Raw genomic sequence first — 57,671 nt, 5'->3', positions numbered from 1 at the left:
AGATAAGAAATACAATCCCACGCTGAATCTGATTTATTTGCCGCATTTGGACTATTGTCTGCAAAAATTTGGTCCAGATATTCCCAAGATTGCGAAGGAATTACAAGAGATCGATCAGGTGGTCAAAGAGCTAGTGACGCATTTTGAAAGCACAGGAGCAGAAGTGATTCTGCTTTCGGAATATGGCATCAACGAAGTGAATCAGCCGATTTACATCAACCGTATTTTGCGTGAAAAGGGATTGATTAGCATACGCGTTGAGCAAGGCTTAGAACTTTTGGATGCAGGTGCCAGTGCGGCATTTGCTACGGCAGATCACCAGATAGCGCATGTATACATTCAAGATGCCAACAAAATAGCGGCCATCAAAGCTGATTTAGAAAAAGTATCCGGCATAGCTAAAGTATTAAATAAGGAGGAACAAAAAGCCTACCACATAGACCATGCCCGCAGTGGGGAATTGGTATTAATCGCTGAACCACAGGCTTGGTTTGTTTATTATTTCTGGATGGATGATGCCAAAGCACCCGACTATGCCCGATTAGTGGATATTCATCGGAAGCCAGGTTATGACCCTGTTGAGATGTTTATGGACCCTAAAAACCCCTTCATTAAACTCAGAGCGGCTTATAAATTGGCCAGAAAACTGAGTGGTTTTCGCTATTTGATGGATGTGATTCCATTGGATGCCACGCTCATCAAGGGTTCTCATGGAAGTATTTTTTGTGAGCCAGCCTATTATCCTATTTATGTGTCGGATCAAAAGAGCCTTCCTAGCCAAGTAGAAGCACCAGAAGTATATGATTTAATTTGGAAAACTATTTTTCAATAAAAATTTAATTAGAAAAATTAGCACTATATTTAGCCATTAAATCAATAAAATACTTTACCATGAAAAAACTAATTGCCTTATGCGCGATGATGGCGATGTTCCTTGGCCTGAGTACAAAAGCTACTGCGCAAGACTTTGATCCAAAAGCGATGGTTCAACGTCAGCTTGACCGTTATTCTACGGAATTAAAACTGACTGCTGATCAGGTTAAAAAACTGGAGCCCATTATTTCCTCTCGTATGCAAAAAATGATGGAATTCCGTCAGGCTGGTATGGAGCGTGAGCAAATGATGGCTGAAATGAAGAAAATCAATGATGGCCAAATGGAATCGTTGAAAGGCATATTCACTCCAGAACAATTGGAAAAATACCTTGCATTGCAGAGTCAAATGCGTCAGGGTGGACCTAGAAACTAATTCAAGGCCTTAATTACGCCATGAAAACAAAAATTCTTTTACTTATAGGGCTGGTCTTCATCAGCCCTATACTTTTGATAGCTAATCCCATTCGGGTGGGGATAGCCGGAATGACACATGACCACGTAGGTCAGGCATTGCATGCCGCACAAAAAAATGCAGATGTGCAGATTGTAGGATTTGCCGAGAAAAATAAGGACTTGGCCATGCGCCTGCTCAAAGAATATCATTTACCTGAATCCCTTTGGTTTCCTGATCTAGAAACATTGATTTCCCAAACGAAACCAGAGGCTGTATGTGCGTTTAATAGCATTTACGAGCATTTGGAAGTGGTTCAAACCTGTGCGCCCAAAGGCATACATGTGATGGTGGAAAAACCTTTGGCCGTCAACATGGATCATCTAGCTCAGATGAAAGCCTTGGTCAAAAAATATCCAATAGCCTTATTAACCAATTTTGAAACAACTTGGTATCCCTCCCATGCCAAAATGTGGGACATGCTGAAAGTGGAAAAATCCTTGGGAGATCTGCGCAAAGTGGTCATCATGGATGGTCATAATGGTCCCGTAGAAATTGGTTGTTCGAAAGAATTCCTAGCTTGGTTAACCGACCCAAAAATGAACGGCGGAGGAGCATTGATTGATTTTGGATGCTATGGCGCCAACATCATGACTTGGCTTATGGAAGGTCAAAAGCCCATATCGGTCACTGCTGTCAGCCAGCATTTAAAGCCCCATATCTATCCCAAAGTGGATGATGAAACCACCATTATTTTAAACTATCCTAGCTGTCAAGCCATCATCCAAGCGTCTTGGAATTGGCCATTTGACCGCAAGGATACCGAACTATATGCCAGCAAAGGTATTTTAGTGGCCGATAAGACCAAACAAATGAAGTATATTTCTGAAGGGCGATTTGGCAAAGAAAGCCTCCTTCAACTTTCCCCATTAGCTCCTGAAAGAGCTAATGTATTTGCCTATTTAGCGGCCGTCGTGCAAGGCAAAATAGATCCACAAAAGGATTTATCCTCTTTAGCCATCAATGAAATTGTGGTAGAAATATTATCTGCTGCAACAGAATCTGCAAAAACTCACAAAACCATATTTTTAAAATAACATGAAAGCTACTTTACTCCTACTTTTATTACCGATGTTGGCCTTGGCCCAGAAACCTATGAAAATCAACGGCAAAGACATTGGTATGGTTTCCTTTACCTACCGCAATAGTTTCTCCAAAGACATGGCCAAAACCTTGGACACCCTACAAAGTCAGGGAATTACCGACATGGAATTTTCTAGTTTATTTGGCAAAACGGCCCAAGAAGTACGCAGCCTATTGGATGAAAGAGGCATGAAATGTTCTTCTTTTGGAGTCAGTATGGCAGATGCATTAAACAAGACAGATCAGGTGGGGGAAAATGCTAAGACTTTAGGTGCTTCCTTTGTCCGCGTGGCATGGATTCCTCATACAGGTCCGTTTACCTTAGAAATGGCCCAAAAGACAGCTCAGGAATTCAATCAGATTGGTAAAGCCTTAAAAGAGAAATTTGATTTGACCTTTTGCTACCACAACCACGGCTTTGAATTTGAGCCTTATGGCGAGGGAACTTTGTTTGATTACTTGGTTCAAAACACGGATCCTAAATTTGTCAGCTATGAAATGGATATCCTTTGGACTTTTTTCCCAGGTCAAAATCCAGCTACACTGTTGGAAAAATACGGCAATCGATTTAAATTGATGCACTTGAAGGATTTGAAAAAAGGCGTGCAAGGAAATATGTCGGGTGGTACTTCTGTTGAAAATGATGTAGCTTTAGGAACGGGCCAACTGAACATACCTGAAATCATGAAAGCGGCTAAAAAAGCCAAAATTCAGCATTATTATTTAGAAGATGAAAGCTCTCGATATCCTGTTCAAACCCGACAAAGCAGAACCTATTTATCGAATTTAAAATAATATGACAAAGCGTTTTCTTTACCTATTGATTTTACAAATAGCCATCCTTAGCCCGCTTATGGGGCAACAAGCTATTGAAAAGAAAATCCAAACGGATTTGATTTTAGCAGACGATGGAAGTACCATACAATTAGAGGAAGGTACTTTTCAGATTTCGCAAAGTTTGTCCATGGATGGTAAAAAAAATATGGTCATTCGAGGTAAAGGAATCGATAAAACGATACTTTCCTTTAAAAATCAAGCAGGGGGTGCCGAAGGCATAAAAATCACCAATTGTGAGAACATCATTTTGGAAGATATGACCGTGCAGGATTCCAAAGGGGATTTAATCAAAACCATGCATGTGAAGGGCATCACCTTTCGCCGCATCAAAGCTGAATGGACAGGCAAGCCCTCTCCTAGCAACGGGAGCTATGCGCTTTACCCCGTACTTTGTGAAAATGTTTTGATTGATAGTTGCATTGCCATTGGTGCCTCCGATGCGGGTATTTATGTAGGCCAGTCGAAGTACATTGAAGTGAAAAACAGCACCGCATTCCAAAATGTGGCTGGCATTGAAATAGAAAATTCTCAATTTGCGGAGGTGCATCATAATAAGGCCTATGGCAATACAGGAGGTATTTTGGTATTTGATTTACCTGATTTGGTCCAGAAAAAAGGTGGTCATGTGAAAGTCTACCAAAATGAGGTGATAGAAAATAATTTAGCCAATTTTGCCCCTAAAGGAAACATTGTGGCTCGGGTTCCTAAAGGAACGGGCATGCTGGTATTAGCGACGAGTCAGGTGGAAATTTTTAACAATAAGATTCATCAAAATAAAACCATGGGCGTAGGAATTATTTCTTACCACATGACAGAAAATAAAATCACGGATTTGGAATATGACCCCTATCCGACGGCCATTGAAATCCGCGACAATGATTTTGAAAGAAAAGCAGGTAGAGTTCCTGCCAAAGGTCGATTTGGTCAGATGTATCGCTTCAAACTGAAATTTGGCAGACAGGCGCCCAACATTATTTATGATGGTATTTTGGACCCAAAACGATTGGATTCCAGCGGTGAATATTTCCCTTCATATCGGATTTGTATTCGAAATAATACGAATCAAAGCTTCGCCAATATCGATGCGGAACACGATTTTAAAAACATCCAACGCGACGTTAGTTTGTACGATTGCCATCTTCAAGCATTTAAGACACTTCGTTAATCATGAACAGGTCTTTTCGTTTAGGCTTGATGATTTTGGTATGGATGAGCTTTATCCAGGCTAGTTCCATCCAAAAAAACACGGCTGGCTATGTCATGAAATTATCCGACTATGGATTTTTCAATGGTGATTTAAAAGATCAACATCCACAAGACGGCGTGATTCCTTACCAGTTGAATTCCCCCTTATTTTCGGATTATGCTTCCAAGCTTCGCTTTATCAAATTACCGGAAGGAACTAAGGTAGCCTATAATGCTGATTCGGTATTCCAGTTTCCCGTAGGTACCGCCATCATTAAAACCTTTTATTATCCCAAAGAGGAAGCCAATCCTTCGGCAGGCAGAAGGATTATGGAAACTCGGGTGTTGATTCGTCAAGAGAAGTCGTGGGTGGCCTTGCCTTATATTTGGGATGAAGCCCAAACTGAAGCTACTTTAGAAGTAGCAGGAGGTTCTTCTTTGGTTCGTTGGAAGGACAAACAAGGCATACTAAAACAAGTAAATTATCAGGTTCCCAACATGAACCAATGTAAAGGTTGCCATGAACGCAGTGGTCAGATGAGCCCGATTGGTCCTTCGGCCCGACAATTAAACGGTGACTTTCATTATACTTCAGGGAAGCAAAATCAATTGGATTACTGGACAAAAGCAGGCATTTTGAGTGATTTACCTCATTTCAATGAAATTCCAGCATTAGTCAATTATATGGATGAAAGTAAATCACTCGATGAACGAGCGAAAGCCTATTTAGACATCAACTGCGCGCATTGCCATAACTCTACAGGACCAGCGCGTTCTTCTGGATTATATTTAGCTTGGGATACAAAAGATAAAACAGCCTATGGCTTCATGAAGACACCAGTTGCAGCGGGAAGAGGCTCAGGCAATTTGAAATACGACATTGTTTCGGGAAAAGCCAAGGAAAGTATTTTGGCCTACCGCATGGATTCGGTAGATCCAGGGGTCATGATGCCTGAATTAGGTCGTAAAATGAAGCATCAAGAAGGAATTAAATTAATTCAAGATTGGATAAACTCCTTAGCACATTAACATGAAAACAAGCATTCTTTTCCCACTTTTGCTGGCTTTGTCCTTGGTATATCCAAGTTTGGCTCAAAAGAAAAATACGCAAAAACCGAATATCATATACATCTTAGCGGATGATTTGGGCTATGGTGATATTTCCATCTACAATCCCAAAGGGGATAAAATTGCCACGCCCCACATTGATCAATTGGCCAAAGAGGGCATGCGCTTTTTAGATGCCCATTCTGCTTCTGGAGTTTGTACACCCTCCCGCTATGCCATCATGACGGGTCAATATCCTTTCCGAAGTAAATTACCCACGGGTGTTCTAAGAGGCTACAGTCGCAGCTTGATTGAAAAAGAACGTGTAACGGTGGCCTCTTTTCTAAAGAGTCAAGGTTACCAAACTGGCGTGGTTGGAAAATGGCATTTGGGTTTAGATTGGGCCGTCAAACCGGGTTTTGAGGGAAATTTAACCCAAGTGAATTATGGCATTCAAGAAGAAATGAAGCCCGATCACATTGATTATGACCAAGACCCTACGGGTGGTCCTGCAGCGGTGGGTTTCGACTATTCTTATATTTTGCCTGCATCCTTGGACATGCCGCCTTATTGCTATTTGGAAAATCAACATTTGGTGGAAAAGCCTACTGCCTATACGGATGGAAATAAATTAACCTCAGGTTATACCGGACCTTTTTGGCGAGAAGGCAAAATGGCTCCCAATTTTGATTTTTATGGCGTCATGCCCCGATTCATCGATAAATCCAAAGCGTTTTTGACACGTCAAAAAACCAATCAACCCTTTTTCTTATACATCCCCTTTTCGGGTCCTCATACTCCTTGGGTACCCCAAAATAAATTCAAAGGAAGCTCTAAAGCTGGCGAGTATGGCGATTTTGTTCAACAGGTAGATGCTTCGGTGGGGCAGCTCATGAAAACCTTAGATAGTTTAGGCTTAAAAGAAAATACCATAGTTATTTTTACCAGTGACAATGGCCCTTATTGGAGAGAGAATTTCGTGAAAGAATTCCAACATCAGGCCGCCGGAGAATGGCGAGGAATGAAAGGAGATGCTTTTGAAGCTGGGCACCGAGTGCCATTCATTGTTCGTTGGCCCAAGAAGGTCAAAGCCAAAAGCGTATCTCAAGCCTTAGTTTCTCAAACCAGTTTATTAGCTACTTGCCAACAGATTCTTGGACAGCCAACCAGCAAAAATGATAGTTATGGAATTTACCCTTTACTGACTCAGAAAAGCAAGCAAATTCCAGAACAAGAGGCATTGGTATTCACCACCTCCATTGGCTATTTGGTTGTCCGACAAGGGGAATGGAAATGGGTAGAAGGCTTGGGATCCGGTGGATTTACCGACCCTAGAAATGTTAAAGCCACCAATCACATCACAGGTCAATTATTTAACCTAAAGCTTGACCCCAAAGAATCTGAAAACTTGTTTGAAAAATATCCGGAAAAAGTCAGGGAGATGCGGGACCTACTTCAAAGGATTAAGCATGTAGAGTGAAGAATTGATAGTTATTAGTTTTTAGGGATTAGTGTTTAGAATTTTGCACGTCCCTGATTTAGGTTGACATTTTTTAGGAAGACTCAGCTTGTAGTTATCAAACATAAATATTTTGGATTTTCCGATATGTATTTATTGTAGCAATACTTGATATTTTATATCTCACTCTACTTTAATGCCATTACTTAGGGATTTCTTTTTTTAAAAAAAAGAAACAAAAAAAATGAAGTAACGGTTAATCATAAGACGAATTCCGCTTCGCGGAACCGATGTTCACTCCGCATACGGCTTTAATCTTTGACTCTAACGCACATGGCCTATGCGCCGGGTCAAATATCCGCCTTCCGCTTCGCTCATGCTACGTTCCCATCTTTCGTTGGGATTAACCTCTTCAGTTGTCTTTATTAGAGTTTAGTTTCAGAATGAAATTTGTGATTTTTTGATAGAAAATACCGTCGGTCAGCACGAGCGAAAGATGATGAACGCAGCGGTAGACGAGGTTTTGACCTTAGTAAAGGCGATGCGTGTCGGCGTCAAAAATATAGGCGATAGCGTAGTGAATCACGGTTTCGCGAAGCGAAATTCGCCTTTGATGACCGACAAAAAAGAAGTTTTTTTGTTTCTTTTTTTATCAAAAAAAAGAAATACCATTAGGTTTTAGTGCAGTTTTTAAATATTTAAAATGAGTTTTTAATAAGCTCAAAGTAAACCTATTTCAGGACAAGATGTACGTCCCTGATTTAGGTTGACATTTTTTAGGAAGACTCAGCTTGTAGTTATCAAACATAAATATTTTGGATTTTCCAATATGTATTTATTGTAGCAATACTTGATATTTTATATCTCACTCTACTTTAATGCCATTGCTTAGGGATTTCTTTTTTTAAAAAAAAGAAACAAAAAAAATGAAGTAACGGTTAATCCTAAGACGAATTCCGCTTCGCGGAACCGATGTTCACTCCGCACACGGCTTTAATCTTTGACTCTAACGCACATGGCCTATGCGCCGGGTCAAATATCCGCCTTCCGCTTCGCTCATGCTACGTTCCCATCTTTCGTTGAGATTAACCTCTTCAGTTGTCTTTATTAGAGTTTAGTTTCAGAATGAAATTTGTGATTTTTTGATAGAAAATACCGTCGGTCAGCACGAGCGAAAGATGATGAACGCAGCGGTAGACGAGGTTTTGACCTTAGCAAAGGCGATGCGTGTCGGCGTCAAAAATATAGGCGATAGCGTAGTGAATCACGGTTTCGCGAAGCGAAATTCGCCTTTGATGACCGACAAAAAAGAAGTTTTTTTGTTTCTTTTTTTATCAAAAAAAAGAAATACCAAGTAGGTTTTAGTGCAGTTTTTAAATATTTAAAATGAGTTTTTAATAAGCTCAAAGTAAACCTATTTCAGGACAAGACACTTACAATGAATCAAGACCACATTTAGCTTTAAAAATGAAAAAGCCAGTTGATTTATATGCAGCTTAAACTATATTTACAATGAATAATTAATGAACCCAACTGTCAACCTATATCAGGACAAGACACTAATCCCTAATAACTAATTCCTACTTTGCCAAAACGATATTCACAATCCGCTTCGGAACCACAATGATCTTACTAGGTATTTGACCATCCAAGACTTTTTGAACTTGAGCATGAGCTAAAACGCCTGCTTCAACTTCGGCTGGACTAGCCGTCGCAGAAAAAGACAAAGTTAATTTCACTTTTCCATTGAATGAAATCGGGTAATTAAATTCATCTTCTACTAAATAGGCTGCATTGAACTCAGGGAATTTTGCTTTGGAAATACTTCCTGCCTCCTCACCCAAGGCCACCCATAACTCTTCTGCCATATGAGGGGCATAAGGAGATAATAAAAGCACTAAATCCTTCAAAATAGCTTTCTTATGGCATTTCAATTGGGTCAAATCATTGACACAAATCATCAAGGTAGAAACCACCGTGTTGAACGAATAACGCTCCAAATCTTCGTGGACTTTTCGGATAGCCGCATGCAAAACTTTCAATTCTTCAGGCTTGGCTGGAGAATCTTCCAATTTCACTTTTTGCGTCGTTTCATCAAAGAACAAACGCCACACCTTTCTTAAGAAATTATGAGAGCCTGAAATACTGTTGGTATTCCAAGGTTTAAATTGCTCCAATGGTCCCAAAAACATCTCATAAACACGCAAGGTATCAGCACCATATTTAGTTATCAAATCATCGGGATTTACTACATTGTACTTGGATTTGGACATTTTTTCCACTTCCCAGCCACATAGATATTTACCATATTCCAACACGAAAACGGCATCCGCAGGAACATCGTTTCGAGAAGATTTGAAGGCCTCCACGTTCAATATATCATTCTCCACAATATTCACATCCACATGCAAAGCTGCCACATCATATTGATCCTTTAGCCCATGAGAAACAAAAGTAGCTGGACTCACGTTTTTCACTCGATAGACGAAATTAGATCTACCTTGAATCATTCCTTGATTGATCAATTTTTTAGCAAACTCTTCTTCCTGCACATAACCCAAATCTTTCAAGAATTTGTTCCAAAAACGAGAATACAATAAGTGCCCCGTTGCATGCTCAGAACCTCCAATGTATAAATCCACCGCTTTCCAATAATTCACGGCCTCTTGGGAAGCAAATTCTTGGTCATTTTGAGCATCCATGTAACGGTACCAGTACCAAGAAGAACCTGCCCAACCCGGCATGGTCGACCATTCATAATCGTACTGACCTTGGTATTTCCAAGCATCTGCTGCACGACCTAAAGGTGGTTCGCCCGTTTCTGTTGGTAGATATTTATCAATCTTAGGCAATTCTAAGGGCAATTCGCTTTCCTGAATCAAATAAGGCAATAAATCACCTTGGGAATTCGGTTTAAAATAGACGGGAACAGGTTCTCCCCAATAACGCTGACGAGAAAATACTGCATTACGCATGCGGTACTGAATCTTAGCTTTACCAATGCCCTTTTCTTCTAACCAAGCGGTTAAAATGGGAGTAGCCTCTTGATAGGTCTTTCCATTGATCAATTCAGAATTAATGTATTTCCCTTCTTTGGTCGCATCAGCTTGTTTTTCAATATCCTTCTGAGCATCCAATATTGGGATGATCGGTAGGTTAAAATGCGTCGCAAAGTTCCAGTCGCGCTGATCTCCCGAAGGTACACCCATCACGGCTCCAGTACCATATCCAGCCAAGACATAATCAGCCAAATAAATAGGCACACGCTCTCCGTTAAACGGATTGACGACAAATGAACCAGTAAATACACCACTCACTTGCTTTACTTCTGATACACGATCTAGCTCAGAACGAGATTTCGCCCAAGTCACATAAGCCTCCACAGCCTCCTTTTGCTCCGGCGTAGTCAATTCATCCACCCACTCATGTTCTGGTGCTAAAACCATAAAGGAAACTCCATAAATGGTATCCACACGGGTCGTAAATACTTTGATTTTTTTATGAGAAAGAGCTGGATTATCGATATCAAAATCTACCTCCGCACCAATGGATTTTCCAATCCAGTTGCGCTGCTGTTCTTTCAATGAATCTGACCAATCTACCTCTTCCAACCCACGCAATAGTCGGTCGGCATAAGCCGTGATACGCATGGACCACTGGCGCATTTTCTTTTGTTCTATGGGATGGCCTCCACGTTCAGAAACACCATCTTTGACTTCATCATTGGCTAAAACAGTCCCTAAAGCAGGGCACCAGTTCACCACCGAATCATCCAAGAAAGCTAAACGGAAAGACAATAAATAAGCATATTTTTCTTCTTCAGAATACGCATTCCACTCCTCGGCGCTGATACGTTTTACCTCTTCATCACAAACGGCTTGTACTCCAATAGAGCCCGATTTTTCAAAAATTTGAATCAAGGTATCGATCGACTCCGCCTTATCGGAAGCCTGATTATACCAAGAATTGAACAATTGCATGAAAATCCATTGAGTCCATTTATAATAGGAAGGATCGGAGGTTCTCACTTCTCTCGTCCAGTCAAAGGAAAAACCCATGTTTTTCAATTGCTCAATGTATCTAGCGATATTTTCCTCGGTAGTTAAGGCAGGATGTTGCCCTGTTTGTATGGCATATTGTTCCGCAGGTAGACCAAAGGAATCAAATCCCATGGGGTGTAAAACCTCAAATCCCTGCAAACGCTTGTAGCGTGAGATGATATCAGATGCAATGTAGCCTAGCGGATGCCCGACGTGCAATCCTGCCCCAGATGGGTAAGGAAACATATCCAACACATAATATTTAGGTTTATTCGGATTTACCTGTGCTTGAAAGGTATTATTTGTCTCCCAAAAAGACTGCCATTGCTTTTCGATTTCACGAAACTGATACTCTGTACGCATAAATTTTTATCATTTTAAAAAAGGAATGCAAATTACGGCTTTTTTATGAAAAAATATTTACTCTACTTTATTGGTAGATTAGATAAAGTCTACTATTTTTGTAGGCGATTTTACCTTACGAGTAAGCAATATGTCCCAAAATATTCCTCCTAGTTCAGATACAAAGAGAAAATTTCCGAGCATTTTCAACGCGGTGCAAACCATTTGGAAACGGGAAAGAAGTATTACCGAAGTGATTATTCACATCAGTAATGCGCTGGCTTTGATGATCGTGGGACATTTATTATTTACCTATGTGACCTTTGCCAAAATGGAAGTGGTCTTCTCTTCCATCAATTCTGAAATTCTATATTACATCTTAGGAGGTTTTTTAGCCCAAATGATTGATGGGGCCTTAGGCATGGCCTATGGTGTTACAGCTACCACCTTTTTACTATCCGTGGGTATTTCTCCTGCCGCAGCTTCTGCCAGTGTTCATGCTTCCGAAGTATTCACTTCGGGCGTTTCAGGTTACATGCACTTGAAATTCGGCAATGTTAATTCCAAGCTTTTTAAAACCTTAGTGATTCCGGGTATCATTGGAGCCATCTTAGGGGCTTATGTGATTTCTAGCCTAGAAGAATATGCGGGTTATATCAAACCCATCGTTTCTATCTATACCTTATTTCTGGGTGCCATCATCATCCGGAAGGCATTGATCAAAAGACAAGAAAAACGACAATTGAAAAAAGTAGGGCTTTTAGCGCTATTTGGTGGCTATTTAGATTCCATTGGTGGAGGTGGCTGGGGGCCCATCGTTTCTTCTACGTTGATTGCCTCGGGGCGTCATCCCAAATACACCATTGGCAGTGTGAACCTTACTGAGTTTTTTGTTTCCCTTGCTTCTTCTTTGACCTTTTTTACGGTCATTGGTTTAGGGTATTGGCAAGTTATCATTGGCTTAATCTTGGGTGGTGTGGTCGCAGCTCCTATTGCAGCCAGGTTGGCCAACAAACTTCCGATCAAATCCATGATGATATTAGTGGGTATGGTGATTATCATTGTTAGCCTTCGTCAAATTATCCTCGGAGCAGATAAATTCTTTTAGTCGATCAGCAAACGCTTCACGATGGTCTGACCGGCCAGATTTTGCCAGCGGACAAATACCGTCCCTTGAAATCCCTTAGGTAATTGAATGGTTTTGGTTTCTTTGGCTTGAATGGCTATGGAATTCATCATGACTCTTCCTTGTAAGTCCAGGAAGGTCAATACTCCTGCTGCCTCACTCATCACAAAAATGGGCCCTTTGCTCGGATTTGGCCATACTTGTAAGCGATCTTGGTTTACTTGTTCGACAACGGGATTTGTACTTATATTCTCCAATAACTGAACACCTCCTGCACCTAAGCCAAGGCTAAGATCCATTTTACCATCCCCATTCCAATCGCCTGCACTCGGCCATACGCGCTCACCAAAATCGGCTGTCCATGTAAATGCTGGTGATCGTGTAGCACTTTTCCCATCCAAACTGAAGTTGATTAATTGTGCTTTGCCGATTCGATCAAATACCAAACATTCCATTTTACCATCCCCATTGACATCCAAGAAGCTGAGGCTTTTCGGGATGAAATTCAAATCTTGAAGCAGATTGGCCCAATTGGCATTGTCCAATTGCAAGGATTTATCTGTTTGAAATTGATAGGATCGTATTCTTCCCGATTTCTCTAACACCAATAAATCCAATTTTCCATCTTGGTTCCAATCAACAAACAAGGGTGTCTCTCCTACTTGCAGAACGGATACTGGGATTTCTTGCCATTTATTATCTATGGTATAAAGTGCCAGCTTTGCCCCTACAAAAGTTTGATATGAAATCAATAGCTCTTTCTTTCCATTTCCATCCCAATCTACCGCTTGGGGAATGATTTCCGTAGCTTGTATCCCTGCGCTAAAATTGCCAAAGTCGGTACTCTTCAAAAGCAAAGAAGCTTGCTGGGCTGTCCCTATATTTTCATAATAAGTCAAACTTGCCCTTACACCCCTAGCTCCCCGAATACCGTTATTTCCGATTACTAGGTCTAGATCTCCATCCCCATCAGCATCCCACCAAAGAGGCGCCGCATTTTCTCCTACATCCAACATCTGATCTTGCAGGAAGGCAGAGTTCTTTTCTACCCAATTACCTCCTTCCAACTGGTAATATGCTAAGGATTGTTGGAAATTTTGGCTATACAAAGCATTATCATAGGTATTACTTGATACCAACAAGTCTAATTTCCCATCTCCATTCACATCTTGAGGAAATGCTGAAGCAAAAGCACCCACTTGAACGGGGTTTCCAGTAGGAAAATGGTAATTCAATTGGCTGAATTGAGGCTTAGAAGCTGTACCTGTATTGATTAAATGAATGAGATTCTGACAGGAAACATGGCCAAATAAGAGGTCAGGTAACCCATTTTTATTGGGCAAGATTGCCAAACTATTCCCTGAATGCATCACCTGATTAGGACTTTTTACTTGAAAAGGAATATAGCTTGTACTACAAGATTTCCCTAATATCACATCTTCACAATCATTGTGAATAAAGTCGCCCCAACAATCCACCGTTTTCTTGAACTGAATCAGTCCTGAACCATTAGCAGCGACATTTTCATGAAACTCCACATAATGTCCTGCCGGTTCAAAGGCCAGCACATCCACATCCCCATCACCATCCACATCACCAATGGCCGGAATATCGGAAGCGGCTACATACAAATTGATTTTTCCTGAGAAGCCTTCGGAATACACAGGATCGGCCAAGATTTGAAATGAGATATTCGCCCCCGATGTATTTTGGTATATCTTCATCCCTGCTGGAGCCGAACAGAATAAATCTTTTTTGCCATCTTGATTATAATCCACCAAGTGAAACCAATTTTCTATTTTGGGAAAATGGGATTCATATAAAGGACTGTAGACCTGTGAAATTTGACCCGATGCATTTTTAACGCGCAAAAAAGTACTCAATTTTTGGGTGCTCCGATCGAAAATCACCCAATCTTCTAGTCCATCCGCATTTAAATCCATACTTTCCACTTGGACAGAATTAAAGCCTCCTGCCCATGGATTGGCTAAAAATGATTGATTGACTTTCACCGGGATTTGCGAACTTTGCTTCCAAGATGGTGCCTGGGCAAGTATTTCCGAGCTTAGGAATCCAAAAAATAAGAATACTAAAAATTTCATTCGATATTTGTAAGCCAAAAGCCCTGGTAATCTAATTTATGATGAAGACCTCTAATGTAACACTTTTAGACAAATTTTTACAAGCTAGTGGTGTATCTACCGATACTCGTAAGATAGCACCAGGTAATCTATTCTTTGCTCTAAAAGGTCCCAATTTTAATGCCAACCAATTGGCAGAAGAAGCATTATCCAAAGGTGCCGCTTATGCCGTGATTGATGATGAAGCTTTTGCTCACATCCCTAACACGCTGTTGGTAGAGGATGGATTACAAGCTTTGCAAGATGTAGCCCGACTATACCGACAGACCTTGCAGATTCCTATCATTGGATTAACGGGATCAAATGGTAAAACGACGACCAAAGAACTATTATTTTCTGTGTTGTCTCAAAAGTTTCATTGCTTTGCTACTGCTGGAAATTTAAATAATCACATTGGCGTCCCTCTATCTATTTTGGCCATCCAATCCAGTCATGAAATAGCGGTGATTGAAATGGGTGCCAATAAACAAGGGGATATTCATGAACTAGTGAATATAGCCCAACCGACGCATGGTTTAATTACCAACATCGGTAAAGCTCATTTAGAAGGTTTTGGAGGAGTAGAAGGCATTAGAAAAGGCAAAGGGGAATTATTTGATTTTTTAGCGCACCATGATGGAACGGTGTTTTTACCTGCTGACAAAAACGTGGTGCATGACATGCATGCTGAAAGACGCTTTAAAAATACTATCATGGCCAATGAGGCCTTGTATACCGAATTAGTAGAGGCTAAGCCTACCGTGGTTTACCAAACGCGAGATGGAATACAAGTTCATAGTCATTTGCCGGGTATCTACAACTTCGAAAACATTCAAATGGCTTTGGCCGTGGGGAAATATTTTGGACTCAGTGACGAACAATGCCATGAAGGGATACGTAGCTATTTTCCGACCAACCACCGTTCTCAGTACATTCATATTGGAAGCAACCAAGTTTTGATGGATGCTTACAATGCCAATCCCTCGTCTATGTCGGCCGCCATCCAGCATTTTGCCGAAACGGAAAGTAATCCTAAAATTGTCATTTTAGGTGACATGTTTGAATTGGGGGATGCTTCTGCGGAGGAACATGCGGCATTGGGTGAATTAATTGCCCAGCAACATTTCGACAAAGTTTTGTTGGTGGGTCAACATATGCAACATGCCTTGATTCATTTACCGAAGGCCTATTATTTTCCAGACAAATTTGGTCTGCACATCTGGTTGCAAGATCATCCGATTAAAAATAGCTTTTTGTTGGTCAAAGGATCTAGGGGTATTTCTTTGGAAAGCGTATTGCCGTTTTTGGAATAGTATTTAGATTCAAGTTTGTTTCAAAGTAGAACTGAAAGACCAACAATCGACTTCTTAAAAATTAGATATACCAAAGCTTAGTTGAATGTACATCGTTCATTGGGACAAAGCTTTCCTGCTTCACAATGCTGGCAGACAACAAAAATATTGTCGGCAAACTTCTGACTCACACTTGATCTTTGTCCATTCACCTCAATCACCATAATGGCATCGTATTCTTGTTTGGACAATACATTAATCTCATTATTGAGACCTAATCCAACTTGAACCACGTATTGCAAGAAAGAACTTGAATTGTCCTTGACAGCGACCATTTTGCAACTATTGCCCACCGCTACCTCAGATAAGGTTTTCTTGAATTGTACTTTTAATTCACCCAAACGATTGGGAATCGGATCTCCATGGGGATCATATTCAGGGAAATCCAAGAATTTGTCCAATTTATCAACCAACTTTTGTGAATGAATATGTTCCAATTGCTCGGCCACATCATGCACTTCATCCCAGCTAAACTCCAACTTCTCATATAAGAAAGTTTCCCATAGGCGGTGCTTACGAATAATATAGGTGGCTATTTTCTTGCCATCGGCACTCAATGTGATCTTCCCGTATTTTTCATAATCGACCAATCCTTTTTCCTTCAACTTTTTGAGCATGTCGTTCACGGTGGCAGGTTTGACCATCAAAGAAATAGCTAATTCATTCGTCCCTACGGCTTCACTCCCACTGTCAAATGAAACTTTAAGCAATGCTTTTAAATAATTTTCTTCGGTATAAGATAATTGCATGAATGAAAAAAGGGATTAATATCCAAAGATACAAAAAAAGATAAAACTTAATTTGTTAGATTAGTCTAACTTATTTACTTTTGCTTGACTTGAATAGCAAAAAAATGAAAAAAATAAGACTACAAATCATAGTAAGCATTTGTTTGATCTTAAGCTATAACATCTCTTATGCTCAAGTAGCTGCTAATATTTCAGGTAAAATCATTTCCGAGAATCAAGCCATTGAGTTGGCCAGTGTCACTTTACTGGGCAGTCCTTACGGAACTTCCAGCGACAAGTCTGGAAATTACTCACTAAAAAACATCAAAGCTGGAAAATATATCCTTCGCGTCAGTTGCGTAGGTTTTGAAAAATTTGAAAAAGCCATTTCCATCAATGAAGGAGAGCACCTGACCCTGCCTGTGGATTTAAGCAATTATGCCATGCTTTTAAATGAGGTTGTCATTACGGGGACCATGAAAGAGGTAAGTCGATTAGAAAGTCCTGTACCAGTAGAAATTTACACTCCTACCTATTTTAAGAAAAACCCCACGCCAAATATTTACGAGGCATTACAAAATGTCAATGGGGTTAGACCTCAATTGAATTGCAATGTGTGCAATACAGGAGATATACATATCAATGGATTAGAAGGTCCATACACCATGGTCTTAGTGGATGGCATGCCCATCGTCAGCAGTCTGAGTACCGTATATGGCTTATCCGGTATTCCTAATTCCATCGTGGAGCGAATTGAAATTGTCAAAGGTCCCGCATCATCCTTATATGGCAGTGAAGCAGTTGGCGGCTTAATCAATATCATTACCAAAAAACCACAAAATGCCCCTTTGGCATCAGCAGATATATTTAGTACGAGTTGGGGTGAATACAATGCTGATTTGGCATTTAAACTGAATGCAGGCAAAAAAGTGACGGCATTAACAGGCCTTAACTATTTTAATTTTCAAAATAGAGTAGACAACAACAAAGACAATTTTACCGATATGACTTTGCAGCATCGGATCTCCTTATTTCAAAAATGGAATTTTAACCGCAAAGAAAATCGGTTGTTTAGCTTGGCTGCTCGCTACATGTATGAAGACCGCTGGGGGGGTGATATGCGGTGGCAAAAACAATTTAGAGGTGGCGATAGCATTTATGGGGAAAGTATATTTACCAATCGCTGGGAAGTCCTAGGGAATTATCAATTACCCTTTACAGAAAAGCTGCTCCTGTCATTTTCATACAATAGCCACAATCAAGATAGTAGATACGGCACTACGGTGTATGATGCCCAGCAAAATATCGCTTTTATGCAGTTGACATGGGATAAAAAAATGGGGAAAAATGATTTTTTAATGGGAACAGCGCTGCGCTATACCTATTATGACGATAATACTCCGGCCACAGCAACAGCTGACTTAACAAAGCCAGAAAATTTAGCCCAAAAAACATGGCTTCCTGGCATATTTGTTCAAAATGAAATTTCGATCACGGATAAACATAAACTACTCCTAGGTTATCGATACGACTATAACAATTACCATGGCAATATTTTCACCCCTAGATTAGCTTATAAATGGACATTTAATGAAAACAATATTCTTCGATTCAATGCGGGAACAGGCTATCGAGTTGTGAATTTGTTTACCGAAGATCACGCCGCTCTAACGGGTGCAAGAATCATAGAAATAAAAAATGAATTAAACCCAGAAAGATCTTACAACATCAATGCGAATTACATTAAGAAAATTTATACTCGGGATGATTCCTACATTGGGCTAGACGCTTCGGCTTTTTATACCTATTTCACCAATCGAATCGTAGGAGATTATGAAATTGACCCTAATAAAATTATTTATGATAATTTAAGTGGTTTTGCTGAAAGCAAGGGAATTAGTTTAAACATTGATGCAGTATTTAATAATGGCCTAAAAGTCATAGTTGGAGGCACCTTAATGGAAAATACCCTAACTGAAAATGGTTTGACCAAGCAGCAACTATTAACCGAAAATTTCACAAGCACCTGGGCCATCTCCTACAAAATCAACTCCGCGCACTTAGCGATTGATTATACAGGAAATATGTACAGTCCCATGCGCTTGCCATTGCTTGGGGAAAAAGATCCAAGAAGAGCCTATTCTCCTTGGTGGAGCATTCAAAATATACAAATGACCTATGATGGATTCCATGATCTTCAAATTTACGGGGGTGTAAAAAACTTATTGAACTGGACTCCGAGTCAAGGAAATCCATTCATCATTGCTAGAAGTAATGACCCCTTTGATAAAGAAGTACAATTTGGAAATAATGGAAAAGTTATAGCCAGTCCAAATAACCCTTATGCCTTAACCTTTGATCCCAATTATGTCTATGGCCCTAACCAAGGTATCAGGTTATTTTTAGGTATTCGATATACATTCAAAAAATGAGAAAGAAGCAGCTCTTATTCTTGGTTTTGATTTCGCTTTTCATGTTGAAGCCTATTGAGGTATATTCTCAATTAAAATCCTATACTATAGAGCAACTGGATAGTTTACAGAAAACGGAAAAAAGAAAGGTCTTTGTTTTCATGCATACGGATTGGTGTAAGTTTTGCCAACTGATGAAAAACACGACGTTTAAAAATAAACAGGTTATTCAAGCGCTAACTAATCAATTCTGGTTTGTGTCACTCAATGCCGAAGAAAAACGAAAGATGAGCTTTGCGAAGAATGAGTACCAGTTTCAACCTACGGGAAATCAAACTGGAATACATGAACTCGCTTTGAAATTAGGCAGTATCCAAGGGGCTATTGCCTTCCCCAGCATTTGCATCCTAAATTCTGACCATGAAATCATATTTCAGCACCAGCAATATCTTAAATCAGCTGATTTACTTCAGTTGTTAGTACCGCTCGATAAAAAATACCCGAACTAGACTGTTATAAATTTACCATTTTGCTCTGCATTAGGCTTTAAATGAATAAGTGTAGCTAATTGGCACAAAACGGATAAAATTAAACTCAATTCTAGATTTTCTCTTTCTTTAAAAAAGACTTAACTTTGCACTTTATTAAGAAAATTCAATTCAACATCATACACAATGGCATCACAATCAGGTACATATGTACCATTTAAAGTTAAAGACATTGCACTGGCCGACTGGGGTCGTAAAGAGATTCAATTAGCAGAAGCAGAAATGCCAGGATTAATGGCTTTACGTGCTGAATTTGGAAAAGCTCAACCTTTAAAGGGGGCGCGCATCGCAGGATGTTTGCACATGACGATTCAAACAGCAGTTTTGATTGAAACATTGACTGCTTTAGGAGCAGAAGTTACTTGGTCATCTTGTAATATTTTTTCGACACAAGATCACGCAGCAGCAGCTATTGCCGCAGCTGGAATTCCGGTTTATGCTTGGAAAGGCATGAACGAAGAAGAGTTCAACTGGTGTATTGAGCAAACCTTGTTTTTCGGAGAAGAAAAACAACCCTTGAACATGATTTTGGATGATGGTGGTGATTTAACCAACATGGTATTTGATGAGTATCCAGAATTAATCTCTGGCATCAAAGGACTTTCTGAGGAAACAACTACGGGTGTTCACCGTCTATACGAGCGTATGAAAAATGGTACTTTGTTCTTACCAGCCATCAACGTGAACGACTCGGTAACTAAATCTAAATTTGACAATAAATACGGCTGTAAAGAGTCATTAGTTGATGCGATTCGTCGTGCTACTGACTTAATGTTAGCTGGTAAAGTAGCCGTAGTAGCCGGATATGGTGATGTAGGAAAAGGTAGTGCTGAGTCATTACGTGGTGCTGGTTGCCGTGTATTGGTAACGGAGATTGACCCAATCTGTGCATTGCAAGCTGCTATGGATGGTTTTGAGGTAGTAACGATGGACGAAGCCGCTAGTCGCGCTAACATCTTCGTAACCGCTACAGGAAACGTAAAAATCATTCGTGATCGTCATTTCAAAGCGATGAAAGACAAGGCCATTGTTTGTAACATTGGTCACTTTGACAATGAGATCGACATGTCTTGGTTAAACGATAACTACGGTGCATCGAAAGACCAAATCAAACCACAGGTGGATATGTACACGATTGATGGCAAAAACATCATCGTATTAGCAGAAGGACGTTTGGTGAACTTAGGCTGTGCCATGGGTCACCCATCTTTCGTGATGTCGAACTCATTCTGTAATCAAACTTTAGCTCAATTAGAGCTTTGGGCTAATTCAGCGAATTACGAGAACAAAGTATACATACTTCCGAAGCATTTGGATGAAAAAGTAGCTTTCTTGCACTTGGCACACATTGGTGCTAAATTGGAGAAATTAGAGAAAGATCAAGCGGAATACATTGGTGTACCAGAAAATGGTCCATTCAAGCCTGAGCATTACCGTTACTAGTCTTTTTTGAGAATCTATTCCCAAAGCCACCTTCGCAAGAGGGTGGCTTTTTGCTTTCAAGGGAATCTTGGCTATTTTTACCTTGCTATTCATAAAATGACAGAAAACATCCTAGCCTCATATTATTTTAAAGTTCAATACGGAAAAATCGAGATGTCATTTCAAGAGGTTTCTGGATTAGATATTACAAATTCTAATTTGAAAAATGGGAACAATCATTCCCCCATAAGGTTTAAAAGAGGACTTTGTCAAAATTGGAAATCTTTTCAATTGATCATTGATGCCTTTAATAATCTGTGCAAGATCCCAGTCAAAAATTTGACCATTTCTTTACTTAATTCCGATGCTGAGGTCATTCGTGCTTGGCAGTGTTTACATGCATATCCCATAAAACTTGATTTAGATACGTTGAAATATCCCACGGATTTCCTAACCATAGAAAATTTAGAAATGGAATATACAGTCATTACTCGTACCAAATAATTTCAACCTCATTGCCATAACCAGTGAAAAAATTAATGAAACCTACAAGTATATTTTTTCTATTTTCTATACTATGTTCCTTTAGTCTCCCTGCCCAAAAGTTCAGTCATGCGGATAGTTTGCGGGGAAGTTTGCGGCCTGCGCGTACTTCCTATGATGTACTTCATTATGATTTGAAAGTGAAGGTAGACCCGGAGAAAACCTACATCACAGGCTCCAATAGCATCCAATTTGTGGTGAAAGAAAAGACAAAACAAATCCAAGTAGATTTATTCTCCAACTTGAGCATTGACCAAATTGTATTTGAAAACAAAGCCTTAACATACCGTCGAGATGGCAATGCCATTTTTATTGATTTCCCAAGAACACTCCTCGTCAAACAAAAACACCAAATACTCATTTCCTACCAAGGTCAACCCCGCAAAGCGGTTCGTCCACCTTGGGATGGTGGTTTTTCTTGGACCAAAGATCCAGCAGGTAAACCTTGGGTAACCGTTTCCTGTGAAGGCCTAGGTGCTTCAGTTTGGTGGCCATGCAAGGACCATCCAGGGGATGAACCGGAATCCATGGATATCCGTATCGAGGCGCCCAAAGGCCTGATGGCGGTTTCCAATGGCAATCTAGTGGCAAGTACATCCACGGCATTTGGCACGGAATACCATTGGAAGGTACAATATCCCATCAATACCTATAACGTATCCATTAATATTGCCGACTATGCCCATTGGTCAGAAAAAATGATTCAACTGAATGGCAAGCCCTTGGATTTGGATTATTATGTCCTTCAAAGCAATGCCGAAATAGCCAAAAAACATTTTCAGCAAAGTCAGGAAATGCTACGCATCTTTGAGAAATACTTTGGCCCCTACCCTTTTCCAAAAGATGGCTATGCGCTGGTAGAAACGGATTATTGGGGAATGGAACATCAAAGTGCCGTGGCCTATGGCAACCACTACAAAAACAATAACTACGGATTTGATTTCATCATCGTACATGAATCTGCCCATGAATGGTTTGGAAATTCCATCTCATGTACTGATCACGCTGATTTGTGGATTCATGAAGCCTTAGGAACCTATGCGGAAGCCATTTATTTGGAAGAAAAATCAGGAAAAGAGCAAGCTCAGTCCTATTTGAATGGACAAAAAAACAACATCAAAAATCGCTTTCCTATCATTGGCCCTTATGGTGTAAATTATCAAAGTCCTGATTCCGACATGTATTTCAAAGGCACCTGGATGTTTCAAACACTGCGGTCCATTGTGGCAGATGACAAGCTTTGGTTCAGCACCATCAAGGACTTTTGTTTAACCTTTTACCATAAAAACACGCATGCCGAAGAAGTGCTTAATTTCTTTGAAAAGAAGTTGAAACGTAACGTCAAAGCCATCATGTCCTTATACCTACATCGGGCGGACATTCCAACCTTGGTTTACCAACTGAAAGAAGCGAATGGAGCATTTACATTGCGCTATAAATGGAAAAATGTACCTGGAGAAATTGACTTACCTATTGAAATCAAGCATAGCCAAGGATTAGGGGAGAGAATTCATCCTACTGACACTTGGCAGCAAATAAAGTTGACCGAAGCACCCCAATGGGACTTTGAGCATTTTTTATTCCAAGTAGAAAAGCAAATTTAATCGGGGAATTCTGAACAAAAACCGCTATTTTTGCGGTCAATATTTAATAGCATCTTATGAAATTTGGCGTAGTAGTCTTTCCTGGTTCCAATTGTGATGATGATACCGTAGGGGTCATTGAAAGTTTAGGTCATCAAGCTGTGAAGCTTTGGCATAAAGAAACCAGTCTTCAAAACTGTGATTTCATCATTTTACCGGGTGGATTCTCGTATGGCGACTACCTACGTTCTGGTGCTATTGCCCGCTTTTCTCCGATCATGGACAATGTCATTAAGCATGCCAATGATGGTGGATATTTGATGGGTATTTGCAATGGATTCCAAGTATTAGTGGAAGCGCACTTATTGCCCGGTGTGTTATTGAGAAATAATTCACAAAAATTCATTTCAAAGAACATCTACTTAAAGGCTGCGACCAACCAATCCTTGATCACACAGTCTTTGGACCTAAATAAGGCTTATAAAATACCGATTGCGCATGCAGAAGGACGTTATTTCGCAGATGAAAAGACCTTGGAAGATTTAAAAGCCCATGATCAAGTCTTATTTTACTACTGTGATGAAAATGGCCAAGTAAGCGATGCGGCTAACCCGAATGGCAGTTTATTTAATATCGCAGGAATTTGCAATGCGAGTCGTAATGTGATCGGTATGATGCCACACCCTGAGCGCGCTGCTGATCCAGATTTAGCGAATATTGATGGATTGGAAATATTGAAGCAACTGGTGTTGTAAATGGTAAATTGTAAATGATAAATTATAAGTGATGGAAGCATTAGGCTTATAATTCATTTGAAATAAAACAATAATATCCCATACACTACATAACAAAAAAGCCCTGAAATTCAGGGCTTTTTTAATTTCTGTATAAGGTAATACTACAATTCGAAATCATTTACCATTTACAATTCATCATTCACAATTTACCTAAGGTCATTCACCTCCACCCCAGGGTATTGCTTTTTATCGAAAGTAAAGTACTTGTCATCCAAAGATTTAGATTCAATTTTTAGCACCTTGAAATTCTGTTTCTTACCTGCTTTATTGATGATCGTCCATTCCTTTACCGATTTATCAGCTTTATTAATCTTAATGCTGATTTTCTGCATTTGTGCACTTTTAGAAGTAGGCATCATGTCTATGGTAGCGATTGAACCAGCTTCTCCTGCTAATGAAATTTTATACGCTTTTTTATCAAAGGAGTAAATCTTAGCTGGATTCAAGTCATTATCTGCCGGATCAAAGGCCGAAACGTTTACCTCATTGATTTCTTTGATGTAGGTAGATACTTCCTTGCCATTATTAAAAATCTCTTGTCCAGCGGTCTTTAAACGAAATTTAGTTCCTTTCACAGAAATGGATCCACTCATGGGTGCGCCACCATCCGTGGCATAAGAAAAGCTCGCCGCAAAAGACGACATCGCTTTATACTTTTTTTGCATCCCGTCGATGTAACTAATCGCTTTAGAAGCTTGTGCAAAGCTGAAGGTACTCATACATACTCCAGCAATAATAGCTATAAATTTCTTCATGGTTATGTTATAAATTTCTCAATATCTCTTCCAATTCTGTTTCACTCTTAACTAAAACGTCACGGGCCTTAGATCCACCAAATGAGCCTACTATACCTGCGGCTTCTAACTGATCAATCAACCTTCCTGCTCGATTATAGCCCAATTTCAACTTACGCTGTATCAAAGATGTAGAACCTTGCTGATGCATCACCACCAACCTAGCTGCTTCATCAAAAAAGGAATCACGATTGCTCAAATCCATATCGCCACGCTCTTGGCCACCTGTCTCTTCCGAATCAGGCTCAGGCAATAAATAAGCCGAAGCATAGCCTTGCTGATTACCTATAAACTCACAAATCTCTTCTACCTCAGGCGTATCCACAAAAGCACATTGCAAACGAATCACCTCAGAACCCATAGATAATAACATATCCCCTTGTCCAACCAATTGATCCGCTCCCCCCGCATCCAAAATCGTTCTGGAGTCAATCTTCGACATAACCTTAAAGGATAAACGTGCCGGAAAATTAGCTTTTATAGTTCCCGTAATGACATTCACCGATGGGCGCTGGGTGGCCACGACTAAGTGAATACCAATAGCACGAGCTAATTGTGCCAAACGAGCGATAGGATGCTCCACCTCTTTTCCAGCGGTTAACATCAAGTCGGCCAACTCATCTATCACCAACACAATATAAGGCATGAAGTCGTGATCATTGGGGTTCAAACGACGATTAATGAACTTATGGTTGTATTCTTTGATATTACGACAGCCTGCATCTTTCAACTTATCATACCTTAAGTCCATTTCCTTACACAAAGAATTCAAGGTGCTCACTACCTTTTTAGTATCGGTAATAATCGCTTCTTCGGAATCAGGAAGACAAGCTAGAAAGTGTCTTTCTAACTTATTAAATAAGGACAATTCCACCTTCTTAGGGTCTACCAACACAAACTTCAAGGTAGCTGGGTGCTTCTTGTAAATAAGTGAGGTCAATAACATATTCAAACCAACCGACTTACCTTGACCTGTCGCTCCTGCCATCAATAAGTGAGGCATCTTGGCTAAATCAGCCACAAAAATCTCATTGGAAATGGTCTTTCCAAGCGTTACAGGTAAGTCGAAGTTCGACTTTTGGAATTTCTCTGAACCAATCACCGCCCGCACAGGTACCATTTCACGATTCTTATTCGCTACTTCTATACCAATGGTATTCTTTCCAGGCATTTGGCCAATAATACGAACCCCCATCGCGGCCAAGGAAAGCGATAAATCATCTTCCAAAGACGTAATCTTACTTACTCGAACTCCTGCTTTAGGAACAATCTCATACAAAGTCACCGTAGGCCCAATGGTCGCTTCAATCTTAGAAATACCAATGCCATAGTACTGAAGTGTTTCTACAATCTTCTCCTTATTCTCTTTCAACTCATCCATGGTTACTTGTGTCGTCTGATTTTTCACATCATACTCTTTCAGTAAATCCAAGGTTGGGTATTGGTACTTCGGTAAATCAGCCGTTGGGTCATATAATCCAAACTGAGCCACTAAATCGTTGGCCTTTGTTTCCGTAGTCAGTTCTTCCACCTCTTCTACCGGGGCATTAGGGTCTACTTCCGCAACTTTATAGGTAAAGGTTAAATCTTCTACTGGTGCTTCTGGAACTTCTTGTGTCGACAATTCTTCATCTAATTCAAGCTCCTCTGCGTCTGCATTCAACTTTAAAGGAGGAACAATGGGTCTAAATTTCTCGAGATCATCATTATCAACATGTATACTAGGATCCTCGTCAAACAAATCTTCTTCAAACAAGGCATCCTCCGCATTAGGAACCAAAGGTGCTTGAGCTCCTTCATCTGCCTGAGATGCATCAGCCAAAGGTTGCGCTTTAGGTTTAGGGTTTAACTGATAGAATAAGATCATGAAAACCAAACCTGCGAACAAAATCACAAAAATGGACATGTAGCCAATCAATTGATGCAGCTTTTCATTCAAGAAAAACCCAACGCCTCCACCTAAGGAATGCGGTAAATCCAATTGATAGGATAAAAAACCAGCTACCAAACTACCCCAAATCACATAAAAGAGGACTTGCCAAGATAGACGGTCTACGGAATATATTTCTTTGCGATAACCCACTTTTAAGGCCGATAATAAGAACAAGGGAATCAACAAGACAGATGACCAACCAAAGGTTCTAAACAAGAAAAAGTGCGCAATTTTAGCTCCTAAAAGACCCGCCAAATTTTTCACAGGTATGTCAGAACCATCTATGACATCAAGCGTGCTACGTTCTACTTCACTTTGATCCGCCACTCCCATAAAGAAGTTGGAAATAAACGCTACAAATAATAAAATACCGGTTAAGAATAAAAAACTAGCGACAATAAGTCGGATACGGCCCGACAATTCACTCCTCTTTACAGATTCCTTGTTGCTATCCTTCTCAAAATTCAGTTGGAGGGTATTGCTAGGACTAGTAATCTTTTTGGCCATAAAGGTGTAGGATGAATGCTATCTGTAAATTTCGCTTTTTTGATTCGATTTACAAAATCATTTTTATAGACCCGATTGAATGATTCCTTGATTGATTTTTTTGACTAAACTTGGGCCTTCATACACAAAACCCGTATAAACCTGAACCAAGCTAGCTCCTGCCCTCAACTTATCCAAGGCATCTTTGGCAGAATGTATCCCTCCTACTCCTATAATGGGTATTTTACCGTTAGAATGTTGATACAAATAGGCAATCACTTCCGTAGAACGCTGGGTCAATGGCTTCCCACTCAAACCTCCCATTTCTTTACTTAGGCTAGGATCCGATTGCAATCCTTCTCGAGAAAGCGTAGTATTGGTCGCAATAATTCCTGCCAAATTCGTCTCTTGAACTATTTCCAAAACATCATCCAATTGAGCATTGGACAAATCAGGGGCAATTTTTAATAAAATTGGCTTGGGGCTAGGTTTAAGTGCATTCAAGGATTGTAATCGACTCAATAATTTCTTGAGCGGTTCCTTCTCCTGTAAATCACGCAGATTGGGGGTATTGGGAGAACTTACATTCACTACAAAATAATCCACAACATCAAACAAAGCTTCAAATCCTAAGCAATAATCTTCCTCGGCCAATTCATTGGGCGTTATTTTATTCTTACCCAAATTTCCCCCGACGATTACCTTGGATGTTCGCTTCGCCAAGCGTGCTTTCATGGCATCCAATCCTTCATTATTAAATCCCATGCGATTGATTAGCGCATGATCGGCTGGTAAACGGAATAAACGCGGCTGAAGGTTGCCATCCTGTGCTTTAGGAGTAACTGTTCCCACTTCGATGAAGCCAAAACCCAAATTAGAAAACTCATCCACCAAAGAAGCATTTTTATCAAATCCTGCCGCTAGACCCACAGGGTTAGGAAATTTTATACCAAAAACCGTCCTTTCTAATCGGGGATCTTCCAACTGAAACAAGGAACGAAAGATGGATTTCACTCCAGGAATTTTCATCATCCAACGTAAACTGTCAGCCACCACATAATGAGCTTTTTCAGGACTCAACAAAAATAAGAGGGGCTTAATGATGAATTGATAAATCATAGAAGGAATTTAATTTACCTCAAAAATACAAAAAATGGGCTAGATTGAGGAAAATCTTCTCCATAAAATCCAAATTTTGTCGCCAAATTCAATTTTCTTCCTAGCTCAATTGCTACTCTTAAAAAAAAGGCTAATTTTAAATATCATTCGTAATATCAAGCATTTAATAAATATAAAAGCCTATGTTAAGTCGTGTAGCTAATTCCATATACTGGATGAATCGATACATTGAAAGAGCGGATAATTATGCCCGCTTTATCTCGGTGAATTTCAACCTTGCTTTAGACCTTCCTCCCAATGTTCCCGAACAATGGGAACCGCTCATTGTGGCTACAGCCGATCATTTTAATTTCTTTGAGCATTATTCGGAGGCCAGTCGCGAGAACGTATTGCACTACATGACATTTGATATTAAAAACCCTAACTCCATTATTTCCTGTCTTTATTGCGCCCGTGAAAATGCACGTACCATTCGAGAAAGTATTTCCAAGGAGATGTGGGAATATGTCAACCAAATCTATTGGAAAGTAAAAGACAAGGTAGAAGGAAGTAAAAACTGGGAAATTTCTCGCTACCAAGGCTTTCTAGAAGAAATCAAATCAGGCAGTCAGCTATTTTACGGCATTGTTGATTCCACTATTACTCGAGGTGAAGCTTGGCATTTTGGACAATTGGGCAAATTGCTGGAGCGGGCCGACAAAACCACACGTTTTTTGGACGTAAAATATTTTACACTTTTACCGGATGTCAATGAAATTGGTTCTCCATTGGACTTATTGCTTTGGTCAGCTGTATTAAAGTCGGTATCGGCTTATAACATGTTTCGTCAGCAGTACAAGGTGGTTAACCCAACGCACATTGTGGAGTTTTTAATTTTGGACAAAAACTTTCCTCGCTCGGTGGTTCATTGCTTGAAAGAAGCCCAGTCTTCGCTCTATGACATTTCAGGGACCTCTTCCGACAATGGATTTTCTAATCCTGCCGAGAAGAAACTATCCAAACTTCTTTCTGAAGTTGAATTCACGGAGATTGATGACATCTTAAATACGGGGCTACATCAATATTTAGATAATTTTCAAATCAAAAATAACGAGGTAGGAGAAACTATTTTCAATACCTATTTTGACCTTAAACCGGTCAACTAAGACTAGCCTTCGTTTAAAATTTGTATTTTTGAGCACATTTTTGATTTGAATCACATGACATTTTGCCTAGGAATTAAGGTTAAAGAAGGTTTAGTAGCGATTGCCGATACCCGAATTACAGCTGGAAACGAAGTTTACTCGAATAAAAAAATCTCCATACACGAAGTACAAAAACATAGTTTATTTATCATGACAGCTGGTTTACGCTCCGTGCGTGATAAAGCAGTCACCTATTTCAATCAAGCCATTGAAAAGGAAGAAGCGAGTTATGACTTTATGTTTGAGGCTGCTACGGCTTTTGGTAATATGCTTAAAAAAGTAGCTTCCGAAGATCGGGATTCACTGGAAAAAGAAGGATACCATTTTAATCTCCATGCTCTGGTGGGTGGTCAAATGAGTCAAGATAAAGAACATAAGCTCTTTTTAATTTTCCCAGAAGGAAATTGGATTGAAATCAATGAAGGATTGAAATACCAAATCATTGGCAATTCCAATTATGGCAAGCCTTTGCTAAACCGTAATCTTACCGCAGAAACATCCTTAAAAGATGCCCTAAAAATGGGTTTTCTATCTTTTGATGCCACGCAAGTAAGTTCCAATGACGTGGATTATCCCATTGATGTGGTGGTCTATGAAAAAAACAGTTTTCATGCCAAAGAGATCCGATTAAGCAAAGAAGATATGCAAAGCATTTCCGATGATTGGAATATCGCCTTGCGCAATTCATTGGAAGGAATCGACGAAAAATGGATGGAAAACCTCATTTCTTTTAGCCCCAAGCCGGCATGATCGCACATATTCAACACCGTTTGAATTACCAATATAGTGAACTCGTGACACTGGATCCGCATGTCTTGTATTTACATCCCAGAAAAAGCTCTATGCTGTCGGTCAACTCCATCAGTTTAGACATACAACCGCTGCCCGTACAGATTTCAAAAAACCTGGACCCAGAAGGGAATATTCAAAATATCTTGTATTTCAAGCAGCCTACGAGGCATTTGAGCATTTACATGGAAGCGGTAGTAGAAACCACTGAATTCAATCCTTTTGATTTTGTGTATTTCCCTTTTGAAAGTCAAAAACTTCCACTTCAATACAGTCCTAGTTACCAAAGAACCCTAAGTCCATATTTAACGCAAGATGCCATCAGCCCGGATATCGATGCCTGTGCTCAGCAATTAGCCAAGGCTGTCCTTTGGGATACTTCTGCATTTTTATCGGCTGTCAATGAGTTTATATTCCAAAACTTTGCCTACGAAATCCGAGAAGAAGGTGCCCCGCATAGTCCTGAAATAACATTACAAAACAGAAAAGGTTCTTGTCGAGATTATGCTGTCTTATTTGCAGCCCTCTGCCGAGCCATGGGCCTAGCCACTCGCTTTGTTTCTGGCTATTACATTGGGGTTGCCCCAGTGGATGTACCCAATCAAACCCACCATTTACACGCTTGGGTGGAAGTTTATTTACCAGGTGGTGGCTGGAGAGGCTATGATCCAACCCAACATGAAGTGGTCTCAGGAAATCATATTCCTTTGGCGGCCTCTTGCCTACCAGAAGAAATCACACCCGTTTTGGGCACCTATCGAGGAATCGCCATATCTAGTTTGACAACAGAAGTGAAGATGGAAAGAATTTAGCCTACTAATAATTGGGCCAATAAATAATCAGCAATTAATACTGCAATACAAGAATTAGTCACAGCTGCCGTACTTGCTTTTCCTACTTCATATGCCCCGCCTTTGGTATAAAAACCTTGAAATGAAGCGATAGAGGCAATCAAAAAGGCGAATACCACGGATTTCACTAAGGCAAAAAACATGTAATTTCCTTTGAAATTGAATTGAATACCGTGAATATACTCTTGCTGAGAAATGGCACCGGTTAACCAACCTGCGATATAACCTCCATAAATACCTAGGAAACATGCCAAAGTAACTAACATAGGAAAGGTAATGATGGAAGCCAAAATTTTAGGTAATACCAAATAGGACTGAGAATTGATTCCCATCACCTCCAAGGCATCAATTTGCTCGGTAATGCGCATGGTACCTAATTGTCCAGCAATGCTAGAGCCCACTTTTCCGCTCAATACCACGCAGGTGATGGTTGGGCCTAATTCCAATAAGGTAGAATCGCGCACAATCAAACTGATGATATACTGGGGAACAAACGGATTGTCCATATTGGCAGCTGTTTGCACACAAGTAACGGCCCCTAAAAAAGACGCTACAATAGTGACAATCAACAAGGAATTGATTCCTATATCCATGCATTCCTGAATCACCAAAGATACATAGACCCTAAATTTCTCAGGATTTGTAAAAAGCTTACCAAGGAAGATTAAATATTTGCCTAATTTTGACATGCGTTGGATTAATTGAGCGCAATAAGACTCAAATATAATGAACAAAACGGTAGTAATCAGCGGGGGTAGTCAGGGAATTGGCAAAGCTTTAGTGAAAAAATTTATCTCCGAAGGATATAAGACCTTTACTTGCTCCCGTAAGGCAGATAGTTTAGCCGCTTTACAGGAGGAATTGAACAGTCCTTTGCTCCATACATTTGTGGCGGATCTCAGTCAAAAAGATCAAACTCAAGCTTTTGCTCAATTTGTGCTACAGCATAGTTCTCAGCTAGATGTATTGATTAATAATGCAGGATTTTTTCTTCCAGGTCAAATTCAAAATGAGGAGGAAAACGCGCTGGAGCGACAAATTGAGACTAATTTATATTCGGCTTACCATTTGACGCGAGCATTGCTACCTATTTTTCAAGCTCAGCAATCAGGACATATTTTTACTATTTGTTCTACCGCATCTATCACAGCATATACCCAAGGGGGTTCTTACTGCATCAGTAAATTTGCGCTCTTAGGTTTCACCAAAGTATTAAGAGAAGAATTAAAAACCCAAGGGATCAAAGTAACCGCCATTTTACCAGGTGCTACCTTAACACCTTCTTGGGATGGAGTCAATTTACCAGCTAGTCGATTTATTCCTGCCGAAGACATTGCCTCCACCATTTGGGCAGCATACCAAATGGCCCCTTCAACCGTATTAGAGGAAATATTGATTCGTCCACAACTAGGAGATATTGATTTAGACTAATGAAACAAGTATTTAGCGCAACATATACCTTAGAAGATTTACCCGCTGTGGTAAAAGATTGGATCGCATTAAGCTCTCCATTTCCTTCCGTTTATCTTTTTCGTGGACAAATGGGAGCGGGTAAGACCACCTTAATCAAAGAATTGGGCAAACAGTTGGGCGTTTTACAATCAGTACAAAGCCCTACCTTTTCTTTGGTCAATGAATATCAAAATGAGGCTGGAGATATTATTTACCACTTTGACCTCTACCGTTTGAAAAATGTTCGAGAAGCTTTGGACATTGGTATTGAAGAATACCTAGATTCTGGTCATCTTTGTTTAATCGAATGGCCAGAACAAGCCGAAGACCTGTGGGATTTTCCTCATATAGAAATAAATATTAGTACTCAAGATGAAAAGCACCGTCATCTTACAGCAATTTGGCACGAATGATGGAATCTAATCCTTTTCAAGAATTATTAGCGCAACAAGGTATCATGCCCATGGAGGCGATGGCCTGGACCAAACAAAATGCACGTAGTATCTTGATTGGTATACCGAAAGAACATGCCAAATACGAAAACCGAATCGCACTAAGTCCACATGCTGTCCAATTACTAGTAGCCAATGGCCATGAAGTGCTCATAGAAAAATCCGCAGGAGAGCGTTCTGGCTTTTCAGATGCCGATTATTTATTGGCGGGAGCTTCTGTTACGGAAGATTTATCACAAGTTTGGCAGTCACCCTTGGTGATCAAAATCAGTCCACCTAGCGAAAAGGAGATTGATTTAATGAAAGTAGGTAATTGCCTCATTTCCTGTGCTTCTTACCATCATTTAACGGTGGAAATCATTGATAAACTAATCCAAAAGAAAATTTTGGCCATTGGTTTAGAATATGCGGAAGATAATGGAGGAGGCTTTCCATTTGTAAAAATCATGGCAGAAATAGCTGGGCAACTCGTTTTACCGATAGCTTCAGAAATATTACGTAAGGAACATCAACCGGGTGTTTTGTTAGGTAATGTTACCGGAGTTCCGCCCTGCAAAATGGTGCTTTTGGGTTCTGGTCAAGTGGTGGAGCAAGCCGCAAGGGCCGCCTGGCATGCGGGTATTCAAGTACAGGTTTTCGATAAAGACATTTATAAATTACAACGATTGAAGCAAAGCTTAGGCTTTCCGCTCATCACCCAAGTGATTGATTCGGAGAACTTACCCAAAGCCTTGCAAGAAGCCCAGGTGATTGTTGGTGCCTTACGTTCAGATAATGGCATTACGCCCTGCATCGTGACAGAAGAAATGGTGAGCAAGTTGAAAGAAGGTACCTTGATTATGGATGTGTGCATCGACCAAGGTGGCTGTTTTGAAACATCATTTACTACCAATTTAGGAAATCCTACCTTTACCAAATATGGAGTAATTCACTATTGTGTTCCTAATATCCCTTCCCAAGTAAGTCAAACAGCCAGTTTGTCCATCAGTAATTTAATTACCTCCTTTTTGTTGAAAGCAGGAAAAACAGGCGGAGTAGAAGAAATGCTCTGGCAGGGAAAATCCTTCATGAAGGGCGTTTATGCTTATAAAGGTTACATCACGCATCCTATGATAGGTAAGTTGTTTCATAAAGCGGTGAAAGACATCCAATTATTATTACTAAGTAAGAGTTAACATTATGATTGAAGATTATCAAGCCCTATCCAATGCACCCAACTCCCCCGACTTGAATGGCAAGTACTTGGGTTTAATTTCCAGTGATTTCATCTTGGTATCTGAACTCTTGAAGGAGGCTTCCTACCAAATCAAGAAAAGAGGGTTTTCCGATTTTCCCGTTTTTGTAACATCTCAAAGGCCCATTGAAATTGGTCAAAAATTGATTGGTGTGAATGAAATGAATGGCAACAAATGGAATTACCACGCTTCTACCTTAGAAGAATTTCTTCAAAGAGGTTTGGTGGCAGAAGAAAACAAAGAGCTATTTGTCCAAAATTACAAAGACATCGAAGAATTCGCCTGCCTTTTCGTGGTCGATGGCCAATTTACGAATTTTGTGTTTATTCCTTTCCCGGAGGAAATGGACAATGTAGAATGAAGAATGTAGAATGTAGAATGAAGAATGTAGAATGTAGAATGTAAAATGTAAAATGAATAATTAATTTCAAATTCCATTCATATTTTATAATGCGCTATTAATCAGCCTATTTCAAAACAAGACAATTAAACTAATACCAATTTTCTCAGGTTAATCCCAACGAAAGATTGGAACGAAGCTTGAGCGAAGCGGCAGGCGGAAAGGAAATTGTAAATGATAAATTATAAAGTATAAATGGTAGTGGCTCATTCTACATTTTACATTGAGAGGTTAGCCGCATGGTCATGTCGAATGACAGATAATAGGGATTTGCAATCTCATGTTAAATGTTGGCTTCGAGAGCCTCAGCCAACATCGAGAGCCTCAGCCAACATCTTACGCAATTCGAGAGCCTCAGCCAACATTATTCACAAACGATAGCATTCTACATTAAACGGTTAATCCCAACGAAAGATGGGAACGAAGCATGAGCGAAGCGGAAGACGCATCTTTGACCTCGTGCGTAGGCTAAAGCTAAGCGTCAAAGATTAAAGCCGTATGCGGAGTGACAATCGGTTCTGCGTAGCAGAATTCGTCTTAGGATTAACCGTATTTCTTCTGTTTTTTTTGTTTCTTTTTTTATGAAAAAAAAGAAAGACCAAGAAAAGTAATAATTCGATGATGTTAATGAAATAAATAAAATAAAACACATTTACAATTCACCAATTACCATTTTATCAATTACCAAGGCTTTTCTTTTTTTGAAAAAAAAGAAACAAAAAAACTTCTTTTTTTGTCGTTCAGCAAAGGCGAATTTCGCTTCGCGAAACCGTGATTCACTCCGCTATCGCCTATATTTTTGACTCCGATGCGCATAGCCCATGCTGTGGTCAAAACCTCGTCTATCGCTGCGTTCATCAACTTTCGCTCGTGCTGACCGACGGTGTTTTCAATCAAAATTCTACATTCTTCATTCTACATTCCCCTATTCAGCGGATGAAAATCCCTGACCATCTGACTTAAATAAGCCCGATCTAAATGGGTATAAATCTCCGTAGTTAAGATGGATTCATGGCCTAGCATTTCTTGCACAGCACGAAGATCAGCTCCGCCTTCAATCAAATGAGTGGCAAAGGAATGTCGGAAAGTATGCGGACTAATGGACTTTTCAATGCCTGCTTTGGCAGCTAGGTCTTTACAAATAATAAAGACCATAACCCGACTCAGAGCCCCCCCTCGTCGATTTAAAAAGACGACATTCATAGCTTCCTTTTTGACAGGAATCTGCGACCGCACCGACTCCAAATAGATTTTCAAATAACGAAACGCATCTTTCCCCGCTGGTACCAATCGTTCTTTATCTCCCTTTCCCCGTACTTTCAAAAAACCAATATCCTCATATACATCCGTCAATTTCAAATGTGTCAACTCCGAAACCCGCATGCCTGCCCCATACAACATTTCCAACATGGCCCGATTGCGCACACCTTGTGGCGTCGACATATCATTTTGTTCCAAAATCTGATTGATTTCATCAAAAGAAAGGGTATCTGGGAGTTTCCGACCTTGCTGCGGACTCTTAATGTGCAAGGTGGGATCTTGCTGTATGCTTCCTTCAAATTGAAGATAGTGAAAGAAGGAGCGTATGCCCGACAAGCACCTCGCCTGCGTACTTGCCTCGATGCCCAATCCGTGCAAATCTTTCAAAAATACCAAGAGATGTGCTTCTTGAACTTCTGCGATGGGCAAGTCATCACCTAAACTACTTGCCAAATAGGTGGACAATTTAGTTACATCCCGCAAGTAAGCCTCATGCGAATGGCCCGACAAGCCTCGCTCTATCTTTAAATAGTTTCCAAACGAACGGATTTCCTTTTCCCACATGGGCTTTTTATTGAAACAAACATGTAAATTTAGAAGAATTACGTAATTTTAAACCTTGACGGACGTTTTAAAATCCGTAGATGTAAGCAAAACCCATTGATATGGTACGACAAAAAATATTGATCCTAAATGGCCCCAATTTGAACCTATTAGGAACAAGAGAACCCGAAATTTACGGTCATCAGACCTTTGAACAATACTTAGAAGTACTGAAAGATAAATTCGGAAAAGAATTAGAATTGGAATATTTTCAATCCAATAGTGAAGGCGACATGATCAGCAAATTGCATGAAGTAGGTTTTTCCTACGATGGCATTTTGTTGAATGCAGGTGGATATACCCACACTTCCATCGCTTTGGCAGATGCTGTTTCAGCTATTTCAACGCCCGTGATTGAAGTACACATTTCCAATGTTCATGCTCGCGAATCTTTCCGTGCACATTCTTACTTAAGTCCAAAATGCAAAGGAAGCATCATTGGTTTTGGATTGAGAAGTTATGATTTAGGCCTATACTCCTTTATTTAACATGCTGTCTTTTTACCCTGGTCCTTCCAAAGTCTATCCTCAAACTTTGGGCTTCATCCAAGAAGCGTACGAGCAGGGAATTGTGAGCATCAACCACCGAAGTGCCCGCTTTGAGAGCTTGCTGAAAGAAACCCTTGAAAACCTGCACCAAAAATGGGCTATTCCAGCAGATTATACCATCTATTTCATTTCTTCGGCCACTGAGGCCTGGGAAATTGTGGCTCAATCCCTGATTGAAAAGCAAAGCCTACATCTGTACAATGGTGCTTTTGGTAAAAAATGGGCTCATTATGTGGAGCAAATTATTCCTAATGCATCTAGCTTGGAGTTTGGATTGAATGAGTCTTTGTCGGAATTTTCCTCACAAATTTCAGATGAACTAAAAACTGATGTGGATACACTTTGCTTGGTTCAAAGTGAGACTTCCAATGGAACAGGGCAGGTCATCCATCGAAAGGAATTAGGTTTTTCATCCAATTGCCTAATTGCCGTGGATGCGACATCTTCCATGGGTGGCATTGAACTTCCTTGGTTAGAAGCCGATGTTTGGTTGGCTTCTTGTCAAAAATGCATGGGCATTCCTGCAGGTTTAGGCGTATTGATCTGTTCTCCCAAAGCCCTAGAAAGAGCAGAAAAATTGAATAGAAAAAATCATTATAATAGTATCATTTTAATGGAGCAAAATAGAAAATTGTTCCAAACGCATTATACACCCAACGTATTAGGTATTTATTTACTAAATCGCTTAAGCCAAACACTACCTAGCATTCAAGAAATACACCAACAAACCTTGGAAAAAATGGCCATTTGGGAAGATTTCTGGAAAAATCAATCCTCTTTTGAATTTGATTTTTTAGTGGACATGCAAGCACTACGTTTACCCACAGTACTTGCATTGAAAGGAAATACTTCCGAGGTCAATCGTATTTTTCAGTTGGCTGAACAGCACCAAATCGATTTAGGAAAAGGATATGGCACTTGGAAGAACAATACCTTTCGAATTGCCAATTTCCCTAGCCATACGCTAGAAGATATACACGCACTCATACAAATTTTACCAGCTTAACATGCACTTCAACCTAAAAGAAATCATTTCTTCCTCCCTCATCCTTTTTTCCGTGATTGATATCTTGGGCTCAATTCCCATCATCATCGATCTAAGAAAGAAAAATGGAAACATTCATGCCGAACAAGCCACCTTAGTATCTGGCGCCATCATGATTGGTTTCTTTTTTGCAGGAAAGTTCATCTTGCACCTTTTAGGAGTAGATACCAATTCCTTTGCCGTGGCAGGAGCTTTGATCATCTTTTTGATTGGTTTAGAAATGACCTTGGGAAGAAATATCTTCAAGGCTGAGGAGATTCAAAGTGGCACCCATTCCATCGTTCCGCTGGCTTTTCCTGTCATTGCGGGGGCTGGTACCATGACTACCCTGATTTCCTTAAAATCACAATTTGAAGAAGAAAACATCATCATTAGTATACTTATTAACCTCATTTTCATCTACCTCGTATTACGCAGCAGCGTTTGGATCGAGAAGAAATTAGGAAACGTAGGTACACAAATTCTACGCAAGGTCTTCGGAGTTATCCTAATTGCCATTGCAATAAAAATCATTAAGACCCGATTGTTCTAAGCATGAGTAAAAAGCAAAAATACTATGTCATTTGGGCGGGTCATGAAACAGGAATTTTTGATTCCTGGGGCAAGGTCGAAAAGTTGATTAAGAACTTCCCTGGGGCACAATATAAATCCTTTGAACTTCGTGCTGCTGCAGAAGAAGCCTTCAAAAAGAGCTATTGGGCCAGCATAGATACGACTAAAAAGCCCAGTGTTAAAAAGTCCATCCATTCCCAAGCGATCATCCTCCCTAGCATCTCGGTAGATGCTGCTTGTTCTGGTAATCCTGGGGTGTTGGAATACCAAGGGGTCAATACCGAAACCAAAGAGGTACTTTTTGCCCAAGGCCCCTATCCCATTGGAACGGTCAACCTAGGGGAATTTCTGGCCATTGTGCATGGTTTGGCTTATTTGAAAAAAATCGACTGCCCTTTTCCTTTGTATTCAGATTCCAGAACGGCCATCGCTTGGGTTAGAAATAAGGCCATTAAAACCAATTTGGAAAGAAATGCGGCAACGGAAGAATTATTCCAACGGGTGGATAAGGCCATTGCTTGGTTGAAAGGTAATTTCTACCAAACACAAATCCTGAAATGGGAAACAGAGCATTGGGGTGAAAATCCAGCGGATTATGGCAGAAAGTAGATCCATTTTTCAGTTCAAACAATTTCAATTAGCCCACGGAAATCCAGGTCTTAAAATCAGTACGGAAGCCTGTCTTTTCGGCGCTTGGATACCCACTGGTAACGACCAACATGTCTTGGATATTGGTACAGGTTGCGGATTATTGGCGCACATGATTTGTCAGAAATCCTCTGCCTTACTAGTAGATGCCATAGAAATCCATCCTGAAGTAGCCGAAATAGCTCAACAAAATGCCGAACAAAGTCCATTTAAAACTCAAATCATGGTGTTTCAAGGTGATATCAAAACATGGACTTCGAGCCATCCATATGACCTTATTGTGTGTAATCCACCTTTTTTTAGCAATCATTTAGCGGCATCGGATAGCTCCAAACAAACGGCCATCCATGCGGATCACTTATCTCCAGAAGAGTTAGCACAAGTGATCCAAACTCAATTAAGCGATTCAGGGCAATTTGCCGTCTTATATCCTCCCTATGAAATGGGCCTTTTCTTACATTCAGCTGAAAAGAGAGGATTATTTGCCAATCAGGTTACTGATATTATTCCCAAACCAGGGGCTAAGGTACTCCGACAAATGCTCTTGGGATCTAGACAAAAAATGGAAATTTCGGTCGAGCAAATTCATATTCGCGATGAACAGGGCAACTACCACCCTGACTTTCAAGAGTTATTAAAACCCTACTATTTAATCTTCCCCTAAAATAATAAAAAGCTTTTTGTATTTTTGTCAACATGCAAGATTCTACGCTACAAATTTCCATCGTCGTCCCTCTCTACAATGAGGCTGAATCACTTCCTGAGCTATGTGCTTGGATTGATCGGGTCATGAGAGCCAACCATTTCACTTATGAAATGATTTTTGTCAACGATGGCAGTCGAGATGAATCTTGGGAAGTATTAAAATCCTTATCCGTTCAATACCCAAGTATTAAAGCTAGTTCCTTTGCCCGTAATTACGGCAAATCAGCCGCTTTACATGAAGGTTTCTCCAAGGCACAAGGGTCTGTGGTCATTACGATGGATGCCGACTTACAAGATTCTCCTGATGAAATTCCTGCTTTATATGAAATGATTACTAAGGATGGCTATGATTTGGTATCAGGTTGGAAACAAAAACGTTTTGATCCTTTGTCCAAAACCATCCCAACCAAATTATACAATGCCGCTACGAGGTCACTCTCGGGTGTGTATTTACATGACTTCAACTGTGGTCTAAAAGCATATAAATTAGAAGTCATTAAGACCATCCGCTTATATGGCGAAATGCATCGCTACATTCCCGTTCAGGCTAAATGGAATGGTTTTTCTAAGATCGGAGAAAAGGTCGTGCAGCACCAAGCTAGAAAGTATGGAGTTACCAAATTCGGCTTGGAGCGTTTCTTGTATGGATTTTTGGATTTACTATCCATCACCTTTGTGCAGACCTTTGGCAAAAGACCCATGCACCTTTTCGGTAGCTTAGGTATACTTTCTTTCTTTTCAGGCAGCATCATTACCATGTGGCTCATTGGTGAAAAACTGTACAATATAACACAGCACTTAAAATACCGAAATGTAACAGATAATCCTTTGTTCTTTTTGGCATTGGTGGCGATTATATTAGGTGTTCAGTTATTTTTAGCTGGCTTCATTGGTGAGCTGATGGTGACCAATTCTGACAAAACAACCGATTATCAAATCAAGGAAGAAATATCCTAAATATGTGTAAAAAAGACCTTTCTTGGCTGAGTCGCTCCGAACTTCTCATTGGAGAACAAGGTATTCAGCAATTACAAAATGCCCATGTATTGATTGTAGGACTAGGAGGAGTTGGCTCTTTTGCTGCCGAGTTTATTGTTCGATCTGGAGTGGGAACCATGACCATTGTAGATGGCGATGTGGTAGATCCCACCAACCGCAATCGACAATTGCCTGCCTTAGCAACCAACCACGGTGTCGCTAAAGTAAAAATCATGGCTGAGCGCTTAAAGGCCATCAATCCAGATTTAATCTTACACGAACATGAGACTTTTTTGAGTCCTGAAGCGGCCAAAGACATCTTGGAAAAAACAAAATACGATTACGTCATGGATTGCATCGATTCGGTCACACCCAAATTGACTTTGTTGAAAACAGCCTATGACTTAGGTTTAAAAATAGTAAGCTCCATGGGGGCAGGAGGAAAATTAGATCCTACTAAACTCAAAACAGCGGATTTGTTAGATACCCGCGAATGCTATTTGGCTTCCTTAGTAAGAAAACGTATCCGCAAAATGGGTGTTTCACGCGGGATCAAAGCCGTGTATTCTCAGGAAAAAGTGAAAGATGAATCGCTGATACTGACGGATGGGTCCAACTATAAGAAGTCGGCATACGGAACCATTTCCTATTTGCCAGCTGCCTTTGGGGGTGTTTGTGCCTCTGTTGTGATTCGAGATTTATTGAATGAGCCCATTCCAATGGAAAAGAAGCCCAAAGCCTTCATTAAAATGGAGCAAAAAAATAAACAAAAGAAATGATTAAAATAGGGGTTATCAATGTTTCTGACCGCGCCAGTGCAGGTATCTATGAAGATATCCCGGGTAAAGCCGTCGTAGAATTACTCAAGGAGTACTTGATTTCCGATTTTGAGGTAGTTTATGCGGTGATTCCCGATGAGCAGGCTCTTTTGGAACAAAGCATGTGCCAAATGGCGGATGAAGCAGGGGCTTGTCTGATTGTGACGACTGGAGGAACTGGGCCAGCATTGCGTGATGTTACGCCTGAAGCCACGGAAGCAGTATGTCAAAAGATGATGCCCGGTTTTGGAGAATTGATGCGTCAGGTGAGCCTACAATACGTCCCTACGGCCATATTGAGTCGCCAAACTGCGGGTATTCGAGGAAAATCCTTGATTGTCAATTTGCCAGGAAAACCAAAAGCGATTCGTCAATGCCTAGAGGCTGTATTTCCTGCCATCCCATATTGCATTGATTTGATTGGTGGCCCATTTTTGGTGTGCAATGAAGCCAATATGAAGGCCTTCCGACCACCCTCTTCCTAATTTTCGTGTTGGATTAATCGCTCGTACAATTGTGCAGTGATCTCTCCTCTTTTCCCATCGGCAATGATACTATCATCAATTTGAAGGATAGGAACCACTCGCTTGGTACTTCCCGTGGTAAAAACTTCGTCGGCCTGTTTAAATGCTTCTAAACTCACATCTTGCACCCTAACTTCCATGATAGAGGATGCCAAATCAATCACGTGTTTTCTTGTAATACCTTCCAAAATATGATGTGTCGGAGTATACAGAACCCCGTCCTTCACACAAAACAAATTGCTTCTAGAGGATTCTGAAACACCATGATCTTGGGTATAGTAAATCAAATCATCGAAACCTTGGGATTTAATGTCGTTCCAATTTCGGATGGCATAAGCATAATTCAATGATTTAATATCCGCCATTTCACGGACATATTGCCGACTGGCCAATTTCATACCATGGATGGGGTCCATGAATTGAAACTCGTTGGGAATAATAAATAATTGACTTTTTCCTTGAGGCTCAAAACCATTGGAGGAATCTCCACCGGTTAGTACCATTTTGATACCTAAGCATGCTACTGCCGACTTCGCTGCAATCTCATGAATTAAACCTGCTAATTGTTCTTTGCTGTAGATATGGGAAATGCCCATTTTATCTGCCGATGCCAAAAAGCGGTCCAAGTGATCCGAAAGAAAAATAGGTCTGCCATGCATGACTCTAAAAAAGTCAAATATGCCAAAGCCTCGTAAAAAACCGACATCCTGAATGCTAACAAATACCTGATCTGGATCTATCCAGTGGTGATTATGATAAATTGGGTAAACCATTTTCTTGTAATTTCTTCACTAATTGAATGACTTGTCTAGCTTCATTGACATCATGCACTCGTAAGATGTGTGCGCCTTGTTGCAATGCCACCGTATGCAAAACCGTAGTTCCATTTAATGACTGCTCTGCCTTGGTTCCAAGTACTTTTTGTATCATGGATTTTCGGGATATACCCACTAAAAGTGGCAGCCCCAATCGAGTAAATTGATGCAACTGAGCCATCAATTGATAGTTTTGATCCAAGGATTTTGAAAAGCCAAAACCAGGGTCCAATATGACATCCTTGGCACCCAAGGAACGTAAGGCCTTTATTTTTTTTGCCATGTCTAGCCAGACATCTTCCACCACATATTGGTAGTTAGGTACTTGATGAACTTGAGAAAATGCCCCTACACTATGCGTTAAAATATAAGGAACCTGATTTTCGGCGACCCATTCGAATATTCCCTCATCCATTTGCCCACCTCCTACATCATTAAACCAATCTGCTCCTGCTTGAATGGCGGCTTGAGCGACCGACAGGCGGTATGTATCCACGGAAAGACACATCTTAGGAAATGCTTTACGTAAGGCCTCAACTACTGGAAGTACTCGATCTTGCTCCTCCTGAGCGGAAACCGCTTGTGCATCTGGTCGAGTGGAATGCCCTCCGATATCCAAGATACTAGCACCTTCCTCCACCATTTGGGAAGCTAATGCCAAGCAATCGTCGATGACACTTACCCTACTTGCTGAAAAAAAAGAATCAGGCGTAGCATTCAATATACCCATGATTTGGGGTATCTGAAGATCAATCAAACCCGACTTATATCGAATTGTTTGAAAAGATGGAAAAAGAGCTTCCAAATGAGCTGAAATTTAGGATAATTTAAATATTTTTGTAGTCTGAAAAAAAAGAGATTTGTAAACTAATCCTCTCCTATGAACAGGGACAATGCGCCTTCCCAAACTGAAATCGAATATCGACAAGTAATTTCACACTGCAAAGCCTTGTTTGATAAAAAAAACAAAGATTACGGTACTTCTTGGCGAATTTTACGATTGCCCAGTTTAACAGATCAAATTTTTATTAAAGCGCAGCGCATACGCAGCATTCAAGAAAAAGGAGAGCAAAAAATCCAAGATGGCATTGAAGGTGAATTCATTGGAATCATCAACTATTGCATCATAGCCATGATTCAAAAGTCGCTCGAAACCTCCGAACAAATGGAGTTTTCAGCCGAAGAATTAAGTCGATTTTACGATCTTCAAGTAGAAAGTACCTTAGAGCTTTTACGCAATAAAAATCACGATTATGGTGAGGCCTGGCGCGACATGCGAGTTAGTAGCATGACAGACCTGATTTTAATGAAGATTTTCCGTACCAAACAAATCGAAAACAACCTGGGTATAACCTTGGTTTCAGAAGGTGTAGAAGCTAATTACCAAGACATGCTAAATTATGCAGTCTTTTGTTTGATCAAAATTAAGGAGGAGCAAATGCAAATCCAACAACAATAATCCACCAATAACATGCGGCAATACAGTCGAATCGCTACTTTTTTATTGGTCTTTATCTTCCTCTTTTCAGGTCTCATCAAACTCAATGATCCGATAGGCACCCAATTGAAATTAGAAGAGTATTTTGACGTTTTCTCCCAAGATTTCCCGACCATGGAAGGTTTCTGGAAATTCTGGATTCCTTTTGCATTACCCCTTTCCATTCTCTTAAGTAGCATGGAAATTGTATTGGGCATTGCTCTGTGGGCAAACTACCGAACGAAACAAGTGCTTTGGACCTTTTTAGGCCTGTTGGGATTCTTTGGTTTCCTGACATTTTATTCGGCTTATTTTAACAAAGTAACGGATTGCGGTTGTTTCGGAGAGACGATCAAATTGACGCCATGGACCTCTTTCTTCAAAGATGTTTTCCTGTTCATTTTGGCGCTTAGTTTATTATTTACGGACAAAATAAAGTCATTCAATAAAAACCTTGGTCCAGTCATCATCAGTGCTATATTGAGCATTTCTTTAGGCGTTTACTGCTATTTCTACTTGCCCATTCACGATGGCCTGCCTTATGCCATTGGAGATCATATTCCGCAAAACATGAAGTCGAGAGAAGCCATGCGCTTTTCTTATGTATACAAAATCAATGGCAAAGAAGAGACATTAACTGAAATGCCTACCGATACCCAGGCTGTTTTTGTTTCGATGCAAGCCTTGAATGAAAAAGAAGCTAGACCCTTGATTACCGATTATCGAATCTGGGTAGATAACGATACCGTCGATTATACCGCTGAGAGTTTCAAAGGAAAAAAACTCATGGTCATCATTCCAAATGTGCAGCATTCTCATTTGGATGCCTTAAAACAAATTGCGGTATTGGCCAATGAAGCTAGTAAAAAAGGAATTGCTGTGTGGTTATTAAGTGCTTCCTCAGATGAGGAGGTTAATGCCATCCGACATGAGTATCAACTGAACTTCCCGGCCATGTCCGTGGATACCAAAGTATTAAAAACCATCATTCGTTCTAGCCCAGGACTTTGGTTACTCAACCAAGGAACTGTACGTGGTAAATGGTCTGCCTACCACCTGCCTAGCATCGAAGACATAGACCAACGTTTAATAACAACAGATTAAGAATGAAAAATATTTATTTAATAGGTATGCCCTCCTCGGGTAAAAGTACTCTTGGCAAAGAATTAGCGAAAAACTTAGGATTTAGTTTTACGGACATGGATAAGCTGATTGAAACAAGGGAACAAAAAACTATTTCTGAAATTTTTTCGAACCAAGGGGAAGCGCATTTTCGTGAATTAGAACGTAAAACTTTACATGGTTTCCAACCCGACCAATCCATGGTGATCGCCACAGGTGGTGGTGTACCTTGCTTCTTTGATAACATGGACTACATGAAAAAGAATGGAATCAGTATATTCTTGAATGTGGAATTGGACGACTTAGCCAAAAGATTGTACAAGGCACAAGGAAATAATCGTCCATTATTAGATAAAAGCCAAAGCGAAGAGGCGGTGATTGCAACCATTAAAAAGACTTTTGAAGAAAGACTTCCTTTTTATAAACAGGCTGACATACAAGTGGACGGAGAAATCAGTGTTAACCAATTATTATGGTTGATTGAATCTTATGTACCCGTACAATAATTAATTAGAATAATATTCCCGCTCCTAATACAAACTGCAGGTTATTTTTTGTCAACATGGCTGAAGAATAATCTGCAGCATTTTTTAAACTGTAAGGAGTAAAACCATCTTTTGCGGTGCGCTGTACAGCCGTTAAATCAATATAAAAGGAAGAGGCTCGGTAACCAATACCTCCAGATATTTGAAGGCTATTTCGATCAATGCTATCATACGTACTTGCATATCCACTACCAATTTGAGCTACACCTGCTCGCACATTCCAATTCGTTGTTACACGAATCTCTGTTCCAATCTTAATGTTCAAAGCCGACTCAAAGTTCCGCTTAATTTGACCATTGTGCTTATCTTGAAATTGTTGATTGGCCGAAGATGATAATTCTCCCGAAGATACACGCATGCCAGGGTAATTTACATAGGCCAAATCCATGCTCAAAAAGCCTCTTTTTCCAAAGAAATAAGCTAATCCTCCTGATAAGGTCATCGGACTAGTCATTTGATAAGTAAACTCATTCGGGGTAACGTATACGGGGCGTACGTTCGTTATGATAATCGGAACTCCGTTTGCATCATACGAGGGAATGCCATTGACGGTAGGACTAATGCGCGCATCATAGCGCTCACTCATTTGATCAAAATATGCCGGACTTTGGAAATTAAAAGCTACTCTCAAATTCTGACTCCATTTATAAATCATCCCAAGAGATAAAGATATTCCTGAACCATTGGTCAATAAGTTTTCCCGGTAATTCATACCCGCCACATAGCGTCCTCCAACATATTCTTCTGTCCAATTACTGGTGGTCGTAGAAGTAATCTTAGAAAACTGTAAGCCTGCACCAATGTATAATTTGTCCATATAGGAAGCTCCATAGCTGAAATTCCAGCTACTCAAAGCCCCAGAATTGACGACCTCTCCTACCTGGGATGTTGGCAAATTAGGCTCATAGCGCGTGAATGGAACACCACCTGAGCTAGCGTTAGGATCAATCAAATAAGCTTGGTAAGCCGCTGCTTCTGGACTATCCGCATAATTACTGGCAGGACTGTATTCTTCGTCTAAACTTGCCCCAGTCGCATTTTTATCGTTTGCTTTTTCTATAAAAGAATCCAATAAGGAACTACGATTATTTGTTCCAGACACATACACGGGTTGTGTAAAGATCATATGCCGGGTAAAACTGACCCCAAAAGCCCCGTGCCAATTGCTGTAAGTACTTGCATCTCCAGCTAAAACCAATCCTAAACTAGGTAAATGAAATAATGCATCTGTTTGTTTAGCAGTACTACCTAGGTATTCAGAACTAGTAGAGGAATTTTGTTGAGCCATACTGATATGTAACTCCGAACGATTGTAAAATCCCAAACCAGCTGGATTAGCCGCAATGGAACTAATATCTGCTCCTAGAACACTATAGGTGCCTCCCAAAGCCTGCATTCGAGCTGTCCCTGTGCCATAGCTAGTAGAGAAATATTTGGCCAGATTCGCATAAGTATAGATTTGTCCGAACACAAAGCTAGGCAAACACAACCCTAAAGCGATTGTTAAAATATACTTTTTCATAAGTTTTAAAATTACCTAGGTCCACGTGAACTTCCACCACCGCCTCCGCCACTTGTGCTTCCGCCTCCTCCATAAGATCCTCCTCCGGAGTTATACGAAGGTCTAGAAAACGTTTCGGTCTGACGAGATTGAGAAGGTTCCGCATAGCGGTATTCTACATTACTATTTCTTCTTGGCGCAGCCGAACGCTCACTACTTTGCGTACCTGCCGTACGGTTAGAATAGGTACTTGGCTGATTAGAACCTTGGTTATTGTAATAGTTATTGCCACTTCGAGGGGTATTAGAGAAAGAATCTCCATTTCGACCTCGGTTAGATGAAGCCGCATCTCTTGGACCGTAATTTACCTTACGTGGAGGGTCTACCGTGGTATTATTGTAGTTATAGCCATTAGAACCCAAAGAATTATAATAGTTGTAATTATTGTACACTACCCCACCAAAATTACTGTATGGATTATAGGAAGACCATGGGTTGTAAAAAGGATTGTAGAAACGGTAGTTATTAAATCCATATGCCGTACCCAAGCCAAAATATGAGGTTCCAAAATAGAATGGATCGTTCATCATGCCATAAGGGGAATAATAAGGATTTATCATCATGTTGTATGAACTCAATGGCGAATACCAACGAGAACCGAATCCATATCCATATCTAATCATCGGATTAACATACCAATTATTCCAAGAAGAAGCGGTGTTGTAACCTGCATTATCACCACTATCAAACGCTTGGTTATACGTTTTAGGATTCACACTGTTATTGTAATTGTAGACACTTCTAGAATTCAAATAAGTCGATTGCTCAGCTATCCCCTCCTCTTCTTCAATCACGATGGAATTATCATCAAAATTCAAATAATCGGATTTTACTTTTTTAGTTGACGCCACCGCACGCTGAGGTGCATCATACAAATCATCTGAAGCAAATTGCTTCTTGGCAACTTCTCCTGATGGACTGACCTGAATGGTCACACAAGCCTGAAACAAAGCTGCGATACCCAGAAAAGACAAGATAATAAGTTGATTTTTCATGGTCTTAGAGATAAAAGTATAAGCTTAACTAAGGACAATAACGTATCTTTGTCGTTAATCGTTCGTTGAGTGTAAATATTAACACAAATAAAACGAATAAATATCTAATTAATTACGCGACAAGCTATTTTTATGAGTAAATCCTTACCCAGCAGAGCTGAAAATTATTCTGAATGGTATAACGAATTGGTGAAGCGTGCCGACCTAGCTGAAAATTCAGCGGTTCGTGGCTGCATGATCATCAAACCGTATGGCTATTCTATTTGGGAAAAAATGCAAAGAGCCTTGGATGATATGTTCAAAGAAACCGGGCACGTAAACGCTTATTTCCCCCTATTAATCCCCAAATCATTCCTTTCCAAAGAAGCTTCTCACGTGGAAGGCTTCGCCAAAGAATGTGCTGTAGTGACCCATTATCGACTAAAAAATGACCCAAATGGACACGGTGTTATCGTGGATCCTGATGCGAAATTAGAAGAAGAATTAATCATTCGTCCAACTTCTGAAACCGTGATTTGGTCTACCTATAAAAACTGGGTACAATCTTACCGCGACTTGCCTATTTTGATGAATCAATGGGCAAACGTGATGCGCTGGGAAATGCGTACCCGTTTGTTTTTGAGAACAGCGGAATTCCTTTGGCAAGAAGGACATACGGCCCACGCCACCAAAGAAGAAGCGGTAGAAGAAACCGAACAGATGTTGAACATCTATTCCGAATTTGCGGAAACATTCATGGCTATGCCCGTGATCAAAGGACGTAAAACTGCCAATGAACGTTTTGCAGGTGCAGAAGACACTTATTGTATCGAGGCAATGATGCAGGATGGAAAGGCTTTACAGGCGGGTACTTCCCACTTTTTGGGACAAAACTTTGCCAAAGCTTTTGATGTGAAATTTTTGAATAAAGCCAACCAACAAGAATTTGTGTGGGGAACCTCATGGGGCGTATCTACCCGCTTGATGGGTGCTTTGATCATGGCGCATTCAGATGACCAAGGTTTGGTATTGCCACCGAAATTAGCTCCTATCCAAGTGGTGATTGTGCCGATTTACAAAGGAGAAGAACAATTGAATAACATCAAATCTAAAATTGATCCATTAGTATCCGCTTTGAAAAAAAGAGGTATATCGGTGAAATTTGATATATCAGAAAATCAAAGCCCAGGTTTTAAGTTTGCTGAATATGAATTAAAAGGAGTACCTATTCGCTTAGCCATTGGTAACCGCGATATCGAAAATGGAACCATCGAATTGGCTCGTCGTGATACCCGTGTGAAAATCAGTTTGCCTTTTGATGGTATTGAGCAAGTGATTGTAGATACTTTGGAAGATATCCAAACCAGCATCTACCAAAAAGCCTTGGATTTCAGAGCTGCTAATACCTTTGAAGTGAATACTTGGGATGAATTCCTAGTGAAAATAGAAGAAGGTGGATTCTTGTCGGCCCATTGGGACGGAAGTCCTGAAACCGAAGAAAAGATCAAAGAATTGACGAAAGCCACCATTCGTTGCATTCCTTTGGATTCCCAAGAGGAAGCAGGCAAATGCATCCTGACTGGAAATCCATCGAAACAACGTGTTATTTTTGCCCGTGCCTATTAAGAGGCGGGAATCAATTTCTTTAATACTTCCAATACCCGATCGATCTCCGATTGGGTATTGTTTTTTGAGAAAGAAAAACGAACAGCTGCACCGGTAGCGTTCGGGTTCAGGGCTGAAAGGACGTGAGAACCTACCGAAGTACCACTTGAACAAGCACTACCTCCCGAAGCTGAAATTTTCTCAATATCCAATTGGAATAAAAGCATATCTCCGTCAACCACCTGTGGGAAACGTACGTTGAGGACTGTGTACAAACTATTCTCTACATCACCCGATTTTCCATTGAACTCCACATTGGGGAAAGCATTTTTCAATCCCTCGATAAAATAGGCCTTCAAGCCTTTGATGTAAGCCTCATGCGCATCCATTTCTTCATAAGCCATGGACAATGCTTTAGCTAGGCCGATTGCGCCATAGACATTCTCTGTTCCCCCACGTTGGTTACGTTCTTGCGCGCCACCATGTAATAAGGGATGAAATTTTGCCCCTGCTTTGGCATACAAAAATCCGATACCTTTAGGACCATGAAATTTATGTGCCGCTCCTACGATAAAATGTACGGGTAGTTGCGACATATCATGACGATAATGCCCCATGGTTTGAACCGTATCTGAATGAAAAATAGCTCCGTATTGCTCACAAAGAGCACCTACGGCATTCAAATCCAATAAATTACCAATCTCGTTATTACCATGCATCAAACTCACCAAGGCATGTAGATTCTCTTGCAAAAGACGCTCCAAATCGGCTAAATCAATGCTGCCATCAGGGAGTAATTGAACTAATTTGAGATACACCAAACCTAGTTTCAACCAAGCCTCAGCGGTATGCAAAACCGCATGATGCTCCAAAGGCGAGGTGATGATGGTCTTGACACCGCCATATAAAACAGCGGATTGAATCACCGTATTATCCGCCTCTGTGCCTCCTGAAGTAAAGAATATCTCCGAGGGAGATGCATTCAATAAGGTGGCAATGGACTTGCGTGCTCGCTCCACCGCTACTTTGGCTTGTCGGCCATGGGAGTGAATCGATGAGGGATTAGCCGTGAAATTTTCAAAATACGGCTGCATTTCTTGCCAAACTAAGGGATCAATGGGCGTAGTAGCGGCATTGTCCAAATAGATGGGCGTGACAGAATTTGACATAAATTTTAAGACTGTGCGATTTTTTCAATCGCATTCATAATTTGTTGAGCAAAAGTGTTGGCTTGTTCTTCCGTAGAAGCTTCCGCATAGATGCGAATGATCGGTTCCGTATTGGATTTGCGCAAATGCACCCATCCATCTGGGAAGTCAATTTTGACCCCATCAATCGTGTTGACATTGTATTCTTGATAGGCTTTGGCAATGGAATCGAGGATTAAATCCACGTTCAGATTAGCCGAAAGTTCAATTTTATTCTTAGAAATTACATAGGCAGGATACGAGGCTCTTAGTTCGGAAATCTTCTTACCTGAATTAGCCAAATGCGTTAAAAATAAACCGATACCCACGAGGGCATCACGTCCATAATGAGATTCTGGGAAGATAACTCCCCCATTCCCCTCTCCCCCAATAATGGCCTTTTGAGCCTTCATTTGGTTGACTACATTCACTTCACCAACAGCCGCAGCAAAATAATGTCCACCTTTAGACTCGGTCACATCACGTAAAGCTCGAGTAGACGACAGGTTAGAAACGGTATTTCCAATTTGTTTGGACAGGACATAATCGGCTACAGCCACTAAGGTATATTCTTCACCAAAAGGTGTACCATCTTCATTGATGAAACAGAGGCGATCTACATCAGGATCCACGACGATACCCAGGTCATAATTACCTGATTTCATTTTGGCAATCATGTCCGTCAGGTTTTCAGGAAGCGGTTCTGGATTATGCGCAAAATGGCCAGTAGGTTCGCCGAAGATCACATCTACATGAGCGGCGCCAAGAGCTTTCAATAAATGCGGCACGACGATTCCACCTGTGGAATTGACAGCGTCAACTAGGATGCGGAATTTAGAGGAAACAATGGCATTGACATCCACCCAAGGAAGGTCAAGGACATGTTGAATATGTTGGTCTAAGAAAGTATCATCTTGGGTGATTTTCCCCAATTGAAACACTTCCGAAAACTGAAAATCTTGTTGTTCTGCAATTTGCAATAAAGCCTTACCATCGGCATCCGAGATGAATTCCCCATCTGAATTCAGTAGTTTAAGCGCATTCCACTGAGCAGGATTATGACTGGCTGTGATGATGATCCCACCGGCAGCTTTTGTCCAAGGGACGGCTAATTCTACGGTAGGTGTCGTCGACAAACCTATGTCGAGCACATTCCATCCCAAACCAATCAGCGTATTAGCTACTAAAGAAGAAACCATTTCACCTGATATACGCGCATCTCGACCTAATACTATGGAATTGGACGGATGGTTATTTCGACGAAGCCAAGTACCATAAGCCGCAGCAAAAGTTACTACATCGATTGGACTTAAGCCTTCACCGGGCTTTCCTCCAATAGTACCTCGAATTCCTGAGATTGATTTAATTAAGGCCAAAATGCGAATGATTTAAAAGGTGGAACGAAAGGTAAATTTACAAATTTGCGACAAGAAAAGCTTCAATCAGCTTTGTCAAATTTTGAAAATTTGACAAAGCTCTAAGGCAAATCCCTCCTAATCCTAAGAATTTAAACTTTTGTTTACAAGTACTGAGAATCCTTTGAAATTCAGAACAAAGCCCCTATATCCTATCTAATAGGGCGATTTTACCTAGAAATTCCTGAATTTAAATTTTTCTTACCAAAACAAAACGTAACAAGCTGATTACTAGATGGGTGGAATGGTGGAGAAAAAGTAGATTGGCGAAGGATTTAGGTCTGGGACAAAGCAATTGGTGGCAATAAATGTCAATGTATTACAAAAAACATGTTTGCTTAAAACCTGTCCAAAGAAAATCTGCTTATCAAAATGACAAAGTTTAACTGAATAGGTCAAAAAAAGGGTTGACCACCCAAGGTGACAGAAATTCAACATGTGGAACAGAAACCACAATAAAAACGGACTGATCTCATTCAGTCAATTCAATGAGAGGCGGAAACTGAAAAGCCTAATGAGTAGGGAATCTAATCTATTTAAAATGCCAAATTTAAAAGCAAAATACACATTTGTTTCTCCTACAACAGGAAATACCTATGTTCTACATGTTCAAACTGGACCACTAACGAATCCAATTCGGACCATTGACAATCCCAATGCTATTGGTTGGCCAATTTTAAGCGGTACTTTAGTTACTGTAATTGAAGGGGTTTCAACATCTTATTCAGTTCCTCCAGGAGGAACTTCTGGTATGATTTACAATGGATTATGGCAAAGTGCAAGCTCCTCACCACAAGGAGGACCATTATGTCAAGGTATTGAAAATTTAATCGTTACACCGTTTGACGGCAAGAGCACACCTATTTCTGCTGTAAGTGGTACTAGCGTTCAAATTACATTGGGGAAATTAAGTGATACTGCAAACCTAATAAGCTCTGTTTTCCCACCACAATAAATAAAAGTCAAATAGCTTTGTCAAATTTTGAAAATTTGACAAAGCTTCATTTTACAATGAAATTCGAGAAGCATTTTCCAACGAATCAATTGAAACCCTACATTCAATACTATGTAGTGTCGGAGAATGAGTTAGCTAGCGAATACAAGGTTTTCCCAACTTCGGGCTTGGTCATGGGTTTTCAGTATCAAGGACAATTGACTTGCATAGAAGGACCGCAAGAAAACAAACTATCTTCGGCAGGAATTTCTGGTATTTCAAATGGCTACAAAATCTTTAAAAACTCCGCTAACATTGGGACGATCTTGGTGTACTTTAGCGAAATAGGTTTTAGGCAATTTGCCGCTCAACCTGCTCATGAACTATTTAATTTGAGCATTTCTTTAGAGGACATTTTCGATTCCCAAGATGTGCGTGAAGTGGAAGAACAATTATCCTTGGCGAGTAGTGACCTAAATCGAATTCAGACCGTGGAACTGTTTCTACTTTCACAACTCAAAGACATAGAACAAGACAAATTAATTATGGAAGCGGTCAGGCTGATATACCAAAGCAAAGGAAACATCCGCATCCAGGAATTGAACAAAAAACTGGGTATTAGCGCCAGTCCATTTGAAAAACGCTTTCGCCAATTGGTCGGAACCTCCGCCAAAAAATTTGCGTCCATCATTCGCTTTAATTCCGTTCTGGACAGTCTCGAAGAATCCAAATCCTTAACTGAAATTTGTTACGAGAACCATTTCTTTGACCAAGCTCATTTTATTAAGGACTTCAAACAATTTACAGGTGATACGCCCGAACATTTCAAACGCTTTTCATAAAAACGTTTTTTTACAATGACCACGGCTTAAAATCGGGCAAATTTGTTCCATCATTCACATAAAACAAAACATCTTATGTTTACTGTAGAACAAATCAAATCGGCGCATAGCCTTGTCAAATCAGGAGCAGATTTCCCGGCCTACATCCGAACCATCAAGCAATTAGGCGTTAGCCATTATGAAACCTTCGTGGCCGATGGGCACATCGACTACCACGGTGCCAATGATTACAGCGTGACAGTTCCAGCCAAATATCATCTAATGAGTATTGCGGAGATTCCTAAAATGGAGGTTTTCAAATCTGAACTCATTGTTCACCAAGAAGGCAAAACAGATTTCTTAACCTTCATCCAAATGTGTGCCAGTACAGGTATAGAAAAATGGGCTATTGACATGGATCAAATGACCTGTACCTATTTTGACAAAGCTGGAAATGAAGTCTTGGTGGAGAAGATTCCTGAATAGTCTAGCTCGTACATATAAGCCTGCTTTTAAAAAGATTAGGTATTTTAACGTGAACTAGCTTGTCGGTTGGCATTGTCTAATAGCTTTGTCATGTAGCTTTGTCAAATTTTGAAAATTTGACAAAGCTGCTTCACTATATTTAGACGTACTCCTAATAAATTCAAAGAAATTACACCTTAAGTAAGGAATAAATAGGGTTCTACATTCCTTTTGACACCAATATCCGTTTAATGAAAAAAATATTTATTTACATATTCATCATTCAACTGACAACTTTTCAACTGATGGCCCAAAATAATCAGCTGGGTAGTTGGAATATTCTGAATAGCAATTATCACTTAAATGATACATGGAGCATCTGGGCAGAAGGCCAAATTCGATCTCTTGGATTTTACTCAAACTTCCATTATTACGAATATAAGGGTGGATTTAGTTCTCAAGTACACAAAAACATCAAGTTAACTTTAGGAGCAGGTAGTTACCAAACATACAATGAAGGCGGCAATTTCCTCTTGCCAAAAAACAATGATGAATTTAGACTTTGGCCACAAATCATTCTTTCACAAAATATTGACAAGTTCAAACTAGAACAACGTTTTAGGGAAGAATTACGGTTTACAAGCAATGGGTATAGAAATCGAATTCGTTACCGACTTGGAGCTTCTTACTCATTTGGGAAAATGAAAAAAATCAATAAACCTTTTCAAGTACAAATTAGCAATGAACTATTCTTCACAGACAAAGAACCTTATTTTGAACGGAACAGATTTTTAGTGAACTTCCAAATTAAAACAACCCAATCAAGCTCTATACAAATTGGATATTTACATCAATTTGATTACCGAATTAATGATGAAACTGGAAGAGATTTTTTAGTTTTAGGTTTTTCCTTTGATGTATTCAGAAAATCATCCTTGGAAAAGGTTGCTACCCAAGGAATAAATGAAAACTAATTTTCTTGATACGCTAAATATGTAACATCTTTCAACAGATCACATAAATCTCCCCCCATGTCCAACCCATCCCTTACCCCAGATGAATATGAAAACCAATTAGCCGATGATCGTAAAGCGGTCATCGCCAAATTACGTGAAACCATTCTCCAACATCTTCCCCCAGGATTTGAAGAAACCATCAGCTATGGGATGATTGGCTATGTTGTACCTTTATCCATTTACCCAGCTGGCTATCACTGTAAACCAGATGAACCTCTCCCCTTTTTGAGTATTGCCTCACAAAAGAACTTCATCGCACTATACCATATGGGCATGTATGCCGACGAAAAGCTGCTTCAATGGTTTCAAGGTGAATATCCGAAACATGCCAAATCGAAATTAGACATGGGAAAAAGCTGTGTCAGATTCAAAAAAATGGATGATATCCCTTTCAAGCTGATTGCTGAATTAGCTCAAAAAATCACCATGGCGGATTGGATAAGTCGCTATGAAAGCATATTTAAAAAATCATAGTTCCAATACTCTTACCACAAGCATGACACCTAGAATTGAAATACTCCAAGAAAAAAGACTGGTTGGCATGCACCAAGAAATGAGCTTGGCAACCAATAAAACGGGGCAACTTTGGTCTAACTTCATGCCAAGACGTCATGAAATAACGCATATACATACATCGGATTTAATTTCCCTTCAAATTTACCCACCCACCTATTTTGCCCAATTTTCTCCTTGGAATTCGTTTGAAAAATGGGCCTGTATGGAAGTTAAATCTTCTGCACCAATACCCCCAGGCATGGACAATATTATTTTACCTAGCGGGTTATATGCGGTATTTGAATACCGAGGTCTACCTTCTGAACCTCAAATATTTCAATACATTTTCAACTCTTGGTTGCCTTCTTCGGGCTATGAATTAGATCATCGACCGCATTTTGAGGTCTTAGGCGAAAAATACCAAAACAATAATCCAAACTCGGAAGAAGAGATTTGGATACCCGTGAAAATGTAGAATGAAGAATGTCTAGTCCTGTAATAGCCTGACAGTTTTAAGGACGACAAAGCTGGTAGTTATCGAACATTACTATTTTGGATTTCCCGATATGTATTTATTGTAGCAATACATGATATTTTATATCTCACTCTACTTTAATGTTATTACTTAGGTATTTCATTTTTTTAAAGAAAAAATGAAGTACGGTTAATCCTAAGACGAATTCCGCTTCGCGGAACAGATGTTCACTCCGTATACAACTGCCTAGAATGGAAAATGTAGAATCCAAAAATAGATACAACAGTCAACGTCATTCAGGCATTCACAATCTGTCAATGCCTGAAATAGGTTGACCGTTTAAAAGTAAAATTTTAAACATAAAATCTATTATCCATGGCAAACAAAAAATCGTATCTTCAAAGTGTGTCGCAAAGACGCCTTCGTCATTTTAGTGACA

55 protein-coding genes (1 of these 55 running past the window's edge) are annotated in these 57,671 nt (G+C 40.1%); 41 read left to right on the top strand and 14 right to left on the bottom strand.

The features are described from left to right. From G9H65_RS12855 to G9H65_RS12820, 8 genes are all read left to right on the top strand, one after another. Positions 1-832: the 3' portion of an alkaline phosphatase family protein gene (locus G9H65_RS12855; protein WP_166375762.1), read on the top strand. 536 nt of this gene lie to the left of the window's left edge; only the last 832 of its 1,368 coding nucleotides appear in the window; the start codon falls outside the window, past its left edge; the stop codon is at positions 830-832. 59 nt (positions 833-891) lie between these two features. Beyond that, on the top strand, positions 892-1,248 hold the full coding sequence (locus G9H65_RS12850) for a hypothetical protein (protein WP_166375741.1): 357 nt from the start codon (positions 892-894) through the stop codon (positions 1,246-1,248). A 20-nt stretch (positions 1,249-1,268) separates the two neighbouring features. Continuing rightward, on the top strand, positions 1,269-2,363 hold the full coding sequence (locus G9H65_RS12845; protein WP_166375740.1) for a Gfo/Idh/MocA family protein: 1,095 nt from the start codon (positions 1,269-1,271) through the stop codon (positions 2,361-2,363). A 1-nt stretch (position 2,364) separates the two neighbouring features. Beyond that, the gene (locus G9H65_RS12840) at positions 2,365-3,204 is read left to right on the top strand and encodes a sugar phosphate isomerase/epimerase family protein (protein ID WP_166375739.1); all 840 of its coding nucleotides are present in this window, start codon (positions 2,365-2,367) and stop codon (positions 3,202-3,204) included. A 1-nt stretch (position 3,205) separates the two neighbouring features. After that, positions 3,206-4,411 (top strand): parallel beta-helix domain-containing protein, encoded by a 1,206-nt coding sequence (locus G9H65_RS12835; protein ID WP_166375738.1) that lies wholly within the window; start codon positions 3,206-3,208, stop codon positions 4,409-4,411. Positions 4,412-4,413: 2 nt separating this feature from the next. Then, on the top strand, positions 4,414-5,460 hold the full coding sequence (locus tag G9H65_RS12830; RefSeq protein WP_235927518.1) for an SO2930 family diheme c-type cytochrome: 1,047 nt from the start codon (positions 4,414-4,416) through the stop codon (positions 5,458-5,460). A 1-nt stretch (position 5,461) separates the two neighbouring features. Next, complete coding sequence (locus G9H65_RS12825; RefSeq protein ID WP_166375737.1) at positions 5,462-6,958, top strand: sulfatase family protein; 1,497 nt, start codon at positions 5,462-5,464, stop codon at positions 6,956-6,958. Positions 6,959-8,115: 1,157 nt separating this feature from the next. Further along, positions 8,116-8,295: a hypothetical protein gene (locus tag G9H65_RS12820; protein ID WP_166375736.1), complete on the top strand. Its 180-nt coding sequence runs from the start codon at positions 8,116-8,118 to the stop codon at positions 8,293-8,295. Positions 8,296-8,517: 222 nt separating this feature from the next. Here the strand turns inward: G9H65_RS12820 and leuS are convergent, their stop codons facing one another. After that, on the bottom strand, positions 8,518-11,340 hold the full coding sequence (leuS, locus tag G9H65_RS12815) for a leucine--tRNA ligase (RefSeq protein WP_166375735.1): 2,823 nt from the start codon (positions 11,338-11,340) through the stop codon (positions 8,518-8,520). 130 nt (positions 11,341-11,470) lie between these two features. Here leuS and G9H65_RS12810 point away from each other — a divergent pair, with 130 nt between their 5' ends. Next, positions 11,471-12,427, top strand: coding sequence for a sulfite exporter TauE/SafE family protein (locus tag G9H65_RS12810; RefSeq protein WP_166375734.1), 957 nt, complete (start codon positions 11,471-11,473; stop codon positions 12,425-12,427). Here the strand turns inward: G9H65_RS12810 and G9H65_RS12805 are convergent. Continuing rightward, a complete protein-coding gene (locus tag G9H65_RS12805; protein ID WP_166375733.1) occupies positions 12,424-14,547 on the bottom strand; it encodes an FG-GAP repeat domain-containing protein in 2,124 nt (707 codons plus the stop codon). The genes G9H65_RS12810 and G9H65_RS12805 overlap by 4 nt on opposite strands. Before the next feature lie 38 nt (positions 14,548-14,585). On the opposite strand from G9H65_RS12805, the gene G9H65_RS12800 reads away from it, so the two are divergent. Continuing rightward, the gene (locus G9H65_RS12800; protein WP_317164427.1) at positions 14,586-15,878 is read left to right on the top strand and encodes a UDP-N-acetylmuramoyl-tripeptide--D-alanyl-D-alanine ligase; all 1,293 of its coding nucleotides are present in this window, start codon (positions 14,586-14,588) and stop codon (positions 15,876-15,878) included. A 77-nt stretch (positions 15,879-15,955) separates the two neighbouring features. Here the strand turns inward: G9H65_RS12800 and G9H65_RS12795 are convergent, their stop codons facing one another. Further along, a complete protein-coding gene (locus G9H65_RS12795; protein ID WP_166375732.1) occupies positions 15,956-16,666 on the bottom strand; it encodes a metal-dependent transcriptional regulator in 711 nt (236 codons plus the stop codon). A 104-nt stretch (positions 16,667-16,770) separates the two neighbouring features. Between G9H65_RS12795 and G9H65_RS12790 the strand changes: the two genes are divergently transcribed. The 6 genes from G9H65_RS12790 (at position 16,771) to purQ (ending at position 23,907) form a co-directional block, all read left to right on the top strand. Then, the gene (locus G9H65_RS12790; protein ID WP_166375731.1) at positions 16,771-19,077 is read left to right on the top strand and encodes a TonB-dependent receptor; all 2,307 of its coding nucleotides are present in this window, start codon (positions 16,771-16,773) and stop codon (positions 19,075-19,077) included. After that, a complete protein-coding gene (locus G9H65_RS12785) occupies positions 19,074-19,565 on the top strand; it encodes a thioredoxin family protein (protein WP_166375730.1) in 492 nt (163 codons plus the stop codon). Before G9H65_RS12790 ends, G9H65_RS12785 begins: the two co-directional genes overlap by 4 nt. A 165-nt stretch (positions 19,566-19,730) precedes the next feature. Next, positions 19,731-21,047 carry an adenosylhomocysteinase gene (ahcY, locus tag G9H65_RS12780; RefSeq protein WP_166375729.1) on the top strand — a complete coding sequence of 439 codons (1,317 nt, stop codon included), beginning with the start codon at positions 19,731-19,733 and terminating at the stop codon, positions 21,045-21,047. A 96-nt stretch (positions 21,048-21,143) separates the two neighbouring features. Next, a complete protein-coding gene (locus G9H65_RS12775; protein ID WP_166375728.1) occupies positions 21,144-21,530 on the top strand; it encodes a phage tail protein in 387 nt (128 codons plus the stop codon). Between the two features lie 35 nt (positions 21,531-21,565). Next, the gene (locus G9H65_RS12770) at positions 21,566-23,173 is read left to right on the top strand and encodes a M1 family metallopeptidase (RefSeq protein WP_166375727.1); all 1,608 of its coding nucleotides are present in this window, start codon (positions 21,566-21,568) and stop codon (positions 23,171-23,173) included. Positions 23,174-23,229: 56 nt separating this feature from the next. Beyond that, positions 23,230-23,907 carry a phosphoribosylformylglycinamidine synthase I gene (purQ, locus tag G9H65_RS12765; RefSeq protein WP_166375726.1) on the top strand — a complete coding sequence of 226 codons (678 nt, stop codon included), beginning with the start codon at positions 23,230-23,232 and terminating at the stop codon, positions 23,905-23,907. A 188-nt stretch (positions 23,908-24,095) separates the two neighbouring features. Here purQ and G9H65_RS12760 read toward each other — a convergent pair whose 3' ends face one another. The 3 genes from G9H65_RS12760 to G9H65_RS12750 all read right to left on the bottom strand — a co-directional run bounded on the left by G9H65_RS12760 (position 24,096) and on the right by G9H65_RS12750 (position 28,278). After that, positions 24,096-24,704 (bottom strand): LolA family protein, encoded by a 609-nt coding sequence (locus tag G9H65_RS12760; protein ID WP_166375725.1) that lies wholly within the window; start codon positions 24,702-24,704, stop codon positions 24,096-24,098. A 7-nt stretch (positions 24,705-24,711) separates the two neighbouring features. Continuing rightward, the gene (locus G9H65_RS12755; RefSeq protein ID WP_166375724.1) at positions 24,712-27,183 is read right to left on the bottom strand and encodes an FtsK/SpoIIIE family DNA translocase; all 2,472 of its coding nucleotides are present in this window, start codon (positions 27,181-27,183) and stop codon (positions 24,712-24,714) included. 63 nt (positions 27,184-27,246) lie between these two features. Continuing rightward, complete coding sequence (locus tag G9H65_RS12750) at positions 27,247-28,278, bottom strand: quinone-dependent dihydroorotate dehydrogenase (RefSeq protein ID WP_166375759.1); 1,032 nt, start codon at positions 28,276-28,278, stop codon at positions 27,247-27,249. A 185-nt stretch (positions 28,279-28,463) separates the two neighbouring features. Between G9H65_RS12750 and G9H65_RS12745 the strand changes: the two genes are divergently transcribed. From G9H65_RS12745 to G9H65_RS12735, 3 genes are read left to right on the top strand one after another with little or no spacing between them, the layout of a single operon-like run. Continuing rightward, positions 28,464-29,426 carry an alpha-E domain-containing protein gene (locus G9H65_RS12745; protein ID WP_166375723.1) on the top strand — a complete coding sequence of 321 codons (963 nt, stop codon included), beginning with the start codon at positions 28,464-28,466 and terminating at the stop codon, positions 29,424-29,426. Between the two features lie 54 nt (positions 29,427-29,480). Then, on the top strand, positions 29,481-30,215 hold the full coding sequence (locus G9H65_RS12740) for a peptidase (RefSeq protein WP_166375722.1): 735 nt from the start codon (positions 29,481-29,483) through the stop codon (positions 30,213-30,215). Then, positions 30,212-31,066: a transglutaminase family protein gene (locus G9H65_RS12735; protein ID WP_166375721.1), complete on the top strand. Its 855-nt coding sequence runs from the start codon at positions 30,212-30,214 to the stop codon at positions 31,064-31,066. The genes G9H65_RS12740 and G9H65_RS12735 overlap by 4 nt, the downstream gene beginning before the upstream one ends. Here G9H65_RS12735 and G9H65_RS12730 read toward each other — a convergent pair. Then, the gene (locus tag G9H65_RS12730) at positions 31,063-31,794 is read right to left on the bottom strand and encodes an MlaE family ABC transporter permease (protein WP_166375720.1); all 732 of its coding nucleotides are present in this window, start codon (positions 31,792-31,794) and stop codon (positions 31,063-31,065) included. The two genes, G9H65_RS12735 and G9H65_RS12730, sit on opposite strands and share 4 nt — an antisense overlap. Positions 31,795-31,831: 37 nt before the next feature. Here G9H65_RS12730 and G9H65_RS12725 point away from each other — a divergent pair, with 37 nt between their 5' ends. Genes G9H65_RS12725 through G9H65_RS12710 form a run of 4 tightly spaced genes read left to right on the top strand, consistent with a single transcriptional unit; the run spans position 31,832 to position 34,605 of the window. Next, positions 31,832-32,536 carry an SDR family oxidoreductase gene (locus G9H65_RS12725; RefSeq protein WP_166375719.1) on the top strand — a complete coding sequence of 235 codons (705 nt, stop codon included), beginning with the start codon at positions 31,832-31,834 and terminating at the stop codon, positions 32,534-32,536. After that, the gene (tsaE, locus tag G9H65_RS12720) at positions 32,536-32,970 is read left to right on the top strand and encodes a tRNA (adenosine(37)-N6)-threonylcarbamoyltransferase complex ATPase subunit type 1 TsaE (protein WP_166375718.1); all 435 of its coding nucleotides are present in this window, start codon (positions 32,536-32,538) and stop codon (positions 32,968-32,970) included. Before G9H65_RS12725 ends, tsaE begins: the two co-directional genes overlap by 1 nt. Continuing rightward, positions 32,967-34,184, top strand: coding sequence for an alanine dehydrogenase (locus G9H65_RS12715; protein WP_166375717.1), 1,218 nt, complete (start codon positions 32,967-32,969; stop codon positions 34,182-34,184). Before tsaE ends, G9H65_RS12715 begins: the two co-directional genes overlap by 4 nt. A 4-nt stretch (positions 34,185-34,188) precedes the next feature. Then, positions 34,189-34,605 (top strand): hypothetical protein, encoded by a 417-nt coding sequence (locus G9H65_RS12710; protein WP_109322531.1) that lies wholly within the window; start codon positions 34,189-34,191, stop codon positions 34,603-34,605. Between the two features lie 954 nt (positions 34,606-35,559). On the opposite strand, the gene xerD is transcribed toward G9H65_RS12710, so the two are convergent. Next, positions 35,560-36,468, bottom strand: a complete 909-nt coding sequence (gene xerD / locus G9H65_RS12705) for a site-specific tyrosine recombinase XerD (RefSeq protein WP_166375716.1) — start codon at positions 36,466-36,468, stop codon at positions 35,560-35,562. A 101-nt stretch (positions 36,469-36,569) separates the two neighbouring features. Between xerD and aroQ the strand changes: the two genes are divergently transcribed. From aroQ to mog, 8 genes are read left to right on the top strand one after another with little or no spacing between them, the layout of a single operon-like run. After that, positions 36,570-36,995 (top strand): type II 3-dehydroquinate dehydratase, encoded by a 426-nt coding sequence (aroQ, locus tag G9H65_RS12700; RefSeq protein ID WP_166375715.1) that lies wholly within the window; start codon positions 36,570-36,572, stop codon positions 36,993-36,995. 1 nt (position 36,996) lies between these two features. Beyond that, complete coding sequence (locus tag G9H65_RS12695) at positions 36,997-38,061, top strand: aminotransferase class V-fold PLP-dependent enzyme (protein ID WP_166375714.1); 1,065 nt, start codon at positions 36,997-36,999, stop codon at positions 38,059-38,061. Position 38,062: 1 nt separating this feature from the next. Beyond that, the gene (locus G9H65_RS12690; protein ID WP_166375713.1) at positions 38,063-38,632 is read left to right on the top strand and encodes a MarC family protein; all 570 of its coding nucleotides are present in this window, start codon (positions 38,063-38,065) and stop codon (positions 38,630-38,632) included. 2 nt (positions 38,633-38,634) lie between these two features. Then, on the top strand, positions 38,635-39,261 hold the full coding sequence (locus G9H65_RS12685; RefSeq protein WP_166375712.1) for a ribonuclease H1 domain-containing protein: 627 nt from the start codon (positions 38,635-38,637) through the stop codon (positions 39,259-39,261). Beyond that, positions 39,248-39,964, top strand: coding sequence for a tRNA1(Val) (adenine(37)-N6)-methyltransferase (locus G9H65_RS12680; protein WP_166375711.1), 717 nt, complete (start codon positions 39,248-39,250; stop codon positions 39,962-39,964). The genes G9H65_RS12685 and G9H65_RS12680 overlap by 14 nt, the downstream gene beginning before the upstream one ends. Before the next feature lie 32 nt (positions 39,965-39,996). Continuing rightward, positions 39,997-40,962, top strand: a complete 966-nt coding sequence (locus G9H65_RS12675; RefSeq protein ID WP_166375710.1) for a glycosyltransferase family 2 protein — start codon at positions 39,997-39,999, stop codon at positions 40,960-40,962. A gap of 2 nt (positions 40,963-40,964) precedes the next feature. Further along, a complete protein-coding gene (locus tag G9H65_RS12670; RefSeq protein ID WP_166375709.1) occupies positions 40,965-41,762 on the top strand; it encodes a tRNA threonylcarbamoyladenosine dehydratase in 798 nt (265 codons plus the stop codon). Continuing rightward, a complete protein-coding gene (gene mog / locus G9H65_RS12665) occupies positions 41,759-42,286 on the top strand; it encodes a molybdopterin adenylyltransferase (protein WP_166375708.1) in 528 nt (175 codons plus the stop codon). The genes G9H65_RS12670 and mog overlap by 4 nt, the downstream gene beginning before the upstream one ends. Here mog and G9H65_RS12660 read toward each other — a convergent pair. Continuing rightward, on the bottom strand, positions 42,283-43,098 hold the full coding sequence (locus tag G9H65_RS12660) for an aminotransferase class IV (RefSeq protein WP_166375707.1): 816 nt from the start codon (positions 43,096-43,098) through the stop codon (positions 42,283-42,285). The genes mog and G9H65_RS12660 overlap by 4 nt on opposite strands. Further along, positions 43,076-43,870, bottom strand: a complete 795-nt coding sequence (gene folP, locus G9H65_RS12655; protein WP_166375706.1) for a dihydropteroate synthase — start codon at positions 43,868-43,870, stop codon at positions 43,076-43,078. The genes G9H65_RS12660 and folP overlap by 23 nt, the downstream gene beginning before the upstream one ends. 150 nt (positions 43,871-44,020) lie before the next feature. Here folP and G9H65_RS12650 point away from each other — a divergent pair, with 150 nt between their 5' ends. From G9H65_RS12650 to G9H65_RS12640, 3 genes are read left to right on the top strand one after another with little or no spacing between them, the layout of a single operon-like run. Beyond that, positions 44,021-44,599, top strand: coding sequence for a DUF1599 domain-containing protein (locus tag G9H65_RS12650; RefSeq protein WP_166375705.1), 579 nt, complete (start codon positions 44,021-44,023; stop codon positions 44,597-44,599). A gap of 12 nt (positions 44,600-44,611) precedes the next feature. After that, positions 44,612-45,721 carry a BT_3928 family protein gene (locus G9H65_RS12645; RefSeq protein ID WP_166375704.1) on the top strand — a complete coding sequence of 370 codons (1,110 nt, stop codon included), beginning with the start codon at positions 44,612-44,614 and terminating at the stop codon, positions 45,719-45,721. A gap of 2 nt (positions 45,722-45,723) precedes the next feature. Continuing rightward, the gene (locus G9H65_RS12640; protein WP_166375703.1) at positions 45,724-46,245 is read left to right on the top strand and encodes a shikimate kinase; all 522 of its coding nucleotides are present in this window, start codon (positions 45,724-45,726) and stop codon (positions 46,243-46,245) included. A 4-nt stretch (positions 46,246-46,249) separates the two neighbouring features. On the opposite strand, the gene G9H65_RS12635 is transcribed toward G9H65_RS12640, so the two are convergent. Both G9H65_RS12635 and G9H65_RS12630 read right to left on the bottom strand, forming a co-directional pair. After that, a complete protein-coding gene (locus G9H65_RS12635; protein ID WP_166375702.1) occupies positions 46,250-47,806 on the bottom strand; it encodes an outer membrane protein transport protein in 1,557 nt (518 codons plus the stop codon). An 11-nt stretch (positions 47,807-47,817) separates the two neighbouring features. Beyond that, positions 47,818-48,840 carry a hypothetical protein gene (locus tag G9H65_RS12630; RefSeq protein WP_166375701.1) on the bottom strand — a complete coding sequence of 341 codons (1,023 nt, stop codon included), beginning with the start codon at positions 48,838-48,840 and terminating at the stop codon, positions 47,818-47,820. Between the two features lie 132 nt (positions 48,841-48,972). Between G9H65_RS12630 and proS the strand changes: the two genes are divergently transcribed. After that, positions 48,973-50,445 carry a proline--tRNA ligase gene (gene proS, locus G9H65_RS12625; protein WP_166375700.1) on the top strand — a complete coding sequence of 491 codons (1,473 nt, stop codon included), beginning with the start codon at positions 48,973-48,975 and terminating at the stop codon, positions 50,443-50,445. Here proS and G9H65_RS12620 read toward each other — a convergent pair. Together G9H65_RS12620 and glmM are read right to left on the bottom strand one after the other, a co-directional pair. Next, positions 50,442-51,593, bottom strand: coding sequence for a cysteine desulfurase family protein (locus G9H65_RS12620; RefSeq protein ID WP_166375699.1), 1,152 nt, complete (start codon positions 51,591-51,593; stop codon positions 50,442-50,444). The genes proS and G9H65_RS12620 overlap by 4 nt on opposite strands. A gap of 5 nt (positions 51,594-51,598) precedes the next feature. Next, complete coding sequence (gene glmM, locus G9H65_RS12615; RefSeq protein WP_166375698.1) at positions 51,599-52,987, bottom strand: phosphoglucosamine mutase; 1,389 nt, start codon at positions 52,985-52,987, stop codon at positions 51,599-51,601. Positions 52,988-53,567: 580 nt separating this feature from the next. Here glmM and G9H65_RS12610 point away from each other — a divergent pair. The 6 genes from G9H65_RS12610 (at position 53,568) to G9H65_RS12585 (ending at position 57,232) form a co-directional block, all read left to right on the top strand. Further along, positions 53,568-53,981, top strand: a complete 414-nt coding sequence (locus G9H65_RS12610) for a hypothetical protein (protein WP_166375697.1) — start codon at positions 53,568-53,570, stop codon at positions 53,979-53,981. Between the two features lie 56 nt (positions 53,982-54,037). Continuing rightward, a complete protein-coding gene (locus G9H65_RS12605; RefSeq protein WP_166375696.1) occupies positions 54,038-54,802 on the top strand; it encodes a helix-turn-helix domain-containing protein in 765 nt (254 codons plus the stop codon). A 75-nt stretch (positions 54,803-54,877) separates the two neighbouring features. Next, entirely contained in the window at positions 54,878-55,267 is a 390-nt protein-coding gene (locus G9H65_RS12600; RefSeq protein WP_166375695.1) for a DUF1398 domain-containing protein, read from the top strand. Positions 55,268-55,497: 230 nt separating this feature from the next. After that, complete coding sequence (locus G9H65_RS12595; protein WP_166375694.1) at positions 55,498-56,220, top strand: DUF2490 domain-containing protein; 723 nt, start codon at positions 55,498-55,500, stop codon at positions 56,218-56,220. A gap of 57 nt (positions 56,221-56,277) precedes the next feature. Further along, positions 56,278-56,736, top strand: a complete 459-nt coding sequence (locus tag G9H65_RS12590; protein WP_166375693.1) for a DUF1801 domain-containing protein — start codon at positions 56,278-56,280, stop codon at positions 56,734-56,736. Then, positions 56,711-57,232 (top strand): GyrI-like domain-containing protein, encoded by a 522-nt coding sequence (locus G9H65_RS12585; RefSeq protein WP_235927517.1) that lies wholly within the window; start codon positions 56,711-56,713, stop codon positions 57,230-57,232. Before G9H65_RS12590 ends, G9H65_RS12585 begins: the two co-directional genes overlap by 26 nt. Positions 57,233-57,671 lie beyond the last annotated feature (439 nt).

Source organism: Aquirufa ecclesiirivi, from assembly GCF_011250515.1.
Lineage (GTDB): Bacteria > Bacteroidota > Bacteroidia > Cytophagales > Spirosomataceae > Aquirufa > Aquirufa ecclesiirivi.
Note: the sequence above shows the minus strand (reverse complement) of the source record. Positions and strands in the feature narration are given on the sequence as shown.

Excerpts from the sequence above, each read along its gene's own strand:
- G9H65_RS12850 (WP_166375741.1), top strand. The coding sequence starts at position 892 with ATGAAAAAACTAATTGCCTTATGCGCGATGATGGCGATGTTCCTTGGC.
- G9H65_RS12845 (WP_166375740.1), top strand. The coding sequence starts at position 1,269 with ATGAAAACAAAAATTCTTTTACTTATAGGGCTGGTCTTCATCAGCCCT.
- G9H65_RS12840 (WP_166375739.1), top strand. The coding sequence starts at position 2,365 with ATGAAAGCTACTTTACTCCTACTTTTATTACCGATGTTGGCCTTGGCC.
- G9H65_RS12835 (WP_166375738.1), top strand. The coding sequence starts at position 3,206 with ATGACAAAGCGTTTTCTTTACCTATTGATTTTACAAATAGCCATCCTT.
- G9H65_RS12830 (WP_235927518.1), top strand. The coding sequence starts at position 4,414 with ATGAACAGGTCTTTTCGTTTAGGCTTGATGATTTTGGTATGGATGAGC.
- G9H65_RS12825 (WP_166375737.1), top strand. The coding sequence starts at position 5,462 with ATGAAAACAAGCATTCTTTTCCCACTTTTGCTGGCTTTGTCCTTGGTA.
- G9H65_RS12820 (WP_166375736.1), top strand. The coding sequence starts at position 8,116 with ATGATGAACGCAGCGGTAGACGAGGTTTTGACCTTAGCAAAGGCGATG.
- leuS (WP_166375735.1), bottom strand. The coding sequence starts at position 11,340 with ATGCGTACAGAGTATCAGTTTCGTGAAATCGAAAAGCAATGGCAGTCT.
- G9H65_RS12810 (WP_166375734.1), top strand. The coding sequence starts at position 11,471 with ATGTCCCAAAATATTCCTCCTAGTTCAGATACAAAGAGAAAATTTCCG.
- G9H65_RS12805 (WP_166375733.1), bottom strand. The coding sequence starts at position 14,547 with ATGAAATTTTTAGTATTCTTATTTTTTGGATTCCTAAGCTCGGAAATA.
- G9H65_RS12800 (WP_317164427.1), top strand. The coding sequence starts at position 14,586 with ATGATGAAGACCTCTAATGTAACACTTTTAGACAAATTTTTACAAGCT.
- G9H65_RS12795 (WP_166375732.1), bottom strand. The coding sequence starts at position 16,666 with ATGCAATTATCTTATACCGAAGAAAATTATTTAAAAGCATTGCTTAAA.
- G9H65_RS12790 (WP_166375731.1), top strand. The coding sequence starts at position 16,771 with ATGAAAAAAATAAGACTACAAATCATAGTAAGCATTTGTTTGATCTTA.
- G9H65_RS12785 (WP_166375730.1), top strand. The coding sequence starts at position 19,074 with ATGAGAAAGAAGCAGCTCTTATTCTTGGTTTTGATTTCGCTTTTCATG.
- ahcY (WP_166375729.1), top strand. The coding sequence starts at position 19,731 with ATGGCATCACAATCAGGTACATATGTACCATTTAAAGTTAAAGACATT.
- G9H65_RS12775 (WP_166375728.1), top strand. The coding sequence starts at position 21,144 with ATGACAGAAAACATCCTAGCCTCATATTATTTTAAAGTTCAATACGGA.
- G9H65_RS12770 (WP_166375727.1), top strand. The coding sequence starts at position 21,566 with ATGAAACCTACAAGTATATTTTTTCTATTTTCTATACTATGTTCCTTT.
- purQ (WP_166375726.1), top strand. The coding sequence starts at position 23,230 with ATGAAATTTGGCGTAGTAGTCTTTCCTGGTTCCAATTGTGATGATGAT.
- G9H65_RS12760 (WP_166375725.1), bottom strand. The coding sequence starts at position 24,704 with ATGAAGAAATTTATAGCTATTATTGCTGGAGTATGTATGAGTACCTTC.
- G9H65_RS12755 (WP_166375724.1), bottom strand. The coding sequence starts at position 27,183 with ATGGCCAAAAAGATTACTAGTCCTAGCAATACCCTCCAACTGAATTTT.
- G9H65_RS12745 (WP_166375723.1), top strand. The coding sequence starts at position 28,464 with ATGTTAAGTCGTGTAGCTAATTCCATATACTGGATGAATCGATACATT.
- G9H65_RS12740 (WP_166375722.1), top strand. The coding sequence starts at position 29,481 with ATGACATTTTGCCTAGGAATTAAGGTTAAAGAAGGTTTAGTAGCGATT.
- G9H65_RS12735 (WP_166375721.1), top strand. The coding sequence starts at position 30,212 with ATGATCGCACATATTCAACACCGTTTGAATTACCAATATAGTGAACTC.
- G9H65_RS12730 (WP_166375720.1), bottom strand. The coding sequence starts at position 31,794 with ATGTCAAAATTAGGCAAATATTTAATCTTCCTTGGTAAGCTTTTTACA.
- G9H65_RS12725 (WP_166375719.1), top strand. The coding sequence starts at position 31,832 with ATGAACAAAACGGTAGTAATCAGCGGGGGTAGTCAGGGAATTGGCAAA.
- tsaE (WP_166375718.1), top strand. The coding sequence starts at position 32,536 with ATGAAACAAGTATTTAGCGCAACATATACCTTAGAAGATTTACCCGCT.
- G9H65_RS12715 (WP_166375717.1), top strand. The coding sequence starts at position 32,967 with ATGATGGAATCTAATCCTTTTCAAGAATTATTAGCGCAACAAGGTATC.
- G9H65_RS12710 (WP_109322531.1), top strand. The coding sequence starts at position 34,189 with ATGATTGAAGATTATCAAGCCCTATCCAATGCACCCAACTCCCCCGAC.
- xerD (WP_166375716.1), bottom strand. The coding sequence starts at position 36,468 with ATGTGGGAAAAGGAAATCCGTTCGTTTGGAAACTATTTAAAGATAGAG.
- aroQ (WP_166375715.1), top strand. The coding sequence starts at position 36,570 with ATGGTACGACAAAAAATATTGATCCTAAATGGCCCCAATTTGAACCTA.
- G9H65_RS12695 (WP_166375714.1), top strand. The coding sequence starts at position 36,997 with ATGCTGTCTTTTTACCCTGGTCCTTCCAAAGTCTATCCTCAAACTTTG.
- G9H65_RS12690 (WP_166375713.1), top strand. The coding sequence starts at position 38,063 with ATGCACTTCAACCTAAAAGAAATCATTTCTTCCTCCCTCATCCTTTTT.
- G9H65_RS12685 (WP_166375712.1), top strand. The coding sequence starts at position 38,635 with ATGAGTAAAAAGCAAAAATACTATGTCATTTGGGCGGGTCATGAAACA.
- G9H65_RS12680 (WP_166375711.1), top strand. The coding sequence starts at position 39,248 with ATGGCAGAAAGTAGATCCATTTTTCAGTTCAAACAATTTCAATTAGCC.
- G9H65_RS12675 (WP_166375710.1), top strand. The coding sequence starts at position 39,997 with ATGCAAGATTCTACGCTACAAATTTCCATCGTCGTCCCTCTCTACAAT.
- G9H65_RS12670 (WP_166375709.1), top strand. The coding sequence starts at position 40,965 with ATGTGTAAAAAAGACCTTTCTTGGCTGAGTCGCTCCGAACTTCTCATT.
- mog (WP_166375708.1), top strand. The coding sequence starts at position 41,759 with ATGATTAAAATAGGGGTTATCAATGTTTCTGACCGCGCCAGTGCAGGT.
- G9H65_RS12660 (WP_166375707.1), bottom strand. The coding sequence starts at position 43,098 with ATGGTTTACCCAATTTATCATAATCACCACTGGATAGATCCAGATCAG.
- folP (WP_166375706.1), bottom strand. The coding sequence starts at position 43,870 with ATGGGTATATTGAATGCTACGCCTGATTCTTTTTTTTCAGCAAGTAGG.
- G9H65_RS12650 (WP_166375705.1), top strand. The coding sequence starts at position 44,021 with ATGAACAGGGACAATGCGCCTTCCCAAACTGAAATCGAATATCGACAA.
- G9H65_RS12645 (WP_166375704.1), top strand. The coding sequence starts at position 44,612 with ATGCGGCAATACAGTCGAATCGCTACTTTTTTATTGGTCTTTATCTTC.
- G9H65_RS12640 (WP_166375703.1), top strand. The coding sequence starts at position 45,724 with ATGAAAAATATTTATTTAATAGGTATGCCCTCCTCGGGTAAAAGTACT.
- G9H65_RS12635 (WP_166375702.1), bottom strand. The coding sequence starts at position 47,806 with ATGAAAAAGTATATTTTAACAATCGCTTTAGGGTTGTGTTTGCCTAGC.
- G9H65_RS12630 (WP_166375701.1), bottom strand. The coding sequence starts at position 48,840 with ATGAAAAATCAACTTATTATCTTGTCTTTTCTGGGTATCGCAGCTTTG.
- proS (WP_166375700.1), top strand. The coding sequence starts at position 48,973 with ATGAGTAAATCCTTACCCAGCAGAGCTGAAAATTATTCTGAATGGTAT.
- G9H65_RS12620 (WP_166375699.1), bottom strand. The coding sequence starts at position 51,593 with ATGTCAAATTCTGTCACGCCCATCTATTTGGACAATGCCGCTACTACG.
- G9H65_RS12610 (WP_166375697.1), top strand. The coding sequence starts at position 53,568 with ATGCCAAATTTAAAAGCAAAATACACATTTGTTTCTCCTACAACAGGA.
- G9H65_RS12605 (WP_166375696.1), top strand. The coding sequence starts at position 54,038 with ATGAAATTCGAGAAGCATTTTCCAACGAATCAATTGAAACCCTACATT.
- G9H65_RS12600 (WP_166375695.1), top strand. The coding sequence starts at position 54,878 with ATGTTTACTGTAGAACAAATCAAATCGGCGCATAGCCTTGTCAAATCA.
- G9H65_RS12595 (WP_166375694.1), top strand. The coding sequence starts at position 55,498 with ATGAAAAAAATATTTATTTACATATTCATCATTCAACTGACAACTTTT.
- G9H65_RS12590 (WP_166375693.1), top strand. The coding sequence starts at position 56,278 with ATGTCCAACCCATCCCTTACCCCAGATGAATATGAAAACCAATTAGCC.
- G9H65_RS12585 (WP_235927517.1), top strand. The coding sequence starts at position 56,711 with ATGAAAGCATATTTAAAAAATCATAGTTCCAATACTCTTACCACAAGC.